This window comes from Paenibacillus sp. J22P218, assembly GCF_056269195.1.
The window spans coordinates 1,151,837-1,209,507 of record NZ_JBWDNL010000002.1; the positions used below are offsets into that span (position 1 = coordinate 1,151,837).

Below are 57,671 nucleotides of genomic sequence, written 5' to 3' on the forward strand. Positions count from 1 at the left end.
GTCAAGTCGAATGGGATATGGATGAAGATATCGAGGAAAAACCGTTTAATATGAAATATATGCGGCGAATGCTGCGCTACCTATACCCGTACAGAAAGCTGATGAGCTTAGTTGTTGTCATTGTACTGCTCAACATGCTGCTAAGCTTATCCGAGCCGATTATACTCGCTTATTTGATCGATAAAGGCATTGGAGATAAAAACTATGCCGTCATTACTGCGCTAGGGGCGTCATTACTCGGCATCCGAATCATAAGCTGGCTGTTCAGCTGGATGCATACGAGATGGATTAATTTCACCGGCCAACGGATTTTATTCGATCTGCGTCAACAGTTGTTCAATCATCTGCAATCGTTGTCGTTCCGTTTCTTCGACGGTCGTCCGGCAGGCAAGATTATGTCGCGGATAACGAACGATACGAACGCCATCGGCGAGTTGATCAACGGCGGCTTAATAACGATGGTAATGGAAGTCACGCATTTGCTCGGCATTGTCATCATCTTGTTCTGGATGGATTGGCAGCTTGCCATCCTATCGTTCGTTATGATGCCTTTATTGTATTTAATCGTTGCCAAAGTCAGGCCGAAGATCGAGGGCTCTTGGTCGCGTTCGCGTTCCACGATGTCCGCGATCAACGGCAACCTGAACGAGACGATCCAAGGTATACGCGTCGTTCAAGTGTTCTCGCGCCAAAATAAAAATAACGACAAGTTCAACGAAATCAACATGCGTAATAAGAAAGCGTTCATGCGCGCCATTACGCTTGAATCGACTGTCTATCCGCTTGTCGAGATGATCGGGATGATCGGCACGTGTATCGTCGTTTGGTTCGGCGCTATTCGTGTCATCGACGGCGCTTTGTCGCTAGGCTTCATTATGGCGTTCATCAACTATTTGTGGCGTTTCTGGGGCCCGCTCAGCGCCTTGTCGAAGGTGTACAGTCAATTGCTCTCGGCTATGGCATCCGCGGAACGTATATTTGAGGTATTGGACACCGACTCCGAGGTGAAAAACAGCAGCGACGCCCGCGAGCTGCCGCCAATAGCAGGAGGAGTGGAGTTCGAGCATGTCTCCTTCCGTTATGAAGAGAATAAGCCTGATGTGCTTCATGACGTCAGCTTTAAGGTGAAGCCGGGGCAACGCGTGGCCCTCGTTGGTCCAACCGGCGCTGGCAAGAGTACGATCGTCAATCTGCTCATGCGTTTCTATGACGCAACTGACGGCAGCGTACGAATTGACGGTATGGATGTGAAGGATGCAACGCTGGAGTCTTTGCGCAAGCAAATGGGGATCGTGCTGCAGGATTCCTTCATCTTCGCGGGAACAGTGGAGCAAAATATGCGCTACGGTAACGAGGATGCGAGTGATGAACAGCTTCGCAAAGCGGGGGAGAGCGTACGATTAGACCGTGTCGTCGCACAGCTCTCGGACGGCTATGCAACAGAGTTGGAGGAACGAGGCTCGAAGCTGTCGGTCGGACAGCGCCAGCTGCTTGCATTCGGACGGGTATTGTTGTCCGATCCGCGCATCCTCATTCTCGATGAGGCGACATCCAGCGTCGATACGGAGACAGAGCAGCATATCCAGGAAGCGCTTCAGACGTTGCTTGCAGGACGTACGGCGTTCATTATCGCTCACCGGTTATCCACGATACGAGACGCAGATATTATCCTCGTCGTACAGGACGGCCGTATTGCGGAACAAGGCTCGCATGAAGCTCTAATGAAGCAGGGTGGGCTATATGCGAACCTCGTGTTGACGCAGCTGTCGATGCAGGAATCCGTTATATTGCAGACGAGTTAGTTAAACTGCAGCACTTATTCCTACTCTTTCGTTCGATCAATGGCAAGGGCCATCGTCTTATCGGTGAGATGCGCATAAATTTGTGTCGTTTCGGGTGAGGCATGGCCCAATTGCTCTTGTGTTTTATAAATATCGTTACGGAGATAATAGTCCGTTGCGAACGAATGTCTTAATTTATGAACAGATAAGTACGGCTTGCCGAAACGCTTGGCATATTTAATAACCATCTCCTGAATCGCACGCTTCGTCATCCTCGCACCTTCGTTTTTGCCATTGGCGATCGCCAAAAACAAAGCCTTCTCACGTTTCTGAGCTTTATATCTCGTCTCACGCAGCTGTAAATACGCTTGCAAATCTTCTACCGCTTCTTGGCGAAAATAGACCGGCGTCTTAAAGTTATCGTCGTTGCGTCCTTTGCGGTACACATGAGCAAGCTTCTTCTTCACGTCTAAATCGTCCACATTCAAATTAACGAGCTCCGACACGCGAAGCCCTGAGTGCAGGATGAAGCTGATTATGCACGCATCTCTTGTTTTGTTCAGCTCATAGGAGTAGAGTGCTTGCTTATTAGAGGCAATATCCGTCTCGTATTGCTGCTGCACATAGTACATAAACTCCGATATTTCTTCTTCTTGCAACAGCTTTCCTTCTAGCTTGGCAGCTGTATCCTTCGGCTTATGTGTCCGCTTGATCGTTACTTTGGCCATTACATTCCGTTTCAATAACGGGTAGAACTGCTCGTCCTCGGCAATTTGGCTTAAGTAATGGAACAAGGAGCGAAGGGAGGACAGCTTGCGTGAGATCGTCGTCTTGCTGTTACGCTCTTCCTTATAGGTAGACAGGAACATCCGATAGCCGTCGATGCTGTCCATATGAAGCTGTTCCAGCTCGAGCAGTGTTACTTGCTTGACATCACTTGCCGAGGACAAGCCTTCAGCCATCAACCATCTCAGGAAAGTATCATAGTCTCGGATGTATTCAAGCAACGAGGAGGGGGACAGGTCCGGTAGCTTATAGTTGATAAACTTTTCGATGAACCAGGGCATAGTGAGAATTTTTTTGTCGAGCTCCAGCCGGTCTTTTTGCTTAATGATATTCATTCGTCTGCACCTCATTGTTAATGTTTCTAAATATTAATGATATTAAGTTTACATAATTATATTTATGTATTAATTTAAGGGTTATACGTTCAGATCTCATCATAAACAAACGATCGAATCTCCTATATTGTAGCAATCACATGGCCAAGTCACAACGAGAACCGTAAAAATTAAATAGGGTCAGCATTCGTTATTGGCATGTATTGACAAGCGAAAAGCAATGGGATATTATGTTGTTAACGAAATGACTGACTGTCAGTCAGTTGACGGAAATGTGGGGTTATTGGATGAAACAGGATCGACGCAATGAGATACTTGTAGCTGCACGAGAAGTTTTAGCCGAGGACGGATTAGAAGCAACCAAAGTTTCAAAAATAGTAAAACGAGCAGGAGTGGCACAGGGAACCTTTTACTTGTACTTTCCCTCCAAAACTTCCGTGATCACTGCTCTCGCGCAAGAAATGCTTGAAAGTGTTTTGGTCGCGGTCCGGAGGGAAACAGAGGGGTTACAGACCTTTGAAGAAGTTGTTTCGAGAGGGATTTCAGCAGCCTGCTATCAAATGGGGGAATACCGCGATGTTTTCGCGATTCTCAACAATGGTGGAGGAGTTGTGGAGGACCCGTTAGAGTGGGAAAAGTTATTTGAACCCTTTTACCTCTTAATTGAACAAATGCTTTCTCAACGGCAAAGCATGGGTGAAGTGGATCCATTAATTAACCCAAGTCTGGCAGGAAGATTTGTCGTGTCGATGGTGGAGCAAGCAGTAGAAGACTGTTATATATATCGTACCGATATTTCAGTTGAAGACTATATAGCAAATGTCACTCACTTTGTTAAAAAAGCACTAAGAGCAAATTAGAAATAAGTTTGTTTACGGTGAAGAGGAGGTCAAATTCGCCTTTCCATAAGGTATTGAAAATACAATAAGAGAGGAACTTTGAGATGAAGCGAAGTATACGGAGCAAACTTGTAGAGTATATCTTATTAATGAGAGGTACAAAACAACGTTATTCAGACAAAGCGAAGTTTGTGAAATTCCTCGAACAAAAGCGAATCGAGAATGCAAAACCATATATTTTGCCTAGAAGAATCCAACAGAAAATGGATATTGTTATGGAACATCAGTATGGTAAGGATTGTTATATATTAAAAGGAAAACAAGAAGCCAATGAAAAAATTATTTTATATTTACATGGTGGAGGTTATGTAAATCAGCCTCTAGGTGCACATTGGAAATTCATACGTACATTATCAGATCTGAGCAATGCCACCTTTGTTGTACCTGTCTACCCAAAAGTCCCTCATCACCAGTATCATGATTCGTACGCTCAAGTACTCCCCATTTATGAAATGCTATTAATGAAAACCTCTCCGCAAAATATTATTTTGATGGGAGATTCGGCAGGCGGTGGATTTGCGCTAGCATTAGCTCAACTGTTAAAGGAAAAAGATCTACCGCAACCGAGTCGGATCATATTGCTCTCTCCATGGTTAGATATCACATTGTCCAATCCAGATATTCAGAAATTCGAGATAAATGATGCTATGTTAGGTTCATACGGACTCGCCATCATCGGCGAACTATATGCGGGCGACACAGACCCAAATCACTATCTTCTAAGCCCAATAAACGGTGATATACAAGGGTTGGGGGAAATTTCCTTATTTATTGGAACTCATGAACTGCTGTTAGCTGACGCTCGAAAGTTTAGAGACCGAGCCAATAAGGAAGGCATCAAGATCAATTACAACGAATATCCAAAAATGAACCATGTCTTTCCTGCATTGCCGATTCCAGAAGCCCAAAAAGCAATCAAACACATCATTGATTTGATCTCTTGAAATAAGTAACGGCTTTTTTAATCTAGACGAATGACCGCTAATTTAAATTAGCGGTCATTTTTAATTAACGTTTCAGATGTTTGCCTAAACCGTTGGGGCTCTAAGGTTATGCGTTCATAAACGACGTGAAATTATATCAGTAAATGAGAAAAATGAAAACTAGTAAATATATGTAATTTCTAGATTTAGGTTACATTTAATCAAGAGCTTATGCTACACTCGTAAAAACCAACGGCCGATGATCGTTTTACACGATTTGAACGATAAACGATTCGGTGAAAAAGGAGGATATTCATAACGATGAATAAACGATTGATTAACTATAGTATGGCATTATTGATCGGTATTATGCTCGTTCTAGCGATACCAACAGCGCATGCGAATGCGGCTGCTCCGGCAACATTAAAGTACGGAAGCACAGGTCCTGACGTACCGGACTTGCAATACCGACTGAAAACATTAGGTTATTTCGACAGCTCGATTACGATGTTTTTTGGCGATGATACGTATGATGCATTGATGAAATTCCAGAAGGACTACAGCATTGCGGTGGATGGCATTGCCGGCAAACAAACGTGGGAGACGCTGAAAAAGGTATCCGTCAATCAGAAGGAGCTTGATCTGCTTGCTCGAATCATTTATGCAGAATCGCGCGGAGAGCCTTATAAAGGCCAGATCGCAGTCGGAGCTGTCGTGATGAACCGTGTTGCCGCTTCGGGCTTCCCGAATACGGTTCAAGGCGTAATCGAACAGCCAGGCGCTTTCACTGCCGTTGATGATGGGCAATATTATATGAAGCCGGATTCGACGGCATATAAAGCCGCATTGGAAGCGATTCGCGGCAACGACCCGACTAATGGCGCTTTGTACTACTTTAACCCGGATACCGCTACATCGAAGTGGATCTGGTCGAGACAACAGACACTGAAGATTGGCCGCCATATTTTCGCAGTTTAAAATGAACAGCGTTTAGAGATTAATAATCTCTAGACGCTGTTTTTCTGTTCGGCAACTCATAATAACGACATAAACATAATTATGTAAACAAACTTGAATAGCAATTCTCAAGGTTCGCAATTTTGGTTGAATCGGTTATAATGAAAGTAACTCTCGTTTTGAAATTAAGTGATTTTACAACCATTATTCGGAGGTGCTTCTAACAATGAAAGTAGAAATATGGTCGGATTATGTATGTCCGTTCTGTTATATTGGCAAAAGAAGATTCGAAATGGCATTAAGCAAGTTCGAGCATAAAGAGAAAATCGAAGTCGTATACCGCAGCTTCGAGCTTGATCCAGGCGCAGATGCGAATTCAGGCGTTAGCACGCTTGAAATGCTTTCCAAAAAATACGGCATGTCGATTCAACAAGCAAAAGCGAATACGGAGAATGTCGCGCAACAAGCAGCAGAAGTCGGTCTCACATTCAACTTTGACGGTCAAGTCGTTACCAATACGTTCGATTCCCATCGTCTGATGCATTTCGCTGCTTCGCAAGGCAAAGACAAAGAACTCTCGGAGCGACTATTCAAAGCACACTTCACAGACAATGACAACGTCGGCAACCGTGAGACACTGGCTCAGCTTGCGGGAGAAGTGGGGCTTGATGCAGCAGCTGCGGCTCAAATACTCGCGTCTAACGACTATTCGGACGCCGTGCGCGGTGAAGAAGACGAAGGCAGTACGCTAGGCATACGAGGCGTTCCGTTCTACGTATTCGACCGTAAATATGCAGTATCCGGAGCGCAATCTCCTGAAACCTTCCTGAGTACTTTGATCAAAGCTTGGGAGGAAAAACATCCGACGCTCGTTCAAGTTGATGGCGATGATGATGTATTATGTACGGATGGTGTATGTGCGCCAGACGCTAAACGCTCGTAATGGACAGAATCGATCCTATTGAATCAGACCATAACAACAGCAAATGTCAAATAAAGCGGACGGCGATAGTGAGCCGTCTGTTTTTTGACTGCGCAGAAATGAATTGTGATGGAAGGGTAAGCAAAGTACCATTGCAGAAGCTCGCCTCGGGCATCCAAGTCGGCGATACAATCGAATGGTCGGGACGAATGTGGGTATTAGCGAAGAGGGCAGAGGACGGAAGCAGCGATCAATAATCATAAATTGATCGCCGTCAAGATTTGTTTTGCTGCGATATTCAACTTATAATAGGGAACGTGCTTGTTAAATGGTTTGGGGGGAATAATACGTGAGTGCAGAGCAACAGCGCTTGCTTGTCTTCGCCGGATCCTATTCGGAGGCCGAAGAAAGCGGAGTCTACGTGTATGCTTTTGATGAAGAAGCCGGACAATTAACGCTATTAAACGAATACGCTGGATTAAAAAATCCAACATTCGTTCAAGTGGATGCAGAACACAATCGATTGTATGCCATTTCCGAGACATCGACGGAGGATGGCCGTAAGGTCGGGGAAGCGGCAGCATTCGCCATTGACGGAGCAGCAGGCAAGCTAGCCTTGCTTAACCGTGCTGTAACGGTCGACTCAACGACATGTCATATTCAGTTGGATGCTTCAAAAAGATTTGCCACAGTTACGAGCTATCATGGCGGAATGATCGGTTTACATGCTATAACCGCAGATGGACTTATCGGAGAGAAATTAGACGTAGCACAGCATACAGGCAGCAGTGTTCATCCAGAGCGCCAAGACCGACCGCATCCGCATTCCTCGTTCTATAGCCCGGACGGACGTTATTTGCTCGTTCAAGATTTAGGCTTGGACAAAATTGTCACTTACAAGGTAGACAAGGAAGCTGGTAAACTGATTGTTGTAGCGGAAGCAGCGCTTCATCCTGGAGCAGGACCTCGTCATCTGACGTTCCATCCGAACGGCAGCTACGCGTATGTCATTAATGAGGTAGATTCAACCGTAACCGCATTTGCCTATGATGCTCAATCGGGACAGTTATCGACGATTCAGACGGTATCGACATTGCCTGAAGGCTTCGAAGGCGACAATTCCTGTGCCGAAATTACAATTAGCAATGACGGTAAATATGTGTATGGCTCCAACCGTGGTCATGACAGTATCGTTGTTTATGCGGTAGACGAGCAATCGGGCAAGCTGACGACGATCCAGCATATTTCCGTTCAAGGCGGACATCCGCGTCATTTTGCATTAACACCAAGTGGACGTTACCTGCTCGCTGCGAATCGCGATACGAACAATATTGCGACGTTCGCTGTAGATCAAGCTAACGGGGAGCTTACGTTCACAGGAAATAACGTATCGGTATCCAAGCCGGTATGCGTTCAACCGGTATATATAACCGTATAGAGAGCATTGAAAAGAAAAAGGGGAATACACAAGCGTGACTACTAGCGATGAAGCAAAACCGAAGCTTAAACCGACGAAAATATGGAAATGCAAAAACAGCGACTGCAAAGCATGGGTAAGAGATGAGTTCGCATCTGCGACTGAGCAGGCGTGCCCAATCTGCAAAGGACCAATGCTTCGAAGCATGAGACATCTGCCAGCCGTTCAGAACAAAGCGAAGCCGCAGCCGCGCAAGCCTAAATCCGACTTTTAAATTATTTATAACAGTAAAGCAAGCCCAGCCCCTTACATCAAGGCGGCTGGGCTTTAACGTTCTCAGTGCTACCAATCTGTGGTAGGATAAAGTTATTCTTCGAAAAATAAGGACGGTACAACGTCATGTTATTTTATTTTGCCGCGCTGCTGCTGGCTGCCATTATTGTATGGATTAACAATCGCAGCAGCGAATCAAGCCGCTGGGCGTCGTTTTTCCTATTTTTCGCTGCAATTGGCGGTACTACAGATTGGCTTATTAGTCATAATGCTCTAAATGCAGCTAGACTTGTTCAGCTATTAAACTATACGATTACTCCGTATGGCGTTCTTATATTCAGCTTATTGTATGCGGACAAGCTTCGTACGGGGAGAGGCAATCGAAGGGCGAAGCTATTGCTGCTTATTCCATCGGCTATTATGGCTATTCTAGAATATAGCTTGCCAAATCGCAGTGTTTTTTTTATCGTACTGCTCCTATGCAGCGCACCTTATTATTTAATGACCTGTTACTTGCTCATTACGTCGTTCTGGCAAGAAACAGATGCTCGCATGAAACGAAATCGCTTCATCTCGATGTTGATCATCGTGCCGCCCTTGCTTGGCGTTCTTATCTTTATCTACGTTGCTAAAGTGATCTATCCATCCTTTGATTTCTTTCAATACATTTCGGTATTTATGATCTATTCCTTCGCACTGGCGCTGCTTTGTACGTTTCTGTACGGAGTGCTTGGCGTCAGGCTTAAGTTCGAGCAAGACCCGCTTCAAAGCACGATGCAGGCGGTCAGCTCCGGTACGGCGCTGCTTAATCATTCCATTAAGAACGAGATTGGCAAAATCGCCATAAGCACCGAAAATTTGAAAAGCATCTACACCGGCGATAGCGTAGCCAGCGAGCAATCACAGCAGCATATGCAAATTATCGAAAATGCAACCGAGCATATGCTGGGCATCGTATCGCGCATTCACAATCAAATGAGGACGATCGAGCTTCAGGAGCAATCGACCCGGCTCGATAAGCTGATGGAGCAATGTATCGTACATCACAGCGGTCTTTTCCAAAAATATGATGTGGAAGTTGCAAGCCGTTATGAGGTTAAGCCGGTCATTGTATGCGATCCGTTCCACTTGGCTGAATCGATCAGCAACGTGTTAACGAATGCATGTGAAGCAATGGCTGCGGATGGTAAAGGAAATATAAACATTAAGATAGAGGCTGTCAAACGCGCAGTCGTGCTTACGATTCAAGATAGCGGGAAAGGCATTCCGCCGGAGCAGCTGAACCGAGTATTCGATCCGTTCTACAGCAGCGGCAAATCAGGCAAAAACTTCGGTCTTGGCTTATCGTATGTCTACAATGTGATGGCGAAAAGCGGCGGAAGCGTGAAGCTTGCGAACGGGGAGAGAGGCGGACTTGCCGTATCGTTTTATTTTCCCCGCCATAAAGTAGTCCGAATAGGTTAAGAGTCAGGCTAAGCAGAACGCGCGCGCCAGGAGGGTGCTAAGATGAATCATATTAAGGTGTACGTCGTGGAAGATGATCCGGATTGGATTAAAGCGATCACTTCCTATCTGAACCGAGAACAGGATATTCTCGTTGTTGGTGCAGCCACGAATGCCGATGACGCGGTACGAGGAGCGCAGACGACGCAGATCGATATTATATTAATGGATATACAGCTGGCTGGCAGCAGACTTGACGGCATTCAGACCGCGATGGAATTGCACGGATTGACGTCGGCGAAGATTATTATGTTAACGTCATTAAATGATGAGAATTCGATGACGAGAGCTTTCACCGCCGGAGCGATTCAATATTTGGAGAAAACCCAGTTCAAGGAGCTGCCCCAGACGATTCGGAATGCCCATCTCTACCCAGCCCCAATGGAGGCGCTGCTTAAGGAGTTCGCCAGACTCAAACGTGAAGAGCAGCTTAAAGACTTAACTCCGGCCGAGCGAGAAGTGTTCGAGCTTATTGAAACCGGGCATACGCAGAGCCAAATCGAGCAGAAGCTGTATAAAGCGGAAAGCACGCTCAAAAATCAGGTAAACAAAATGCTCAAAAAGTTTGGTGTCAAAAGCAGCAAGGAAGCGATCGAGAAAGTGAAGAAACGTGGTCTAATGGATGAATCAGACGGCAATAAAAATTAAGGGGTACTACAAATCGTAGTACCCCTTTGTCGATCGTACTACAAAAGTTAGGTCTGCCCTGAGAGGCAGGGTCAGCATTAAAATAGAAGCAAGCAGAGAGGATTGAACACGATGAGCGAAAAAAAACAGAAGCAACCAATGATCATGCTCGTTGATGGGCATTGTCACCTATGCAACGGCATCACGAAGTTCGTCATCAAGCGCGACAAAGAGGCTATGTTCCAATTCGCCTCGCTTCAATCGCAGATCGGACAGCGGCTGCTTGCAGAGGGCGGTCTTCCGCTCCACGACCTGGATACGTTCGTATTCATCCGCGGCGGACGTTATTATACGAAGTCGGGAGCCGCGTTGAGAGTGCTTAGCCAGTTGAACGGCCTATGGCCGCTGCTCTATCCGTTCATTATCGTACCTGCGCCAATTCGGAATGTCGTGTATAGCTTCATCGCCAGCAATCGCTATCGTTGGTTTGGCAGATCGGAAAGCTGTCTGCTGCCGAATGCAGCCTTGCGCGAGCGGTTTATCGATGATCCACTTATAAACAATGACAAGGAGTGAACGTTGTGAAGCGGAAGCCGATCTACGTAGAGCTGAATATTGAAGCGCCGTTGGAAGAACTGTGGGTTCATACGCAGCAGCCCGAGCTGCACCAGCAATGGGATTTGCGATTTACTGAAATTAACTATTTGCCCCGTGAACAAGAAGAGGCAGAACAACATTTTCAATATCGTACGCGAATTGGCTTTGGTCTGCAGATTGAAGGGACGGGAATAACGACGAGTAAAGAGAAAGCAGGGAAAGACGGGAAAGAAACTCGTGTATCGACGCTTTCCTTCCGCTCGGAACAGCCTGTGTCTCTGATCAGCCAAGGCGGGGGATATTGGAGCTACAAACCTGAAGGGGATGGCATCGTCAAGTTCATTAATTTCTATGACTATCAAACCCGCTTCGGCCTTCTAGGCAAGCTATTCGATACCGCCGTGTTCAGACCGCTGTTCGGCTTCGCGACGGCTTGGAGCTTCGATCGTCTGCGGATATGGCTGGAGCATCGTATTCCGCCGTCCGTCACCGCGGGCAGAGCTCTTGTCCATTATACGAGTGTCATTACGTTAGTATCGCTTTGGTTTTATATGGGCCTTATTCCTAAGCTAATCTATACAGAGACAAGCGGAGAGTTCGATATTATGCAGCATACGGGTATGTTCGGAGGCTTCGAAATGCCGATGATTCGTTTGCTCGGAATACTCGAGCTATTCCTTGGTTTAGCCGCTGCAATCGGTCATCGTTCCGCATGGTCTTTCATACTACAAGCTGCATTATTGCTTCTGTAACGGTTCCGATCTGCATCGTCTATCCCGAAATGCTGCACTCCCCATTTAACCCCGTTACCATGTCACTGCCCATGCTTGCTTGCTGCTTCGCAGCCTACAAGACACGAAACCTCCTTCCAAGCGCAGCCAGATGTATTAGAAAACCGCCTGCAACACGTAAGTCGGGAAGGGGGAAAGTCCATGAAGTCCATCTATGAGCAAGCGCTTGGAGCCGACTTTGGCAAGCTTCACCCGCGCATCCAGCAGCGGTTCGGGTTCAGCAGCCGCGATCGTAAGGCGTCGATCGGACACGGCGTTATGAAACAAATCTGGTACTCCAAGTGGGCGCTGCTGCCGTTATTTCTAGGCACGTTCCGCCATATTATGTTTCCGAATGGCGGGCGCAACATTCCGTTCACGATAGAGAACTACGCATATGTCGATCCTTCGGGCAGAGAGACGGTAACATGGATCCGCAAGTTCGAATTCCCGCGAATCGTTAGACATTTTGATGCGACAATGGTATTCAGCAAGCGCCGTCAAGCAATCGTTGATTATCTAGGCAACAAGCAGCATTTAGCGGTCGATCTTGAGCTGTCGGTCGCACCTAACGGCGGACTGCGCATATGCTCCGGTGAACAGCGTTTTTATGAGGGAAAGCTGCAATTTATTTTCCCGAGTCTGCTAACGGGCTTCGCCGACGTATGCGAATGGTATGATGACGAGTTGGCTTGCTATCGAATTACGGTACAGGTACGCAACAAGCTGCTTGGGACGGTGTTCCGTTACGAGGGTACATTCCAGGCTTCATTCATCGCCACGGACGAGGAAGCCATTCCAATCGGTATTAAACCGCTTCGCAGCGAAAGCCGCGAATAACCGCTCTCTCATAATCCTTTTTTGTCATGCTCCTAGTAAACGTTGTATAATGGCAATAGACTACACAGAATAGGGCCTCAGCACTCGCAAGCTGTCAGCCATTGTTATTTACGAATGGAGCATATTACTAATGAAGAGGTTCAAGAAGTTCTATATCGAGACAACGAGCATTTGCAATCTTTCTTGCACGTTCTGCCCGCCAACGCAGCGCGCGAAAGGTTTCTTGCAAGTGGAAGATTTCAAGAAGACGCTCGATCAAATAAAACCGCATACCGACTATATTTATTTCCATGTGAAGGGCGAACCGCTGCTTCATCCGAAGATCGAGGAGCTGCTCGATATTAGCCATGAGAAGGGCTTCAAGGTTAATATTACGACGAACGGTACGCTCATTAAGAAAGCCAAGCCTAAGATTATAAACAAGCCGGCATTGCGCCAAATGAATTTCTCGCTTCATAGCTTCGACGGCCATCCCGGATCAACCGATAAAGAAGGTTATCTCGCAGAAATATTAAGTTTTGTGAAGGAAGCGGTAGCGAGTAGCAACATTATCATCTCGTTCCGTCTGTGGAATCTCGACATGGATAATGAAACCAATCTGCAGAAGATGCGCAATCGCGAGCTGCTTGCGATGATTGAGAAGGCGTTCGATCTGGATTATAGGATCGACGAGCAGTTCATCCCAGGCACGGGAGTGAAGATCGCTGAACGGATATATTTGAACCAGGATCCCGAGTTCGATTGGCCGGATTTGAATGCGCCTGAGGACGATGGGAAAGGGTTCTGTTATGCGCTCCGCAATCAAGCTGGCGTTCTGATCGACGGAACGGTTATTCCTTGCTGTCTTGACGGCGAAGGGGTCATTAATCTGGGCAACATTCACGATGGGCATTTCTCTGACATCGTGGAGGGAGAGCGCGCAACGAAGCTGTATGAAGGCTTCTCGCGTCGTGAGGCTGTAGAGGAGCTGTGCCGTAAGTGCGGCTATCGCAAGCGGTTCGGATAATAGAGAGATGAGAAGATAGGAGAATGCGTGCATCATGGATTTCATAATGATTATCAAAGCGATTATTTTAGGAATTGTAGAAGGGCTTACGGAGTTTGCTCCTGTATCCTCCACCGGACATATGGTCATCGTCGATGACATGTGGCTTCATTCCGAGGCGTTTTTAACGAAATATGTGGCGAATACGTTCAAGATTGTCATTCAGCTAGGCTCGATCCTGGCTGTTCTTATTATTTTCAGTGAACGATTCATTGAGATGCTCGGCTTGCGCAGAGGGAAGAGAGATGAGAACGGGGGAGAGCAGGGCGGTCGCCGTCTGAAGTTGGGCCATGTCATTACCGGGCTTATTCCTGCAGGCGTGCTTGGCTTGCTGTTCGACGATTACATTGATGAGCATCTGTTCTCCATCCGAACCGTGCTTGTAGGACTGGTCATTGGCGCCGTATTCATGATTATCGCAGACAAATTCGGACCTAAGCGTCCGAAGGTCGAGACGGTCGATCAAATTACGTACAAGCAGGCGTTCAGCGTAGGACTTATACAATGTATCTCGTTATGGCCGGGTTTCTCGCGTTCCGGTTCGACGATTTCCGGCGGCGTCTTACTCGGACTAAGCCATCGCGCGGCGGCGGACTTCACGTTCATAATGGCCGTTCCGATCATGGCGGGTGCGAGCCTTCTGTCGCTTGCTAAGAATTGGGAGTACTTCACGCTCGATTATCTGCCATACTTTATTGCTGGTTTTATTGCGGCGTTCGTATTCGCGTTGATCTCGATCCGCTTCTTCTTGAAGCTCATTAATCGGATCAAACTCGTCCCGTTTGCGGTTTACCGTATCGTGCTCGCTGCGATTATTTATATCGTTTATTTCTAAAACAGGTTTGATGGCATGAGAAAAGTGGCGGTTACGGGAATCAGTTCCTGTAACCGCCACTTTTCGGATTATCATTTGGGCTTGCCGATTCCAAGCTGTTGAGCTGAATAGATGCCGGAGCGGCCCGAGCATAGGTAACTGATGATGCAGCCGATGAACAAGTAGATCGCGCCCTCGCCGCCGAACAGTTCAATGCCCATAATGAAGCAGGCGAGCGGTGTATTGACTGCTCCGCTGAATACGGATACGAAGCCGATAGCAGCGAGAAAAGGGACGGACAGCTGCAGCAGCGCAGCAAGCGAACTGCCCAGTGTCGAGCCGATTACGAATAATGGCGTAACCTCGCCGCCTTGGAAACCCGCGCCAAGCGTAACGGCAGTAAATACGGTTTTCCATATAAAAGCGAGCGGTGATGCAGCTTCCGCGAACGATTGCTGCATGAGCGGGATGCCAAGACCGATGTACGCTCTCGATCCTGCTACATAGACCAAACCAATGATGATGAAGCCGCCAATGAAGCTGCGGAGAGCCGCATGCTTGAACAGCTTTCCGAACCAAGCTTTCGTCGCTTGTGTCAGTTTGATGAAAGTTAATGCCATTAATCCAAACAAAATCGAAGCGATGACAACTTTTAAAAGCACCATTGGCTGTAGGTCAGGTACCTCCCCCATTGCATAATGAACATGTGCAACTCCCCATGCGGTGGTGATGAGATGGCCTGTGTAGCTCGCAATAAAACAAGGAAGCAGCGCTTCATAGCTCAGCAATCCGATCGCGAGCACTTCAAGACCGAACACCGTGCCGGATAGAGGCGTACCGAAAATGGAACCGAAGCCGGCGCCGATTCCGCAGATTAAAACAATTTTGCGGTCCGGCGCTTGCAGTCGAAACCGTTTGCCGACCCACTCCGCCAAGCTGCCGCCCATCTGGACAGCCGTTCCTTCTCTGCCGGCGGAGCCGCCGAACAGATGCGTCGTCCACGTTCCTATCAATACAAACGGAACCATACGCAAGGGAACGATGCCGTCGCCTTTGTGAATTTGCTCCAAAACAAGATTATTTCCTTTGCCTGACTCGCCGCCATATTTCATATATAGATAGCTAATCGCAGCACCGCCGAACGGCAACAGCCACAATAGCCAGCCATGACTTAGTCTCGTATCCGTGACATACTCTAAGCCATATAGAAATAATGACGAAGCAGAACCGGCAAGCACCCCGACAATGCCGGCGATCAAAACCCATTTAAGCATATATACAGCAACGCCTAGAGGGGTGAAACGATTAATCGCGTATTGTATTTTAGTTCGAATAGAGGACAAAGGAATATACTCCTAGCACAATTATTTGTGAGAACCTGTACATTCTCGCAGCTATCTGCTATTATACACCGACATGTCCAAATCGAATATGGTATAGTTAGAACAGTCCTTTGCTAAGGCTGATCGACAGCCATATCGCATGGTACGCATTAACAGCCAAATAGAGGAGAAACGTGACCGAAATTGAAGCGTGAATCCGTCTATAAGGCTTCAAACGCGGATAGAGGAACAGTAAAAGGAGGGGCAGCAGCAGCTTAATGCCGTAATAGCTGAGCCGATTCGTTTCGTAAATATGTTTGACTAGCGGGTTAAGCTCTTCAATGAGCTGAAGCCGCAAGCCTACATCCGTAAATATCGCATCCGTTATGCTGCACACAAGCAGTCCAATGAACATCATGCGAGTTGATTTACCGGTCGAAACGTTCATTGTTTATCCTCCTTGCCCTAATATTCGCAATAACATTTTTATTATTATCGTCCAAGTGCAGCGACTACCATCCTAAGATGGATGGTAGCGAGCTGCAGTATGGAGTAAATGATCAACTATACAAGCAGCCATTGGAGACAAGTAGAAGTGAATAATTACCCTTTCGAATTTAACCCCAAAGAGCCTTACATTCAGCAGGCAAGCGACTGGATTGCCGATGTTTTCTACGAGAAGCTGCCCGAAGCCGGCTTTGAAGTGCGCGATGAACAAATCTATATGGCGTTTCAGCTGGAGAGAGCGTATGCGGATAAAAAAACGATTTTCGCAGAGGCTGGCGTAGGAACAGGCAAAACATTCGTTTACTTGTTATATGCGCTCAGTTATGCGCGTTATACGAGAAAACCGGCTATTATCGCTTGCGCCGACGAATCGCTCATCGAGCAGTTGCTGAAGCCGGAAGGCGATATTGCCAAGCTTTCTCGTCATCTCGGTCTAACGATCGATGCTAGAATGGCGAAGTCGCAGGATCAATATTTATGCCTGAATAAGCTGGATGATGCGCGAAGTGATTTTGACGGCGAAGCCGAGCTTTATGATGACATATTCCGCAAGCTGCCATCGTTCGTCTACAAGCCGGAAACGATGCAGTCGTTCCATCCGTACGGCAATCGCAAGGAATATCCGGAGTTAAACGATTCGCAATGGGGCAAGGTCGGCTGGGATGTGTTCCAGGATTGCCTCGTTTGCGATCGAAGACATCGCTGCGGACAGACGTTGTCCCGCGATGACTATCGCAAAGCGGCCGATCTTATCATCTGTTCCCATGACTTCTATATGGAGCATATATGGACCTTTGAGGCGCGCAAGCGCGAAGGACAGCTGCCGCTGCTTCCAGCGCATAGCTCAGTCGTATTCGATGAAGGACATTTACTTGAAACGGCTGCACAGCAGGCGCTAACGTACAAGTTGAACCATCATGTATTCGAAAGTATCATTACAAGATTGCTGCAGGATGATATTCGGGAATCGTTAGCCTATGCGATTGAGAACGCGCTAACCCAGAGCGAGCACCTGTTTTCCCTGATTGAACGTAACAGCCGCAGCGTGCAGGCGTCGAATCGCAAGCAGATCATTTGGAACGCCGAGCTGCTGCAACAGGTGAACCGGTTCCAAGATATGATGTCCGAGATCGAAGAAGAGCTCGTTTTTGAAAGCGGCCTATTCACGATCGACGAATATCAATTGAAAATCGTTGAGGAGCATATCGAGATGCTCCAATTCGCTTTGTCGCTGTACAAGCGGCAGGAGCAGCCGATTAGCTGGGTTACGACAGATAAGGAAGGCATCTCGCTCGTCATTATGCCGAAGTGGGTGAAGGAAGTGCTGCAAGAGCAAGTGTTCGGCCTTCAAATGCCGATCGTTTTCTCGTCGGCTACACTGTCCGTAGATGGTTCTTTCGACTACATGACTCAAATCTTAGGCATTGAAGATCCGTTATCGTTTTCCGTTGCATCGCCTTACGAATATGCCGAGCAAATGGATGTATTCATACAAGGCATGGATACGGAGATTGACTTCGACAGCAAAGTAGAACGCACTCTTAGGCAGTTAGGCGAAGCCAAGGGAGGTTCGTTAATTTTGTTCCCTTCAATGGACCAGCTAGAGCGCTTCAAACAATCCGTGCAAGATGGTGGAAGTCACAGCTGCGAGTATCCGTTCCTTTACGAAGGCTCGGCTGAGATTAGCCATCTCATCGCCCAGTTCCAGCAGCAGACCGAAAGCATCCTATGTGCGGTTACGCTATGGGAAGGACTCGATATACCCGGTGATTCTTTGTCGAAAGTCATAATCTGGGATTTGCCGTTCCCTCCGAACGATCCTGTCTTCGATGCACGTCGGGAAGATGCGGTTAATCCGTTCGACGAGGTGGATATGCCCTACATGCTGCTTCGCTTAAGACAAGGAATTGGCAGACTGATTCGCACCCGCGAAGACAGCGGCTCTATTGTCATCTTCGGCGACATGCTCGCTAGCGAGCATGTACGCGAGCAAGTCAAGCATGTATTGCCGGCAGGCGTGAACACGCAAACGATCTAAATAACCAAGCCCCTTTTCTCGTTTCGGAATCTTCCGGATAGGATCAGGGGTTTTTCTCTATTGCAGTCGATCTCGTTAAAAAAGTATACTCCGCAAGTGGTATGCCCGCTACAATTCGGATGAAGAACGGAGTCATACGGTAACCTGTTACGTTCCTATTCTTTCAACACCTATATAGGGCTATTCGAAGGCGGAAAGCCTTCCTTTTTTTCGAGAAAATAATTGCGTGAAATACATATTTCATGCAATTTGCATTGTAAGGCACTTTTTCGGTATGATATGAGCAGTTATAGAGCTTATTTCGGAATGAAAATGCGAATTTTGACGGAGGTTAAGTAACACTTGGTACATACACAGCATGAGCTGCTTGATAGCTACAGCGATGAATTGGACTTGTTCTCGATTTGGATGAAAAATAACGGGATGACGAAAGCGACGCAGCGTGCTTACTTGAGCGATACGACTCAGTTCCTTCATTCGGCTTATCCGTCTAAAGTGAACCTGCTAACAAAGATGGATGTGATGAGGTTCATGTCAACCTGCCGCGAGAATGGAGCGGGCGACGAAGCTCGCAACAGAAAGCTGTCTGCTCTGCGGGCGTTCTTCAAAGCGCTCATCGAATTAGAGCAGCTTGAAGCTAACCCTGCCGCGCTTATCGCCAAATCCAAGCAGGAGAAAAACAAAATCCCTTCTTACCTTGAGGCAGGTGAGCTGGAAGCTTTCATACAGAAGCTAGGCGGCAAGCATTATGGCCGCAATCTATGCATCGTGCTGCTCATGGCCTATGCCGGCTTGCGAGTTGGCGAGGTTCACCGCATGAATGTACATGATTTCCAGGCGGACGGATCGATCCATATACTCGGCAAAGGACGCAAATGGCGAGTAATTCCGCTTCCTCAATCGCTCCAAGACGTCATGCGGCAAGCGATCGAGGAGAGAGCAGAGGCGAAGCAGGGCAAGGAGCAGCCGATGTTCGTCTCGCAATTCGGCAGACGGCTGTCAGTGCGGATGATTCAGACCGTAGCCGACGATGCGTTCAAGCAGCTCAAGGCAGATATGCCTTCGCTAGCGCCGAAGCGCATGTCCAGTCATAAGCTTCGGCATTCGTTCGCTACTATGCAGATTCGCAGCGGCACGGATATTCGAACATTGCAGGAGCTGTTAGGCCACGCGAGCATTGAAACGACGCAAATCTATACGCATATCGATAACAAGCAGCTGCAAACGGCAATGAATAACATTGCATCGCAAATTCATATTCCCGCCTATAAAAGAACATAACTATAATTATGTAAACTTAATGACATAAAATAAAAACCGATGCAATAGGCATCGGTTTTTATTTTATAAATCGAGATAACTAATTAATAACATTAATTGATATAAGGCTCGACAATACGTCTAACACGCTCAAGCCCTTCCCACATATCTCCCGGACCGTCATAAATCAGTACATATGCCCCGTCGAACTTCGCTGCTGCCGTAGCTTCAAGGTATTGCACGAAGAGGGGTTCATTCGGAATACCCGCTTCGTCAAAATCGGCTTTCGCATGAATCGACACGCTCAGAGGTGTCGTTCGCGCAATTTCTTCGGCTACTGCAGCTCCCTTATAGTTGCCGAAGTCGGTAATAAAACCGACTTGCTCACCAGCCAAATTCAATAGCTGCTCGCTTGAATGAGCCGTGGAGGTAAGAGCTTTGAAATTTTCGGTAACGACACGTACTCCAATGGGGGCACCATAATCTGCAAGTGTCTTCAATAACTCCGCGGACTGACGAATTGCTTGTTCATTATCCGGTGCTGCTTCGCCGGCAACGATACGAATCTGCTTGGCGCCGCACTCGGAAGCAATATCGATCCATTCACGCATCAGTTGCAAATCGGCTGTACGGCGAGCAGATTCCTCAGAGGTAAGATCGCCGTAGTCCAGCAGAAGCGTATCGAACGATAATCCTGCTTCCTGGAACGCGGCTCTTAATTGGTGCAAATAAGCGGGACTCGTATCTGGAAAGTGAAAATGGCATACTTCAATTGCTTGATAACCGCGTTCAGCGGCAACTGCTGGAAGTTCTAGCAGCGTATGCACTTGAGGCTGTTCTTGCACTTGGGTTATGTGCTGGCTTTGCTCGGTATCCCATGCTGTCCAGCGAAGAGGTCCGAGCATGCGATGCAAGCTCCATGTACTTACGGATAAATAGGACATTGACTCAACCACCTCATCTAGTATTTTTTTCTAAATATAAGAATGTAAAAAAACTCGCTGCTCATACTGTGCTTATATTTCAACGCGAAACGATAGCTGTGCGACAGCCGTTTACGCTACGAAACATTGAATCTAGCATACCACTTGCAGCCAAAGAATATATGTAGCATTTTTGGCTTTTTCTTATGCGCTTTTCTCAACATACAAAAAGTAATTTTTGGGAAATTAGGATTGACATCTCTCTTTCAACAAAGTACTCTGAACTACAGAGTGGTCTATACGAAAGAGATCGGGGAGGGCTAACGATTGCAATATGTCATTGAACTGGACAACGTACGCAAGCTGTATGGCCGTAAGGTCGCTATACACGGCTTGTCGCTGCAGGTGAAGCAGGGTGAAATTTTCGGGATTGTCGGTCCAAACGGGGCAGGCAAAACAACCTTAATCGAGATCATTGAAGGCTTGCGCAAAGCAGATAGCGGAACAGCGACTGTTCTTGGCCGCAACATTCGTACCGAAGCTTCTGCCGTAAAGCAAAGAATTGGCGTACTGCTGCAATCGACGGCCATTCCCCAAAAGGCGAAGGTGAAAGAAGTCTTCGAGCTGTTCGCCTCATTCTATGACAAAAGAATTGATCTTAAGAAGATCAATTCATTCCTGGAGCTTGAGGATAAGCAGAACGCGTATATAAAATCATTGTCTGGCGGTTGGAAGCAGCGAGTATCGCTGGCGCTTGCGCTCATTAACGATCCGGAGATCGTGTTTCTTGATGAGCCAAGCATGGGCCTTGATCCGAATGCGAGGAAAGAAATGTGGGAAATGATCCATCGTCTGCGAAGCGAGGGACGAACAATTGTCGTAACGACGCACTATATGGAAGAAGCCGAGCATCTCTGTGATCGGATTGCCGTTATCGATAAGGGTCGTATCATCGCCCTCGATACGCCTAGACAACTCATCGCCAAAATAGGCGGAACAAGATCGATTCAATTCCAAAACAATAGCTTTGCTGATATGCAAAAGCTGCAAGCTTTGCCTTATACCACGCATGTGGAAATAACAGAACCGCTCATCAAGCTTCAGACTAATAATATCGATCAAACGTTGAAACATTTGTACGCCTATGCAGCCGAAGGGGATTGGCTCATTAGCGAGCTGAAGCTGGAGGACGCTTCTATGAATGATGTATTCAACCAATTAACTGCAACTGAAAAGGAGACTGCGTCATGATCGCATTCGCTAAGCTCGTCAAGTTCGATATGAAGCTTTACTTGCGTGACTGGTTGACCGTCTTCTGGGTGCTAGTCTATCCGATACTTATGTTAGCCATCTTCGGATCGATATTCGGAAATACGACGAGCGAGCCTGGTGGTCTACGGTATATCGAATCCTACGTGCCCGCTTTATGCGTATTAAATGTCATTTCCGTTTCTGTATTCACGTTAAATATTAACATCATTACACTTCGTGAAGCAGGGATATTGAGACGTTTCCGCGTTAGTCCGGTAAGGAAATCTTCGGTGCTTGCTTCGCATGCGGTGCAAGGTCTATTGCTTGTATTAGCCGGTGCGCTGGAGATTATCGTAGTGGCAAAGCTGTTCTGGAATATTAACATCACGGCATCAGGCTTATTCTTATTGCTGGCTTGCTTGCTATTCGGTTGTATTTGCTTTTTTGGACTTGGCTTTGCAATGTCGGGTCTGGCGAAGACGCCGGGCGCGGCCAGCGGCTTCGCGATGGTCATCTTCTTCCCGATGCTGTTTTTGTCCGGGGTAGGCATGCCAGTTGAGGCGCTTCCAGAATTCATGCAAGCAGCAAGCGGCTGGCTGCCAATGACTCATTTCGTCGAATTGGCGCAAGGGGTGTGGCAAGGCGGCACGCTTGCCGGCTATGGCACTGATCTTCTCATTATGGGCGGATTCGGCATCGTCGTTATTGTTCTTGCTTTAATGTTGTTTAAATGGGAGCATTAATACAACTAGGCATGATTCATCATTCCTTTTGAGGAGGAGTTTGCGTGAGTAAGTTAGAGGGCGAGCGACAACGCGCCTTACAGGATATTGAGTATATTAAGGGACTGCTTGCGAGAAACGAACGCAAGCTTGGGGAAGCATCCCCATTTATGTATGTATGGGGGGCTTACTTGACGGTCGGATTCATAGGCATGCATTTCGACCAGAAAGAATGGCCGATATGGTATTGGGGCATTGCGGCAGTCATTTGCGGTGCGATATCCGGAATAATCGGAAGTAGAATGATGAAGACTCAAAGCTGGGGAGAGGGAGGATTCAGCACCTGGATGTATGTGCTGCCCTTCGCTGCAATGTTTGCCGCAGGCAGCTTTATGCTTTTGACGAATATGATTAACACGGATTACACAGCGCTCTTCTGGACGATACTGATTGCATTATCCTATATCGCGATGGGCTCTATGGCAGGTAAAGGCCCGGTTTACTTAGGGTTATGGTTTATCGTGTTAGCCATCGCAACCAGGCTAATACTGCTGGACTATCAATACATCGTATTAGGTGTGTTTGGCGGGGGAAGCATTATCGTATTCGGATATTTGCTGCAGCAACGGAGGAAGAGGAATGGGTGACAATATTCTTGATGCCATTGACGATACAATCCATGCGAAGGCACGTCTAGGCATTATGAGTTTGCTTACCGTACACGGAGAATGCGATTTCGTATTTCTGCGCAAAGAGCTGAAACTGACGGAGGGCAATCTTGGCAGCCATATCCGCGTGCTGGAAGAAGCCGGCTATATTCAAGTGACGAAATCATTCGAAGGTAAGAAGCCCAAAACGAGTTGTACCGCAACTAAGCTTGGCATAGAACGGTTTCGAGACTATATTGACGGACTTGAGAAAATTATTCGTATGGCGCAATCGGCGGCAAATTTGAACAAATAGCACACAAAAGGCTGACAGGATGCATATTGCAATCCTTGTCAGCCTTTTGTGTTTCGATGTTCTTATTCGCCTGCAGCGGTTGCGAGAACGACTTTTTTCCTCTCTTCACGCTCTTCGGGCAGCATCCTTGGACAGGCGTAGCATTTATCTCCGTCTACCCTGCAATCGTAGAAGCAGCATGCCGACTTCATCATCAGCGGCTTCTCAGGATGCCAAGGATTATCGATGAAACGCGGGGTATGGATGAATGGATTGCGGCTGCGCTTGAACAGCTCGGCTGGCAGCTCCATTAGAATATTAAAATCATGCAAGAACCTCTCAAGTAGTCCCGGGTGTTTGATATAGTCCACGACATAATCGCGAACCTCTAGCGCATGGGTTCCGAACTGCGTCCAGATCATCGCCGTCTTCACATTGCCGGCAGCGGCGATCGCTTCTATGCCCGGAGTAACCGTGTTCTCTATGTATGAGGCCATTTCGTTGAATATAAAAGCTGTTCGCGCTTCTCCTTCTGGTATTTCGACAGTGCGAACTTCGTTGATTCGATAGCCAAGATGAGCATGATCATCATGTTTCTCAAGCTGATAAGTTAAGTTCTCGATAGGAAGGTCAAGCGAGCGGTTATGGAGTACGCCAATAAGCAGCTTCGTAATGGCGAGGTTGAAGAATGACATGCCCATGAACGAGGAAGCCGTTTTCGTTCCGATCGCTTGCACGAAATCGCCCGTGTATTCAACCGCTTGCTTCGCTTGCTCAAGATCGTTGAACGAAGCTGCCGGCAACGAATAGGACGGATGCTCAGCACCTTCAGGTGAGATATGAAAAAAATACTTGATGAGCGAGAAATCCAATTCGGTCGTCATCGGAAACCCTCCTATGATTGGAAGTGATAATAATTTTCAATTAGATAACTCAATCATTATAGGAGCAGCTTTAGATGTCTGTCAAGCAACGAATATCGTTAACTAAACCCCATCGTTCTCAAGGAAGTCGAAAGAGTTGTTTCTTTTCCGGAGTCATTGTCTGACGGTAATGGGAGGGCGATGCGCCTTTTACTTTTTTGAACATTTTCGAGAAAAGCAGCGGGTCTTGATAACCTACGGAATGAGCGATCTCTGACACTGTCAGCTCGGGGTTTGCCATTAGCTCACTTGCTTTGTCCATCCGAAGCTGGAGGAGATAAGACTGTGGCGATTGCAGATCCAGCTCTTTGAATAAAGCGGACAAGTAAATACGATCAATGCCGATTCGACTTGCTAGATCAGTTATGCTGAGCTTTTTGGAATAATTGGCTTTCATATACTCCGTTGCTTTCCGTACATATTTCTCCTTCGCCTTAAGCACTGGCTGTTGTCCGATCGGAACAAGCAGCTCCTCCAGCCAGTTCGCCACAATGAGATAGAGCAGACTATGGATCATAAGGCTGCCATTGCGTTCCATCGCATGGGCGGCATCCAATTGATCAAGCCAACGATCGAACCATTTGGAATCGGACAGCTCGAATACAGGCGTGTCTATCGTAAGATGAGCTTGATCAAGCAGCGACTCGACACAATCTCCGTGAAAAGCGAGCCAGGAGTGTGTCCAAGGTTCTTTTTCATCCGCTTTCATATAGAGAAGCATATCCGGGTAAACGACAAAGCCTTGGCCCTCGCGCAGATGATGAAGCTTCCCGTTAAGCGAATAAGTGCCGCGGCCTTCATGCACGAATACGAGCTTATAGCTATCCTTCACGCCAGGTCCCCACGTATAGCCGGGCTCACACGATTCCTTGCCGCTATAAAAATAAGTCAGATCCATTCGTTCTATCAATGGTTATCAGCTCCGTAGTTTTATGGATAATTATGATGGCATGATAACTTGCATTATGCCATATAGATCTTGCTTGTCGACATTCCAATGTCTAGTCTTTATAAGTATACTTTGAAATGTCGACAAAATCACCGTTTTCATTATTGCATGGCAATTATTCGCAACGATCCGTAGAAGAGGAGCTGGAATTATGACATACAGAGCAAGTAGCGACCGGTATAAAGAAATGGAATATAAGCGCAGCGGAAAAAGCGGCCTTAAGCTGCCGGCTTTGTCCCTTGGCCTATGGCAGAACTTCGGTGGCAACCAGCCGCTCGAAAATTCAAGAGCGATGGTAACGCGCGCATTCGATCTGGGCATCACGCACTTCGACCTTGCGAACAATTATGGCCCGCCGGCTGGATCGGCCGAAGAGACGTTCGGCAGCATCTATAAGAAGGATCTTGTGCCATACCGCGACGAAATGCTCATCTCGACAAAAGCAGGCTATTACATGTGGGAAGGTCCATACGGAGAATGGGGCTCGCGCAAAAACCTGCTGGCCAGCCTTGATCGCAGCTTGCAGCGCATGGGACTCGAATACGTTGATATTTTCTATTCGCATCGTCCCGATCCGGAGACGCCGCTTGAAGAAACGATGGGAGCGCTCGATTATGCGGTAAGATCCGGCAAAGCGCTATATGTCGGTCTTTCCAACTACAGCGCGGAGCAGACGCAGCAAGCGATTGATATATTGAAACGTCTAGGAACGCCTTGTCTAATTCACCAACCGAACTATTCGATGCTTAACCGTTGGATCGAGGACGGCTTGCAGGATATTTTGCAAGCGGAGGGTGTAGGCTCGATTGCGTATTGTCCGCTTGGCAGAGGCCAATTGACGAACAAGTACGTCGACCGAATTGAGCAAGAGTCGAAGTCGCCGGAAACAAGCAGCCTTAAACCGGCAGCATTGACGCCAGAGCGCGTGCAGAAGTTCCGCGCGCTTGAGCAGCTCGCAGCAGGCCGCGGTCAGACATTGTCGCAGCTCGCTTTGAACTGGATATTGCGTGAAGGCGGCGTTACATCGGCGTTAATCGGCGTCAGTCGTGTTAGCCAGATTGAGGAAAACGTCAAGGCGCTTTCGTTTGCGCCGCTAACGGCGGACGAGCTGGCCGAGATTGACCGCATCATGCACAATATCGGAGATGTGCCTTGGTAATATTATAAAAACAATAGGCAGCTTTACGCCCCTGCGCAATCATACTAACGTGCGCATGCGGCGTCATAGCTGCCTTTTTATTAAGGGAGTACATGATGATGACTTGCAATAGCAAGAAAGGCTTGCGTTTGCTGAGATAACTTCTCTCCCTCGCGATAATAGATGGCAATAGGGTTAACCGCATGGTTGCCGCTTACGTGTACAAGTGCCACATCGCCGCGCTGCACATCCTCCCGCACTTCCGAGGCAGAGGCGAATAAGAGGCCGACTCCCGCCTTGACCGCACGAACCGCTTCGTTCATCCCATTCCATTGTACTGCAGCACGAGGTGGATCCATATTGGCCGACTTGCATAATGCCAGCAGCATCTCGCGTGTTCGGCTGCCTTCCTCGCGCATAATGAAAGGCTCGCGCAGCACTTCGGCAAGCGTCAACTCTCGTTTATTCGCAAGCGCGTGGCCTTTAGGAGCAACGAACCACATCGGATCCTCGAAGAGCAGGCTGCGGACGATCCCGGGTGCGGACTCGATACCGCCGCCGATGATGGCGAGATCAGCCTCATAGCGGGATAGCCGCAACATCGTTTCTTGCGCATTCGCCGTTTGGAGCAGCACTTGCACGCCTTGACGATCCTGCTTGAAGGAAGCAATCCAATGAGGGAGCAGGAAGTTGGACGGCAAGTATGTGGCGGCAATACGAAGCTTGCCGGTCAAGCCTGACTTGAAATCGATTAAAGAGCGGTCAATCTCACTCTCCAATGCAAAAAGCCGGCTGGCTTGTTCGGCGACGAATTGTCCCGCTTCCGTAAGCATCACACCTCTGCCTTTGGGCAGCAGCAGCGGCATTCCGATCTCTTTCTCAAGATTACGAATTTGCATGGTAACGGCAGGCTGGCTGATGCGCAGCAGCTCCGCTGCGCGGGTGACGCTTCCTTCCTGAGCAGCGGTATGGAATAGCTTAAGCGCATGAAGATTCAATTTTACGTCCTCCTTCACTCGAAGTATAAATGATATTTATGTTTAGCTAATAAATATGTATTATTTTTATGAATCAATATCGTTTATTGTAAGCCTCAAGAGAAGAAGCTGCAAGCCGTTCTTCATCTATCAAGAGGAGGCGTTATGATGAAGCTATGTTGTTCAGAGTGCTCGTTGGAATGGGACCTGTATAAACCTCGGACAAGATGCAGCTGTGGTGGCTTATTGCAAATTGAACAGAATTTAGCGGGGCTAGACAGCGATTATTTGAAGGTTTTATTCCGCGAACGGTTATCGGATCGGATGTCTCCGTATTCAGGTGGCGTATGGCGTTACAAGGAGCTTATACATCCTGAATTGCCAACCCAGCATATTGTAACCAAATATGAAGGCAATACCGGCTTGTATCGGTCAGCGAGGGCAGCGGAATATGCGGGAATTAGAGGCGTATGGCTGAAAGCCTTAAGCGAGAATCCAAGCGGCTCGTTCAAGGATAACGGAATGACGGTTGCGGTATCGCACGGCAGCTGGCTTGGCATGAACCGATTCGCGTGCTCATCGACCGGCAATACGTCGGCTTCACTTGCGATGTATGCATCTATTGCCGGAAGCGAGGCGTATGTCTATTTGCCCGAAGCGGGAGTTGCCGCGAGTAAAATAAGCCAAACGATTGCTTATGGCGGCAAGCTCGTTCGCTTTCAAGGCACCTATGACGATGGACTCGCTTATTTGGAGCAGCATGCCGCAGAGCTTGGGATGTATGTATGCAATTCAGTGAACCCGTTCCGAATCGAAGGACAAAAAAGCATCGTGTTCGAAATTGCCCAATATTTGAACTGGGAGCTGCCAGATTGGATCGTACTGCCTGGCGGGGCGCTTAGCAATACGTCAGCCTTAGGCAAAGGGCTGGAGGAGCTGAAGACACTCGGCTTCATCAAGAAAGCACCTCGCGTAGCAGTCGTGCAAGCGGAAGGAGCGAGCCCGTTCCACCGTATGGTTGAACAGCAAGCGGACACTCTCGTTGCTTGTTCGGAGCCGAAGACGGAAGCGTCCGCGCTCAATATCGGTAATCCGCCAAGCTGGCGCAAGGCGCTTCGAACACTAAACTTCACGAGCGGAGTAACGGTATCGGTCACGGACGAACAGATTTTTGACGCGAAAGCAGTCATTGATCGTTCTGGAATCGGCTGTGAGCCCGCATCGGCCGCTTCGCTGGCCGGATTAAAGCAGCTCACTGCGAATGGCATCATCGACAAGGATGAAACGGCGGTCTGTTTGTTGACCGGTCATCTGCTCAAAGACATTGACGCCTTGAAACGATACGATCAGCCAACACGTTACGAACAATTGTTCTCATAGCCGAAAAATGGCATATTCGTAAATAAAGCAAGCATATAGATGAAAGGACCCGGACGGTCGTGACCGTTCGGGTTATTGTGTTGCGGCAGGAAATGAAGCAACTTTTGTGGAAGTATAGGGAAATCCAATTTAGACAAGCGAGGGGAAATATGATCGCATTAACTGAAGCCTATATCGATTCTTTAGCGCTGAACGCGGCTTCCATTAAGAATGGCAAGGACCTCGTTCGCAAAAATAGTTTCCCGCTGTTGAACCGTACCGAAGATGATACGCTTCTGTTCGGGGAATGCAAGGGCAGCGGCAAAGAGCCTTATCGCTGTTCCGCAGACTTTATCGTTCCCGATCAGCCCGTGTTTCGCTGTTCCTGTCCGAGCAGGCAGTTTCCCTGCAAACATATCCTTGGTCTGCTGTATGCAGCTGCAGGCGGTCAGCCTTTCCATGTGGCAGGCATTCCAATCGACATTGCCGAGAAGCGGGAGAAGGCAGAGAAACGCGAGGAGAAGAAGAAAGAGGCCGCTGAAGCCGGAGATGCCGCACCTCCGAAGCGTAAGGTGAATAAGTCCGCGCTGGCCAAGAAGCTGGCCGCTCAGCTTGAAGGCATCGAGCTGACCGAGAAGCTGCTGAAGCAATTAGTTACGACGGGCTTAGCGGCAGCAGACGCGAGGGCGTTGCGACAATATGAGGAGCAAGCGAAGCAGCTCGGCAATTCGTTTGTGCCTGGGCTGCAAGCGTCGTTCCGCGAGCTGGTCGAATGTCTTCGATCGGAGAAAAGCGCCTCCTCCGGGTACCTGGAAGCGACCGAGCAGTTAACTTCGCTTTATGCGCTATTGAAGCGGGGCCGAGATCATTTGACTGCAAAAATAGGAGATCCCGAGCTTGCTATGAATACCGATAGCGCGATCGAGGAGAAGATCGGGCATGCGTGGCAGTTCGCGGAGCTGAGAGAAGCCGGGCAAGTCCGTGAACAGGTGGAGCTCATGCAGCTAAGCTTCCGCTCTTATACCGATGCTTCACGCGGCGAATATGTCGACGAAGGATATTGGATTCAGCTGAATGACGGGCAGTTGGTAGCGACTCGAACCTATCGGCCGTTCCGAGCTGCGAAGTTCATTAAGGAAGACGATACGTACTTCCACATTGTTCAGACGAAAGAGCTGGCGGTATACCCCGGGGAATGGAATTGCAGGGCAAGATGGGAAGATATGACGCTTCGCGAGACGTCTGCCGAGGATCGGCAAGCGGTTCGTAAGCATGCAGTCAAATCGTACCCTGATGCTATAAAAACGATCAAAAACGTACTGAAAAATCCGCTATCGGATAATAATCCGGTTATGCTGCTGCATGCCGCTAGAATCGGCCAGACGGACGAAGGTTATGCGATGGAGGATGAGCATGGCAAGCGAATAGCACTGAGCCATATCGATGCAATCGGACAGTCCACTTTGCATTCTCTGCCTTTTCTCCATGAAAGAAGCTTGACGGACTGCGCCGTTCTCGTAATGTTCGAGGATCGACTGGATTCAGGCCGACTGCATGCACAGCCTTTAGCGCTAATTAACGAAGAAGAAACCATTCGTTTGCTATATTAATTCATTTCATTTACAGGCAAAGGAGTTAACGATGAGCATACCCTTATTACGCGAGCTTCATGAAGACCTGAGGCGTTTATTGATAGCAGGCGCATCCCTGGCGCCTAACGATTTGCGGCTGCAAGCGATGCTGCCGAAGCTGGAACGGCTCGGAGAAGCTGCGCCGGTATTCAAAAAAGTAGGCGAAGCGGTAAGCGAAGTCATACGTTCTGCGCCAGATCAAGCGGCAACGAAGCTGCTGGATCTATCGGTTCTGCTCCATGCGATCTTGCATACGCAAGGATCAACGGAAACGGGAGGAGAACTGCGTTCGATCGGTTTGACAGATTCTAATGCATCAGCGCCTACTCACATTTCGTATCGGAAGCTGCAACCGGTCATCGATGCTTTGACGCAAACCGGCTCAGGCCGTCTGGAAGTCATTCGACAAGCGAATGCCGATGGCGTTTTCACGGACATGAGAACGTTTGTTCCCGCTATGACAGCACTTGAGGATTCCTATTCGGAAATCGCCGAATATGTGGCAGAGGAAGTGCTGCCGAAGATCGGTCAACGTATATTGCCTGTGCTGCATGCAAGCTTCAACTTTGAAGGCGGGAGCGGAGACGCTCGCAAGCTGACGGCGATTTATCGGTTAACGGCCGAGGAAGAGAAAGCAGAAGCGAAAGAGCTTATCCGCAAGTCAGCTTTTAACGGCTCGCTGCCTGTACGCATTGCAGCACTCCGACTCGCTGCTGACGATGCCGACTTCGAGGATAAGCTGCTGGAGCTGTCATATGACCGCAAGAAAGAGATTCGAAGCGCGGCTTTGCTTGCCTTATCCAATAGCGACAGCGAGCAGGCTTTGGATCGATTAATGGAAGCGCTCATGAAAAAAGATACCTCCATTGCGGCAGAACCGATCCGCAGAAGTGGTAACGATAAGCTGAAGGAGCGCGTGCTTGCGTTCGGCGAGGAGCTGCTCGGTGCGATGGCGGCTGATCGTAAGAGCGCAAGCTGGCTGGAGCGAATGCTGGCCGTTCTTGGCGGATTGAGATCGCCAGGGCAACATGCCGCCGAACGGGATTTTCTCATGCGGCTGCTTCAAGATGATGCGATTGATGTCATGGAAACATCGAGAATTCAGAGCGAGGCAGCCGAGGCGCTGCTGGAATCGAAGCATCCTAAGGCTCTCTTATTCCTTCATGAGCTTAGACATAAGCGGTCGAACCTGCTTGGCTACTCGTTCAAAGCCGCGGTCAGACTTGAACAGCCTGCGGATGTGTATGAGGCTTATAAGCCTTATTTGGATGATCGCAAAGGAGCAGCCGCAAAGCAGCTGCTGCAAGTGTTCTACGAATGGGTACCGGGTCCGCTATATGAATTCCGAAATCTGAGGGAGAAAGATGAGTCTGGGCCTCTAGTCTCGTGGGATAGCCGTTGGGTACACCGTTTAGTGAAAATGAACGAAGAAGATCTCGTCGCAAGACTTGCAGTAAAACCGGAACAGGAAGTCGTTGATTATTTGCTGTATAAGGCGAAAGTCAATCCCAATATCGCAACCTATCGCACAACCACCATCTTGCTTGCGCTTGTCCGTCTCGGCAATGAGCAGGCGCCGGAGCTGATCTTGAGCACGATCGAGAAAGCAAAGCCGAAGCAAATTTATTATTTAGAAGAAGAGATTAGCTTCTTGTGCGCATCGATCTCAAGCCGATATGCGGAACGACTGCGATTGACTGCGGATCGCTTCTACTACGAAGAAACACGCAATAAGCTGCTGGAGCTGGCTGACCTTGTTGCTGCTAAGAAGGAAGAGGAATCAACCAAAGGAGCGGGATTGCTATCATGGATCAAAAGCAAAGTACGTTAAGACTGCCGGCAGAAAAGCTATACGCGCATGAGCTTGAGGCGTTGCGGGCATCGGATAAGGGCGAGCGCCCCGAAGGGTGGCAATTATCGCCGCGCGCCGTTTTAACCTTTATTATTGGGGGCGAAGCGGGCGGCACGCCGATCACGCCAAAGTATATCGGCAACCAGCGCCTCGTCGAGATCGCGATAGCGACACTGTTGACGGATCGGGCGCTGCTCCTTATTGGCGAGCCGGGAACGGCCAAATCCTGGTTGTCGGAGAACCTGTCGGCCGCCATACACGGCGATTCGTCGAAGGTCATTCAAGGTACGGCGGGAACGAGCGAGGAGCAAATCCGATATTCATGGAACTACGCCATGCTGCTTGCTAATGGGCCTTCGACTGAGGCTATCGTGAAGAGCCCGATCTACCGGGCGATGGAGACTGGCGGTATCGCCCGATTCGAAGAAATTTCCCGCTGCGCTTCCGAAGTGCAGGACGCGCTTATTTCCATCTTATCGGAGAAGACGATTACCGTCCCCGAGCTTGGCAGCGAAGTTCCTGCGTCGCGCGGCTTCTCGATCATCGCAACGGCGAATACGCGTGACCGGGGCGTTAACGATATGTCTGCCGCGCTTAAGCGCAGGTTCAATATTATTGTTCTTCCTGCTCCAGCCGATCTGGACACGGAGATCGATATCGTTCGCAAGCGGGTTAGCGAGATTGCGGCCAATTACCGGCTTGGCGATGCATTGCCTACAGAAGCGGCGGTGCATAAGGTTGTTACGATCTTCCGCGAGCTGCGCGCAGGCATGACGATCGACGGCAAGGAGAAGATTAAGCAGCCAAGCGGCGCGATCTCAACCGCCGAGGCGATCTCCCTGCTCGTGAACAGCATGGCGCTCGCTTCCAGCTTCGGCGGCGGAAGCGTATCCGATGAAGACTTGGCTGCGGGTCTGCTCGGCGCAGTCGTGAAGGATGACGGCAAAGACGATGCCGTGTGGAAGGAATATCTGGAGAACGTGATGAAGAAACGCGGACCTGCATGGCGCGGCCTGTATAACGCTTGCCGTGAGCTTAGCTCGTGAGCGCGATGAAAGCTGTAAGTATGGTTCAAGAAACCGCTGGCGTACATTTGTTCGGGATCCGCCATTTGTCGCCCGCAGGCGCGATTCACCTGCGGCATTATCTGAATGAAATCAAGCCTAAGCTCGTGCTCGTCGAAGGTCCGGAAGACGCAACCCCGCTTATCGGCCATCTAACGAGAAGCGGCGTTATTCCGCCGGTTGCCATCTTAGCGTATACCGATCAATTGCCGATCCGAACGCTCCTCTTCCCGTTAGCGCGTTATTCGCCGGAATATGAAGCGTTTCGCTGGGCGGCAAGCAACGGAGCGGAAGCGCGTTTCATCGATTTGCCTTCTTCCGCAGCGATAAGTATGCATCTCGGCAAGCGCGATGCTATGGATGAGGGAAATAGGCAGGAAGCGAAGCAGCATTGGAGCAACGTTAACGAACGTTATGAGCAGGTAGCCGAGCTTGCCGGTGAGTTGGATTACGATTCGTATTGGGAACGATACTTTGAGCATTCGGCCGCTTCCGACACATATAGAATCTCAATTGCTGCCTTCTCCGAGCAGATGAGAAGACTCAATGAGGAAGAGGAGCGAAGCAGCCTGCCGCTCGAAGCGGCTTCGAACGATATACGCGAAGCTTATATGCGGGGCAGAATTGCAGAGGCGATCGCAAGCGGCGTTCCCGCTGATCGAATTGTCGTTATAGCGGGCGCTTACCACATATCGGCGTTAACGCCAGATCGACCGCCAATGACGGACGATGAAGCAGCAGCGCTCCCGAGAAGGGATACGAAGCTAACGCTTATGCCTTATTCAAATTACAAACTGTCGAATCATTCCGGTTATGGCGCCGGCAATCATGCGCCTGCTTACTTCGACCTCGCGTGGCAATGCCTGGAGGCCGATGATCCCAATAAGCTGGCGCCTCTTTATTTATCCAAGGTTGCCGGTTATATGCGTGAGAACGGTACATATCGTTCTGCTGCTTCGGTCATTGAGGCGGTAAGGCTTGCTGAGGCGCTGACATCAATGCGAGGCGGACGACTGCCGGTATGGCGTGATTTGCGCGATGCAGCGATCGTGTGTCTGGGGCATGGGGAGCTGTCGGTTGTATCGGAAGCTCTTGTGAAAACGGATATTGGTACGATCATCGGAGCTTTGCCCGAAGGAGTCAGTCAAACGCCGATTCAAGACGATTTGAATCGCAATCTGAAGCTGCTTAAGCTGGAGAAATACAAAAGCGCCGTAGCTGCCGATTTGGAGCTTGATCTGCGGGAGAATCGGCGAGTCAAGTCGGAAGAAGCGGCCTTCATCGATCTGCGCCGCTCCTTCTTCCTTCAGCGGCTGGCACTGCTTGGGATCAGCTTCGTCCGCAAGAAGTCCATTCGTCAGGATGGCGCGACTTGGGCTGAGCACTGGGTGCTGCAATGGTCGCCGGAAGCAGAAATTCAGATCGTTGAGGCTACATTGAAAGGCGAAACGGTAGAACTCGCAGCCGCATTCGCCATCAAGGAAGCGCTAGAGCAAAGTCCCGACCTGCGGACGGCCGCGGGGCTTGTGAAGCAAGCCTGGGAATGCGGTCTTCCTACGTCAATGGAGGATGCCAGGCATATGCTACAGCAGCTTGCGGTCGATGCAGGCGCTATCGAGCAGGTTGCCGGCGCACTAAGGGAACTGTCCGCGCTCATTCAGTTCGGCGATGTGCGAAAAGCGGATACTAGCGTGCTCATTCCGCTGCTGCAGCAATTGTTCCTGAGAGGTACATTACTGCTCGTGGACAGCGCAGCCTGCAATGACGAAGCTGCCACAGCTATAGCGGCTGCGATGATCGATATGCATGCGATCTCGCAGCAGCATTACGACGATGTGGATGACGAACGTTGGCTGAAGCAGCTGGAGCTGCTCGCCTACCGGGACGATCGCAATGCGAAGCTGTCCGGTCTAGCTTTCGCCCTGCTGCTGGAGCGCAATTTGATCGATGCCGATCGGTTGGCGTCCGAAGTGTCTCGTCGATTATCGCCAGGTACGGACGCCGACACGGGCGCAGGCTGGTTCGAAGGCATGTCGCTTCGCAACCGCTACGTTCTCCTATCAAGAAGACAGCTGTGGGAACAGCTCGATCTGTATATCCATTCCCTTGATGAGACCCAATTCCGTCGATCGCTCGTCTATCTGCGCCGGGCATTCAGCGGCTTCGAAGCGAGAGACAGAAGCATGGTTGCCGAGCTGCTTGGCGAGCTGTGGGGAGTCGGAGGTTTAGAGGGCGGAGATGCCTTGTCGCAGCCGCTGAGCGAGGAAGAGCAGCAAACATTATCCGAACTTGATGAGTTCGACTTTGGAGACTTCTAATATGGACGAACAACAACGGTTAGAGATGTTGAGAAGATGGAGGCTCGTGCTCGGCCAAGCCGCGGAGCAGAAGCTTGCAGACATGGCAGGCGGAGGAACGCTGCTTGATGATGAAGGCATTGCGATGGATGAAGCTTTAGCCGCCATCTATGACGGGTCATCGGGAGGAGAGGAGAACATTTCAGGCCGCCGATCTGCTGGTTTAGGATCGTCTGCCCCCAAGCTGACCAAGTGGCTTGGCGATGTGCGTTCGTTTTTCCCCTCGGACATTGTGTCCGTCATCCAAGGGGACGCCATTGAACGAAAAGGGCTGAAGCAGCTGCTGTTCGAGCCGGAGACGCTAAAGAAGATTAAGCCGGACGTTCGCATGGTCGCTATGCTCATGTCGCTGCGCGGACGCATTCCGGAGCAGACGAAGGAAACGGCGCGATTGCTCGTGAAGGAAGTCGTAGACGATATTATGAAGCGGCTGCGCGATCAGATTACGCGCGCGGTCACAGGCGCGCTCAACAAGCGCAAGCATTCCCCGCTGCCTTCGTTCTCGGGGCTCGATTGGAAGCGAACGATTAGCCGTAACCTTCGTCATTACGATACGAACAGCGGGCTGCTCATACCCGAGCGTTTCTATTTCTTCGATCGGGCGAAACGAAGCAGGGAATGGACGGTCATACTCGATATTGACCAAAGCGGCTCGATGTCGGAATCGGTCATCTATGCGTCGATCATCGGCTCGATCTTCGCCAGTCTGCCGTCGCTTGATACTCGGGTAGTCGCCTTCGACACCGAAATCGTCGACCTAAGCGAGCAATGCGCAACTGATCCCGTCGATATGCTATTCGGCATACAGCTTGGCGGGGGTACGGATATTCATAAGTCGGTCGTTTATTGCGAGCAGTTCATTACCGATCCGAAGAAAACGCTGTTCATCCTCATCTCCGATCTGTATGAGGGCGGCAACCAATCGGCGCTGATTCGCAGAATGGAGCATATGAAGCAATCGGGTGTAAGCGTGTTATGCTTGCTCGCCTTGTCCGATAGCGGAGCGCCGTCGTATGATGCCGATCTGGCTAAGCGCTTATCGGGCATGGGCATCCCAAGCTTCGCCTGCTCGCCGGACCGGTTAGCCGAGCTGGTAGAGGGGGCGCTGAAAGGCAAAGATTTGAAGGAGCTGGCAGCGGCTCTATCGCCGGTGAAGGGGTAAATAATAGGACGTATGAAAAAGGGCTGAACCATTGTCATTCACGATGACTTTGGATCAGCCCTTATTTTCTATTAAGCGGAAGGAGGAAGCTCGGTCAATGTCGGTTTCGCGTAACCTTCCTTATACGTGTCGTCAATGATTTGGCGAATCCGCTCCAGCTCGATGCCGCTTTCTTTCATTGCCGCAGTCTTCACCGCAATCTCCATGCATACGCCGCAGCGCGTACCGTGATCATCCCAGACGACTGTGCCGTCTTCCTTTATTTCTGCGATAAAGCAATTAAGGTTGCTGCGATGGCCCGCGCTCTCGCCGCAGCCGCAATAGCATGGAATATAGGGGAGCGTGTCGGTTAGAGATGCTGCGACGGCGTAAGCCGTTCGTATCGTAGGTGAAGCTTCGACAAGAAAGGACGGGAATTCGGCAAGCGAAGCTGTCTGCTCTTGAAGATCGCCGGAAGCGGTATGATGTTGCTCCTCATGCGTGGTTTCCCCATTATGCTCCTCATGCGCGTTATTCGAGCAGCCCCCAAGCACAAACCCGGCAAGCACAAGCGCGTAAATGGCAGAGCGAATCGATTTATTCATTGAATCTATGACCCCTTTCTATATAAGAAATATCTACTGACCAGTATACCATTAACCGAACTGTCCGCTTGGGCATGATCGTGACAAATCCTAGACAACGATAAACGCTATTTTTATAGTTACAGACTATCGCTATTGCTGGTAAAATCTATAATGTAAGCGATTTCCTCCGAAAGGGGCTTTGTCGATTGTACATGCTTCGTTTTTTTCGCCAAATGCCGCATCCGTTCAAAACAGGCACCCTGCGGCGAACGCTGGTCATTTATTTGCTTATTGCCTGCTTATTCCCGCCGATTCTGTTCTCGGTGTATACCTATTCGTCCTTGCATTCGATTCTCTCCAACAAAATACGCACCGGCATCTATGCCAGCCTCAAGCAAGAAGCGACCGGCCTCGAAAATCTGCTCAGCAATCTCGACTTTGTATCCAAGCAATTCGCGCTCGACGGGCAAACCGCGGAGAAGGTAAGCGAATATTTGAACACGGAGAGTTTAACCGAGAAAGCGGAGATGATGAAGGACATTGAGGCGAGTCTTAACATCGTTAACTTTACGAATCCGAATCTCGGGTTAACGGTCTATTACAGCCCTGGCCAGCAAAATCCGATTCTGTTCACGAATCTCGCCGTTAGCGGCAGTTTTGGCGTGAATGACCTTCCCGCCTTCGTCCGCTACAATGGCGCCGTGTACTTCGGTCCTCATCGTACGCAATACAAAAACAGTACGAATATCGTTTTCTCCTCGATGCGCGAGCTAAAGACCGATCGTGTCGATTCGGCCTACATCTATTTGGAATCTAATTATAATTTGTTTCGCAAAATCATGAACAGCGAATGGTACGGCATGAAAGTGTCGCATTACTTAATTAACGAGCAGGGAGAGGCGATCTTCGCAGATACCGGCACTCCGCCTTTCGATCCTAGGCTGCTGCGCTGGGAGATGGCCGTGTCCGAGAGCAAGCTGTTCAAGGACCATTACCTGTTCGGATACGAAAGCGGACAAGGCTGGAAGCTTGTTACGGCTGTCGATCAAAGCATTTTCAATCACGAGATCAACGCGTGGTTTATGCGCATGGGCTTGCTGTTCGTTGGATCTTCCGGGTTAGCGGTGTTTATTGCGATGCTCATATGGCGCAAAGTATATGGCTCGCTTCGCAAGGTGAACAAAGAAATCGTCAAAATGACGGGGGATCGGGAAGCGCCCGTCAGCTACACGCAGATAGAGGAATTCGACCAACTGCTCGGCAACTTCCAAGTCATGAAGACGACCGTTAACGAGCTGATCCACGAGGTCGGCCGCAACGAACGAATGAAGAGCCAACTGGAGACGGAGAAGCTGCTCAGCCAGATCAATCCGCACTTCCTGCACAATACCCTGAATACGGTGCAATGGTTAGCGAGATCCAATGGCCAGGAGGATATCGACCGCATCGTCACCCTCCTTGTTCAGGTGCTCCACTACAACATGGGCAAGCCTGGACTCATTGTAACGGTACGGGATGAGATCGAAGCGCTGCAAAAATATATCGAGCTGCAAAGCATCAGATACGAAGGCGAGCTTGACTTTCGGATCGACGTCGATCCTCGGACGAATCATATCCCGATTCCAAGGTTTCTGCTGCAGCCGCTCGTCGAGAATGCGATCTATCATGGCAAAAATGAACAGTTTGGCATCATCCGCATTACCATTCAGCAGACGGAGCAAGGGAAAATGCGCGTAGAGGTTGCCGACAACGGTCCTGGAATGGACGAGGCTACGCTGACTAGGCTCATTAACACGGGGGAGGGAACGCCTGTTCTGGGCGGCATGGGCATAGGCCTAAACTACGTGCGGCGCTTGCTCGACCGTTACTACGGCAACGGCGATTTGCTCCACATCACGAGCGAACCTGGACAAGGAACCGTACTCTCCGTTGAAATACCGGCTGCTATCGAAGACGGAAGGATGAGATTTCATTGATGATTGAGAAGCGAACAACGCGAGCTGCGAATCGAATGGTTCTAACCGGCTGCATAGCCTTGCTACTACTAATGGGAGCTTGCAAAAATAACGAGTCCTCGCCTACGAATAGCGACTCAGAAGAGTCAGCCTTCAATCCGCCCGTTACGTTGCGGGTCGCCTATTCCTATTCAGACATCGAGCTGCCTGAGGGCGATTATGGCGATAATAATTTTTTGACACGGTATATTGAAGAACAGACAGGTGTAATCATCAAATACGATTGGGAAGCAAGCGGTGAAGACAGCTATGAGAGCACGCTCGATCTAGCGATCCGCAGCAACGATCTTCCTGATGCTTTTATCGTGAATCGCGAGCAGTTCCGATTGCTGCAAGAGCAGCAATTGATCGAGGATCTTACCGATATCTACCCGAAGTATGCCTCGCCGCTCGTGCAAGAAATTTATGAGGCGACTGACGGTCAAGCCATAAGGGAAGCATCAGCCGACGGAAGGCTGTATGCCTTTCCTAACGTAGCGATTGAAGCGGATGCCCCTTCATACTTGTGGATAAGACAGGATTGGCTCGACGATTTGAAGCTGCAGCCCCCGAGCACGCTCGAGGATATCGAGAAAATCGTCCATGCTTTCGTAAAAGACGATCCGGACGGCAACGGAAGAGCCGACACAACGGGCATTCCTGTAGAGAGAACGCTCGTCTATGGCGAGAAGACGGGGGTACACGGGCTTAATAGCGTGTTTGCGGCTTATCATTCATTTCCGCAAAGCTGGATATACGATAAGCAGGGCAACGTCGTATACGGTTCGATTCAACCAGAGGCGAAGAACGCGCTTGCTAAGCTTGCGCAATGGTATAAGGAGGGCATTGTCGACTCCCAATTTTTGCTGCGCAAAGACATTCAGGAGCTAATCTCGAACAATCAAGCCGGGGTCGTATTCGCGCCTTGGTGGGCGCCTTATTGGCCGCTTAACGGTTCGGTATCGACCGATACGAAGGCGGAATGGCGAGTATATGCTGCGCCGACTGATAAGGAAGGGATGTTCGTCACGAAGACAGCGCCGCTTACCGACCGCTATCTCGTTGTCCGCAAAGGCTACCCCTATCCGGAAGCCGCGTTAAAGGTGCTGAACATTTTAACGAAGCTGGAACGCAATCAAGACCCGGATTGGAAGGAAGCCGAACAGCTCCGATCGATCGCCGAACAGCTGGGACCGCAGCTTCGCAACTATTATCCGTTCGATCTGCTGCTCGATTACCCGGATGCCGTCGTGAAGCGGCATGATCAGTTAATTCTTGCCTTGAATGGGGAAATGGAGCGGGATAGTCTCGATACGGAGACAAAGTCGCTGTATGATGATTTGCTGCAGGAGATTGAGCTCCCGCGCAAAAATCTTGAAGCTTGGAGCAGCTCCCAAGCGTACTTGCAGGGCGGTGCCGTCAGCAAAAAGCCGATGATCAAGGTGGAAAGTTTATTTTACGATACAACGCCAACGATGGAGAAGAGCTGGGCCGAGCTGCAGAAGCTTGAGAATGAAACGTATTTGAAAATAGTGACGGGGGAGCTGTCCATCGATGCTTTCGAGCCATTTGTCGTTGCTTGGAATAACAAAGGCGGTAATCAAATTACGCATGAGGTGAACGAAGAAGTGAGTAAAGCGCATGCCTCGGAACTGCCATGATTTGCTTCTAATAGGGTATAATGAGGTGCATAGACAAGACAAGATAGGATGGAGGATATGAATGAGCAACGATCCAATGAAAGTTCCATTCGGCTACGAGCCGCCGCCGGAGACGAGGAAAGGAACGCTTATTTTTTACGATTCCTTCGAGCAAATTAGTGAACAGGAGCTGGAGATTGCTGCGGCTGTAGCCAGGGACAAAGCTTTCGCAAAGTTCGTCCTGTATCCGCTGCATGAAGAGAGCGTTAGGCGGATGTCGAAATCGCCGGTAAGCGCCTATTACAAGCGTGAAGACAGGCTTCATGAATGGAAGCGGGAATATGGCAGAAGCGACGTTATCGTCGATCGATTAGACGGCAAGCGGAAGAAATACACGCCAATCGATTCCGCCCTTCGGCATATTGCCGAGACGTATCCGGCGCCATACTTTCTGTACTTGACGCCGGAGACTGCCAATCAGTTCGCCTCGTATTCCTCCTTCGAGGAGTGGATCGTGAAGCTTCGACTCATTATTTCGTCTGAGCCAGAGAGGCTTCATGCAAGATTAGCGGAGTATCGCCATCGTTGGGAGACCGTGTAGCTTTAGTTGATGATAGTCTCCAGTCCTTTAGTCGTTCTCAAGCAATTCGACGAACCGTTTCGCAGGCATCGGCATGGAACGGTCCGCTCTAACGGCTATCCCGATCTCGCGCGGCGGGGGGTTAACGTTAAGCTTTAACAGGTGAAGCTTACCTTCAGCCAGTTCATCCCGTACGAATGATTCCGTAATGAACGCTGCGCCATAGCCGCGCAAGGCAAATTCAATGAGCATATCGATACTGCTTAATTCTATATCCGCTTCCGCTTGTATACCTTGAGAAGCCAGCCATTGGTCAACGAACCGCCTTGTGCTGCTTCCTTGCGTTAAGAGCAGAAGCGGTATTTTTGTAAGGACGGACGGATCGTTAACCTCTGCCGTCCACTTAAGGAAGGCGTCGCCGACGACAAAACAATCTTGGATGGAGACGAGCGGTCGAACGATTAGCTCGGGATCGGCGAACGGAAGATGGACAAGTCCGACGTCGATCTGGCCTTCCTTCAGCTTCGTGCGGATATCGGAAGATTTGCCCTGCGATAATCTGACGCGTACATCCGGGTATTGAGCATGGAAGCGGTCCAGCGGCGCAAGTAGCACATGCTTCATAATCGGACCGCTTGCTCCTATGCGAAGCTCGCCAGCTGTCAGCTTACGCAAAGCGTGCATACGCTCTTCACCCGCGCCTAGCAAATGGAATGATTTTTCTACATAGTCGAGCAGAGCGGCACCTTCAGCCGTCAATTGAACACCTTTGGATAACCGATCGAACAGCTTAATCTGCAAGCCTTCCTCTAGCTGCTTAATTGCATAGCTGACGGAAGGCTGCGTAATATGCAGCTCGGCTGCAGCTTTGGTAAGGTTGCCCGAACGTGCTGTATGAAGAAAGATGCGATACCATTCCATATTCATTTGCATTGTGATATAGATCCTCTCTATGACAAGATACCGTAATTACAATTTCATTTATTTCATATACTAAATTATAATGGAGCTATAAATCAAGCAGCATCGACAGGAGGCAACATATTATGCCAGGCAGTTCATATGGAGAAGCATTCAAAGTTACGACTTTCGGTGAATCGCACGGCGAGTCGGTCGGCGTCATTATAGACGGGGTAACACCAGGCGTAGAAATCGATGAGCCCTATATTCAAGTCCAGATGGACCGTCGCAAGCCCGGACAATCATCGGTAACGACTCCGCGCAAGGAGTACGACATCATTAATATTATGTCTGGGGTATTCGAAGGCAAGACGACAGGTACACCGTTATTCATCATGCTGCACAACAAGGATATGCGACCGGAAGCTTATAGCGATATTCAGCATGCGTTCCGTCCTGGACATGCGGATTTCACTTATTTGAGCAAATACGGAATTAGAGATCATCGCGGAAGCGGGAGAGCGTCTGGACGGGAAACCGCCGGACGTGTAGCCGCAGGCGCGGTTGCCCGCAAGCTGCTCGAACGCAGAGGCGTGAGCATCGTTGCTTACTCGAAGGAAATTGGCGGTATCAAGTGCGAATCGTTCGTTGAGGAATCAATCGAGAAAAATCCTGTTCGTGCTTGTGATCCAGCAGCCGCGGAGAAAATGGTCAAGCGAATCGAGGAACTGGCAGCAGTAGGAGATAGCTGCGGAGGCATCGTAGAGTGCCGCATTCGCGGCGTGAAGCCTGGCGTTGGCGAGCCTGTGTTCGATAAGCTCGATGCGGAGCTGGCGAAGGCGATGCTGTCGATCGGCGCCATCAAAGGCATCGAATTCGGCGCTGGCTTCGGCGCAGCCGATATGCTGGGCAGCGAGCATAATGATCAGATGAACGCCGAAGGGTATCTGACCAACAACGCAGGCGGCATCGTCGGCGGCATCAGCAACGGGGAAGAGATCGTCTTCCGCGTCGTCGTGAAGCCAACCTCTTCGATCTCGAAGCCGCAGCAGACGATGAACGTCCGCGGCGAAGAACAGATCATCGTAACAGAAGGCCGCCACGATCCATGCATTTGCCCGCGTGTCGTACCCGTCATTGAAGCGATGGCTTGCATCGTCCTCGAAGACCTGATGAAACGCCAAGCGGCGCTGCATGATTAATTTATGTAGTTAAATAATGGGAGCAGAAAGCCATCCTAACCGCTAAGTGGTTGGGGTGGCTTTTTAGGATTTATTTCAATACGGACACAGATGACACTAACGAGCATTATAACGCACGAATGTAACTTTTACGGACCCTAGGGACACTAACTACATCATACCTACCGTTTGAATGCGCTTGAACGCCAACAGTGATCAAATAAGGACGCTTATGTCCGTTACCTCTCACTTTATCCGAAAAGATCATTATAAAGGGCCGTACGGTCCTTAATATTATAGTGCATACCAGACCAATCTATTTGAGCTAACATCCACATTCCATATTCCCATTTGCATTTACTGGAAGTATTATAGATTATATCTTCAGAGGGGGGATATAGGTTGATGAAAAATGATGATTTCGGCAATCGGATGAAGGGTTATGAGCATGCGTTTCGCCACAGCTTACCTAGACGTTTGCCTGTTTTGATAAGGCTTGACGGCTGTCATTTCCATACGTTTACAAGAGGTCTAGACAAGCCTTTCGACGAGAAGCTGACGCAAGCGTTCTGGGAGACAAGTAAATATTTGGCCGGACAAATGATGGGCTGCAAGCTGATTTATCACCAAAGCGATGAAATATCAATTTTGCTGACGAATAACGATAAGCTGACGACGCAAGCTTGGTTCGATAACAATATCCAGAAGATCGTATCCGTATCGGCCGCAATGGCAACGGCAAAATTCAATGATATTATGCGCAGCGTATATCCGAACAAAGAACTGGCGTTCTTCGACAGCCGCGCGTGGGTGCTTCCGGAGGACGAAGTGACGAACTACTTTCTCTGGCGACAGCAGGATGCGACCAAAAATAGTATCTTGATGGTAGCTCAGGCGCATTTCCCGCAAGCCCAGCTTCAAGGACTCGATGGCAAGCAGTTGCAGGACAAGCTATTCACCGAGAAGGGCATTAACTGGAATGAGCTTCCGGTTTGGCAAAAGCGCGGGGTATGCGTTACGAAGCAGCATTTTCAAGTTGGCGTAGTCACGCGAAACCGCTGGGAGGTAGACCACGAGACGCCTGTGTTCTCTCAGAACCGTGACTACATTAATCAATATGTCTATTCCAATCAACAACTGGATAAGGGTGAATAAGGATGGAAATGCTCTTATTCGTAGGCTTGCAAGCTGCGGGGAAATCTACATTTTTCAAGGATAAATGGTACGATACTCATATGAGGCTCAATATGGATATGCTTCGAACTCGCCATCGCGAAGCGATTCTGCTTGACGCCTTATTGCATGCGAAGCAACCTTTCGTCGTAGATAATACGAATCCAACGGTCGAAGAACGCCAAGGATATATCGAGAAAGCGCGAGCGCATCAATTTCGTATTGCATGTTATTATTTCGTACCGGACTACGCGGAGTCGATAAGACGGAATGAAGGACGAATCGGCAAAGCCAGAATTCCCGATATCGGGATCAAAAGCGTCATGAAAAAACTCCAGCCTCCGACGTGGGACGAAGGATTTGACGACATCTATGAAGTCACTTCAATTGATGGTTTATTTACGATTACAGCGAAAGGAGGGAAGCCTCAGCTTCCCGATTCACTCTGATATTATAATGGCTATAACGATGTTATAACCTTATCGATGATTCCGTATTCAAGTGCTTCTTCAGCGGACATAAACGTATCGCGATCCATATCCTTTTCGATGCGTTCTATCGGCTGGCCGGTCCGTTCGGCTGCGATCGCATTAAGTTTAGAACGGATACCAACGATCCGCTTCGCGCTAATGGCAATATCGCTTGCTTGACCTTGAGCGCCGCCATGCGGCTGATGGATCATAATCTCGCTGTTCGGTAGCGCGAATCGCTTGCCCTTAGCGCCGGCTAGCAACAGAATTGCAGCGAATGATGCAGCCAGACCGGCACAGATCGTATGCACGGGCGGCTTCAAATATTGCATCGTGTCGAAGATAGCAAAGCCGGCCGTCGTGGATCCTCCTGGGCTGTTGATGTATAACGATATCTCTTTGTCAGGATCTTCGGCAGCCAAATACAGCATCTGTGCGATTATGCTATTCGCTACCCCATCATCAATAGCTGATCCCAATATAATAATCCGATCCTTCAGCAGCCTCGAATAAATATCGTACGACCTCTCGCCGCGCCCCGTTTGCTCCACAACATAAGGTACATAAGAACTCATTTTCATAACCTCCATATGGCTGTATTTTCGATTTCGATACGTAAACGAATGGCATGCGGCCGAAGATACGGTTAACAAAAATTTTTATTTGGCGTATCCTTATGATGAGTTCAATCGTTTACCATATAGAAGACACTATGAATTTAGGCGAGATACCTTATATTTAGCATTTAGCGCCAAGGAGGCTGGCACATCATGTCCATCAAGCACGTATGTTCTACGATAAGTGAAACGATTCATACAAATGAAATTCCAACGGAACAGCTGCACGCAACCGTACGCCGATATTGCTTGTCGATTACGAAATCCGGACATGATGCGGAGGATTTGGCTCAAGATACATGGCTCAAGGCGCTGCCCATTCTCGGGACGCAAGGGCACAGCAACCCGGAAGCGCTTCTTCTGCGAATAGCAAAGACAACGTGGATCGATCAGACTAGACGGAAGGATGTCACTCTAAAGTTGCTGAAAAATCAATCCATGAGCGCTAATGGATCCATAGTTGACAATAGCGACAGTCTCTTCGAGCTCGAGCAGCTATTCCGAGCCTTGCTGAAGCATATGCCGCCCCTGCAAAGAACGGTGTTCATACTGCGCGATGTGTTTGATTACTCGACAAGCGAGACCGCTCATTGGCTTCGTACGACCGAAGGTGCGGTCAAAGCAGCCTTGCATCGTGCTCGACACACGCTGACGCAAGTGAAGCGCGAGCTGCTAGAGGATAAAATAGACGAGTCTGGGAACAGCGAAACCGCCTCGGATAAGAATTTCATTCAAGCGCTGGCTAATGCCTATCAGGTGAGCGATATTGTGATGCTGATCGAGCTCATGCAACAGGAGCAGCTTGTACCGGCAGTGGTATCGAGTATCATCGGCAATCGTTTGCCGCATGCTAGAGGTCGAAGCCAGATTGCACATGGAGTGTATAGCTATGGCAGTGGAACAGGCTTATTTATGGCCGCTTAAAACGCGATTTATTGCGAATACCGATTGACAACATCTTACTTGTCGTGTAAGATTTGAACTGTTGCTGTTCGGCAAACAATCGCATATCAATCGTATAACCTCACAGCTAATGAGCTGGAATAGGGTGAGGGTCTCTACTGGAAGCCTATACTTCCTAACTACGAATTTCGGTTAATCCCACGATTAAACCGTATTCGGAGTTAGGATTTTTTGTTTGCGTACAAAAGGAAAAAGCAGCAGCTAGAAGGGAGCATCAACTACGCATGAAGTATTTATTATCTGTATTTTTAGGAGCAGCCAGCTACGGCATTTTATCCACCATCGTCGTCTATGCATACGGCCAAGGCTATGAGCTTGGCGAAGTAGTAGGCAGTCAATTGCTAATGGGGTTTATTCTCGCTTGCGGATTAGCGTTATTTACGAAATGGAGGGAGCGTCTTCAGTTCAAAGGCAGAAATGTTACTGAAAAGAAGACGCTCGTATCACAGCTTACTTGGAAGCAGCGTCTGCTGCTCATGGCAGCAGGCATGCCGACTGCCGTGACGGGGCTGCTGTATTACCAATCGCTGAAGCATATACCGGCTTCGCTTGCCATTATTCTGCTTTTCCAGTTCACGTGGATCAGCATCGTTGCTCAAGCCGTTCGACAGCGCAGACGGCCAAGCCGTCCTATGATGTTGGGTCTAGGCGTATTGCTTATCGGTACGTTGCTGGCTGCCGGAATACTTGAACAGGGCATGTCCCAATTCAATATCATTGGCGTCATCTTGGGATTGCTGTCCGCAATCAGCTATTCGCTATTCATATGGTTTAGCGGCAAAGCCGTTCCTAGCGCGCACCCCGCGTATCGCAGCGCATGGATGCTGGCTGGCGCACTGACGCTTGTATTCGTCATTTTCCCGCCAGCTTTTCTGTTCGATGGAACGTTGTGGGGAGGCTTGCTCGTCATCGGACTCTTGCTAGGCTTGTTCGGCGCATTCATTCCCCCTGTGCTGTTCGCGGTGGCTGTTCCGAGAATTGGAGAAGGGATGGCCGGTATTCTAGGCGCATCCGAGCTGCCTGTTGCGGTTATGATGTCTGCCTTCGTACTGAACGAGTACGTTAGTATGCTCCAATGGACGGGCGTTGCGACCGTCCTGATCGGAATTGCTTTGCCCGAACTGTTAAAGCGGAAGCACGGCAAAGGGAGCAACCAGTCCTATCACATCGCTTAACGGCATTAATTATAGGGAGTTCATTTGCAATCTCGAGATGAACTCGCTATAATGGATTTACTTTACAGCCTGAGGGAGTCGAACGATATGTACAACAACCTTCTGTTCGCACAACTTCATCATCACAAGCTGCGTTAGCACACCTGATCGAATATCAGGGCGGGCTAACGCAATTCGCGTTGGCCTCCCTGCGGCATAGCAACGCGCAGGACCAAGAGGTCCTGCGCGTTTTTTTTGTTCAATTCAACTATCGAGGGGGATGAATGCTATGCAAAATGTAAAAGGTACGTACGATTATTACGGAGCGGAGCAAATCACGAGACAACGCGTGCAGCGTACGCTTGAGAAATGGTTTGAGCGTTACGACTTTGATCCAATGGTGACGCCGATGCTGAATGAGCAGTCGCTGCTGGCATCCAAATATGCAGGCGGCGATGAGATTTTAAAGGAAATGTATCAGTTAAGCGACCAAGGAGGCAGATCGCTTGCGCTTCGGTATGATCTTACGATTCCATTCGCCAAGGTGGCAGCCCTGAATCCAGGGATAATGCTTCCCTTCAAACGATATGAGATCGGAAAAGTGTTCCGCGACGGACCAGTAAAGCGCGGACGACTGCGGGAATTTTTGCAATGTGACGCCGACGTGATCGGCACGAAAGGGGCAGAAGCAGAGGTCCAGCTCATGCAGCTTGCGGCGGACGTATTTGCCGATCTGAATATCGACATCGAACTGCGATGGAATAACAGACGTTTTTTAAGCGAGCTGCTAGGTAAAGTCGGTGTAAGTGAAACTGATGCCTCTTCCATCATGCTCACGCTCGATAAAGCAGCCAAAATCGGTGCTGCAGGCGTTCAAGAAGAGCTTGCGGAGAAAGGGCTTGCACCTTCTGTTAGACAAACGATAGGGAGCTGGTTAGAACGCAGCGATCTTACCTTCGAGGAGTTAGTCCGCATGAATGGTCTGGAGAAGTCGGAGGGAGCAAATGAGTTGATCGCCGTGCAATCCTTGATAACTGCAACGGGATTAGACGAGCTATGCCGGTTCGACCCTTTCTTGTCACGGGGCTTATCCTTCTACACCGGAACCGTTTATGAAATATTCGATCGCACTGGTCAATATACGTCAAGTCTCGGAGGAGGAGGACGGTACGACGCGATTATCGGTAAGCTCATTGGAAGAGATGACATCGATTATCCGGCAGTTGGCATATCGTTCGGCATGGAGCCCATTATGGCTATATTGACAGAGAGGGGTTCCATTGAAGTCAGTCCTCCAATCTTACTATTGCCTATAGGGGATACGCTTTCCTATGCGTTAGAAACGGCGACTGTGCTTCGGCAATCCGGGCTTCGAGTTCGCGTTGACGGGAGCGGACGCAAGCTTCGCAAAGCATTGGCTTCAGCGGCAGCAAGCGGTATCCGTTTCGTTCTGTTGCTTGGAGAAAACGAGAAGTCGGCCGGGACGGCTACGATGAAGGATCTCGATACGTCGACTGAAAAACAGTTAACAATGTCAGAAGTGATTGCAACGGTTGGTAAAGATTATTTATAAAAAATGCTTTCTCTTTCGCCATCCTATAAAATGGAAGTATACTATGGTTGTCGGGCCGACGAATCACTAGGAAAGGAGTTGATCTATTTTGTATCACAACCTTGAGGTGATTTCCGTCTAGCAATAGTCGGAAATCATCCATAAACGGGAGGCCGAAAGGCCTCCCCCTATTTTTTGTAATAACGAAAGAACACCTAAAAAATAAATCTACAAATTTGAGAAATTTTTCTTGTAAGGTGAAAGTGCTTTCATTATAATCAATAAGTGCACGACACAAATTATGGAGATGAAAGGAGTCGAACAACATGCTGGGTGGTATGATGGTGGTTGCATATTAACTGAATATCTCCTAGTGCCGGAATCGTTCCGGTATCGACCCGTGCTGCAAGGAAGCAGCGTTAGTCGAGCAAGCGGCAGAAGACTGCCGCGCAATTGGCTTGTAGTACCCCGTTGCTGTGGAGGAATACCATCCACGGTTTTTTTTGTTCTAAAAAAAGAATTCCAAATACGCGAAAGGAGGCAGTAAAGCAATGAAAAATGCTACAGCAGTAAAAATGAACAGCAACGCAAATACGACAAAATTGAACATGTTTGAGGAGGACGTTTATCGTGAACTACAAAAATGGGAGAGATGTGCTTCCCCCTAGCTTATTGAAAGAACTTCAGAAATACATTCAAGGTGATCTGATCTATATCCCTAAACCATCGAATCAACGCATTGGCTGGGGCGAAGCAAGCGGTACGAGGAAGCTGCTCGCAGAGCGCAATGCCGAGATTTATTCCTTTTATACAAACGGCTGGACGGTTTCCGACCTAGAGCGCAAATATCACCTATCCGGCGAGAGCATTCGCAAAATAATCGTAAAGGCTCGTTAATGAGCCGCTTGCGAATGGGGGTGCTAAATTGTCGGTTTTAGAGAAATTACCAACTGCCATACAATCGAAGCTGAAGCACGAACCGTTGTTCAGCGGTAAAACGGATTTGCTTACCGATGGACATTTCGGCGAACAGTGGCTGACGATTACGGAACAGGAATTAATGCTTTGGAACGAAGCAGGCAAGCAGCAGTTATCGATTGCGCTTAGTGAAGTAACAGATGCACGCGCCGCAGGCGGCGTTGGCGGCGGTATGCTCATGATCGATACCAAGAAAGGGCCAGTCGTTGCCGCTCGGTATACGGCTGCCCTGACAACGGTGTTCAGCTTCGCCGCCAAGCTCATTGGCGCATTAGCCAAAGGTGAGGAACGGCCCGTCATCTCGGAGAAGGAATTTCCGAGATATTGTCCGAAGTGCAATAATCCGCTCTCCGAGGGCACCCAAGTATGTCCTCTATGCAAAAGCAACAAAAAAGTGATACTGCGTATGCTCAGCTATGCTTTACCGTATAAACTTCAGATGGCAGCAGCCGGGTTCCTGCTCGTCATCACGACATTGGTAGAGCTTATCCCGCCTTACTTGACGAAAGTAATGATCGATGATGTTCTTCAGCCGAAAGACACAGGTTCTATGCTGTTAATGGTTGTCCTTGGGTTAGGTGTAACGGCATTGCTCATGACCATTATGCAGACGGTACGAGGGCTTATCGGCGTATGGGTCGGATCTAAATTGATGGGCGATTTGCGCAAAGACGTATACAGTTCATTAATGCGGCTTTCGTTAGCGTTCTTCGATCGAAGACAGACCTCCCAGTTTATCGGCCGGGTGAACAGCGATTCGGAGGCCATGCGGCAATTCATGACCGACGGCGTCATTTGGGTAAGCGGCGAGTCGCTGCGCGTTATCGCGATCTTCATTATTATGTTCGGCCTCGATTGGAAGCTTACTTTGTATGCCATGCTGCCGATGCCGTTCATGGTTCTGGTGTCTATGAAGCTATGGCCGAAGATAGGCCGGCGGTGGTATCAGCAATGGCGGGCGATATTCAGACTGAACGTCTTGGTGGGCGATTCGTTGCAAGGTGTTCGGGTCGTGAAAGCATTCGGTCAAGAAAAGACGGAAATGTCCCGTTATGAGGTCGCGAACCGCGAGGTTGTGCGCCACAACATTAGAATTGAAGGCCTATGGCAAGGCATGTTCCCGTTATTCTCGTTCATTGCTGGCATCGGCACACTGCTCATTTGGTATAACGGCGGGCAATCTGTTATCCATAATGAGCTTCAGCTCGGTACACTAATGGCTTTGATCGCTTACCTGACGATGCTATTCGGCCCGCTTCAATGGGTTAGCCAAATGATCAACTGGGCCAGCAATGCGCTTGCCGCAGCCGATCGGGTATTCGAGATCATGGATACGCCGTCCGAGGTGCCGGATGTGAAGGATCCAGCCGTAATAGGAACGATTGAAGGCCATGTGCGCTTCGATAAAGTGACATACGGTTATGAGAAACATCATCCGGTCATTAAGGACATTAACCTTGATGTGGAAGCCGGCGAAATGATCGGGCTTGTCGGTCATTCCGGCGCAGGCAAATCCACGTTCATTAATATGATCTGCCGCTTCTACGATACGGATGAAGGATCGATTTCTATCGACGGCATCGATCTTCGCCGTATAAGCCAGAGCGACCTTCGCAGGCAGATTGGCGTCGTGCTGCAGGAAACCTTCCTATTCGATGGTACGATTGCCGAGAATATCGCGTATTCCAAGCCGAATGCGACACCGATTGAAATTATGCAAGCGGCTAAGATTGCCAATGCGCATGATTTCATCGTTCGATTGCCGGACGGCTACGATACGAGGGTCGGCGAGCGCGGACATCGCCTCTCCGGCGGAGAGAAGCAGCGTGTATCGATTGCGCGAGCGATTATACATGATCCTCGCATTCTTATCCTGGACGAAGCGACGGCCTCTGTGGACACCGAGACGGAGCGTCAAATCCAGGAAGCGATCACGAGACTCATTAAAGGCAGAACAACATTTGCCATAGCCCACCGTCTCTCAACGCTTCGCAACGCGAACAGACTTGTCGTTCTGGAGCGAGGCAAGATCGTCGAGGTCGGCACCCATGAAGAGCTGCTCGACAAGAAGGGCGCCTATCATAAGCTCGTCGAAGCGCAGCAGGAGCTGTCGAAGATTAAGGGGGTTGAAGGCTGATGGACGACAAATACAGCATCAAAGTGTTCGACCCCGAACATATTTTGTTCAGCAGGGGAGGCGGCGGCGTCTTTCAAGGCATCGTAGAAGGGAAGCCGTATGAGGAGCTGGTCATTCACCGCTCCTTCCCTTTCCTGTATACGACGCGTTATATATCGGTAAGAGATGTGAAGGGCGACGAGCTGGGCATCATCGAAGACATAGAGAAACTCGATGACGAAAGCAAGATGGAGCTTGAGCAGGAGCTGCGATACCGTTATTTTCTCCCAACCGTTACAAGAGTCGAGAGCGTGAAGCAGAAATCCGATCTATGGATATGGGAGCTACAGACGAATCTCGGGCCGACGAGCATGGCGATGCGCAACCTGCACGAGCATCTGCAGTTCCCAGGCGGCAATCGAGTCATATTGACCGATATTAACGGCAAGCGTTGCGAGATAGCCGATTGGCAAGCGCTTGACACCCATAGCCGAAGCCAGCTGACCGATGTGTTGTAAACGAAAACGAGCGAGCTTTCCGCATTATGCGGCCAGCTCGCTCGTTTCATTTTGTCGATACACGACTGTTAGTGCGGTGTCACGACAGGAAGATGAATCGTCGTTCTCGGATATTTGTAATCGTTTCTATAGCAATTGGTGTCATTATCATAGGAAGATTGAGAGAGACGATGCGAAATCTCAAAGATTGGCAGCTTCGGGTTCACGTGCAGCGTTGATTCGAAAAACGAACACTGCTCGAAGTTGAAATCTAGAGTGGAGATAATAATGATACAGTTCGTGAACGTGCAACTGACGAAGTTGAATCCGTCAAATTGTATCGTTTCGTCTTTGAAATTTTCATTCGCAATTGTTTTCATTGACAACGCTCCTATTCATAAGATGAGACAACATGATTAACATACTATCAGATTGTATGCGTGATGTTTGTCACTTATTGCTCATCGAATGAATTATTTATCGACATGTTGCGATATGTCGGGCGGTCAATGAAAACGCAAGCGATGCGTAACGCTCGGTAAGGATTATACATTAATCGTAGAGCCTTCTCCGCTGGTTTGGATAAGCGCTTTGCCGCCTTTGCCCATCCATTGTTTGCGCCAGCTGAACTGAATGACATACAGAGTGATAAGCGCCGCAAGCGCGATTCCGCTGAGTACTAAGAAACCTGCCGTATATGCACCTGACGATTGGTACAGCTTGCCCAAAATAAGCGGCAACACATATCCGCCAATACCGCCTGCAGCTCCTACGATACCCGTCATCAGGCCGAGTTCGTTGCCGAAACGCTGCGGTACGAGTTGGAATACCGATCCATTTCCCATACCAAGCGACATCATTCCGATGAATAAGAGAACGATAACGACAGGCAATGGCGGAAGCGTTGATATCGAAGCCAGCATAAGTCCTGCGACAGCATAGAGCACCGTCAACATGCGCGTACCGCCGAATCGATCGGCTAAGTAACCGCCTACCGGTCTGAAGAAGCTGCCCGCGATAACGCAGATTGTAGTGAAATCAGCCGCTTTGACTGGAGAGAGACCGTATTGCGTATTGAAGAAGATCGTCAAATAGTTGGTAAGACCGACGAAACCGCCGAATGTAACGCAATAGAACAAGCAGAACACCCAAGCGTCGCGTTGTTTCAATAAAGATCCGTATTGCGTCAACTTCTTAGGCGCTGGACGGTTCGGGCTGTTTTTGGCGAATATCGTAAAGAAGATAAATACAAGCACGATCGGGATAAGAGCTAAGCCGAATACGGCTTCCCAGCCGCCGAAATGCTGTGCCAAGCGGTTGGCGAACAGCGTGGAGAAGATCGTACCGCTGTTGCCTGCCCCTGCAATGCCCATTGCAAGACCTTGATGTTCCTTGGAATACCATTGACCGGCTAACGGAAGTGCTGCCGCGAACGAGGCGCCTGCAATGCCTAGCAGAATAGCGACGACGTAAAGCTGATCTAATGAATGAACGAATTGCCAGCCGAGCACGAGAGGGATGACCGTCATAACCATACCAATCTGTGCCGTAAGCTTAGGACCGATATAATCGGTTAGGAAGCCGAGCACCAAACGTAGGATCGAGCCGCCTAGTACGGGAAGAGCAACTAGATTCGCTTTTTGAACCGGGTCCATCGGATAGTCGGCAGCAATAATGACGCTAAGCGGGCCAATGAGAACCCAAATCATAAAGCTGATATCAAAATATAGAAATGCGCTAAATAACGTTGGTTTGTGTCCGCTTTGCCAAAAACTTTTTTTCTCCATGCCTATCTCTCCCTTTATCTTCTCTTTTTTTTCGCGTTTCGGTCCGGACCGACGCTTCGTTCATGAATCCTAACACATACAATGGTTAAAATGTACAAAAGCCGCACTTCGCCCTGTTGAAAAAGGGGCGAAACGCGGCTTCATTGCCAACGGAGCACGTCATTGTGCTGCCTGTCGTTTACGTTATAGTGTCTTGCGGTGTTCCCAACTCGAATTATAGAGGTGAGTTACCTTCATGTCAATATATATAACATGAAATATTTTTGTGTCCGCTTATGTTTAATTATGTTATGTATATTGACATAAGCGTAAAAATAACCTACTCTAAACATATGATAAGAGCTTCGCACAGCGTTGTGCTGGCTCACTCGGCAACGGTGCCTTTTTCCTGAATAACAGGGAGAGGGCATTTTCTGTTTATAAAACCATGTACGCTAAGATAGGGGAGGATCATAATGGCAATCGTTAACGTTCAGCATCCGATGACAGCTTCCGTATCATTAGCTTCGATGAAACTGCTTGCTTGCGTGAAAGAACCTCCCATTGAAACGGTTTCATTAGAGGATGCTGGGGCAAGAGTACTTGCGAATGACTTCGAAAGCATCGTCTCGCTGCCTCCTTTCCGGAGAGCGGCGATGGACGGGTATGCAGTCCAGGCAGCAGCTTTGCAAGGCGCATCAAGGGAACGCCCCGTGGAGCTGCGTATTATTGATGAAGTGCGTGCCGGACATATAACGCAGCATGAGCAGCCAGCCGCTTCAACGCTTCAACTAAATGATGCTGTTCGCATATTCACCGGGGCACCTGTACCGGAAGGTTATGATACAGTCGTCATCCAAGAAACGGCAATACCTCTCGAAGCGCGTAATGGATTTCGCAGAATAAGACTCGATCGGCCCTGCACGCTAGGTCAGCATATTGCAGAGAAAGGCGAAGACGTTCCGCAAGGGATGAAGCTGTTGTATCGGGGAACTGAGCTGAGGGCCAAAGAAGTGGCCATTCTCTCATCTGTCGGGCAATGGGAGATTAATGTATACGAGCGCCCGAAGGTAGCCGTTCTCCCCATCGGCGATGAGTTAATCGCGCCTGGACGAGAGCTAAAGGGTGGCCAAATCTACGAATCCAACAGTTATATGATAGGAGCTCGCTTGAAAGAGCTTGGCGCATCCGTCATCCGATATCCTGTTGTTCCTGATTGTTTAGAGCAGATAGAAGCTGCCATTCAGGAGTGCCTCACGAAGGCCGATATGGTTGTCACGACCGGGGGAGTATCGGTAGGCGATTACGATTATGTGAAAGAAGCTGCGGAACGTATCGGAGCAGAAGCGATTTTTACGAAGACGATTATGCGTCCCGGTACACCGACCTCAGCTTTTCGTCGTTCTAATCAATTGATTATCTGCTTATCAGGCAATCCTTCCGCATGCTTCGCAGGACTAGAGCTATTGCTTAAGCCAGTTGTTCTCAAAGCAGCCGGCTTAACCGAATATCGCTCCACCTGGCTGGATGGCCGCTTAATGGATTCCATACTGAAGCCTTGCCCGTACCCTAGATATATAAGAGCATTCGTCTATCGATCAGAGAAAGAATGGATGGTCGAACCGCTGACGAACGATAAATCCGGAAATGTCGCGGCGTTCGCTAAAGCTAATGCGCTGGCTCTCATTCCGCCAGGTGGTACGGGGGCTATTATCGGCCAAGAAGTACAATGGGTATCGCTCACGATATAGAAAAAATGTGCGAGTGGATGTGGACATAATGAGTAGAAAACAGCTTGTAGTTATCGGAAACGGAATGGCCGGCATCAAATGCGTCGAGGAAATATTGAATATCAATGCTGAACAATTCCAAATCACGGTGATCGGCAGCGAGAAACATCCGAATTACAATCGGATTTTATTGTCCAAAGTGCTGCAAGGAGATTCCTCCATTAACGATATAGTCATCAACGATTGGTCATGGTATACGGAGAAAGGCATCAAGCTATATACGGGCGAGACCGCTACACGCATTCATCATGGCGATATACAGAGTGTAGAAACGGCATCCGGCCTACGGATTCCGTTCGATATCCTTATTATAGCTACAGGCTCATCGGCCTTTATCCCGCCGATTATCGGCGTTAATAAACCCGGCGTCATCTCCTTCCGTAATATCGACGATTGCAAGACGATGATCGATTATGCGAGCAAATATCGCAAGGCGGCGGTCATTGGCGGCGGATTGCTAGGTCTTGAAGCTGCAAGGGGCCTTCTTAATCTCGGTATGGAAGCCACAGTCATTCATAATGCGCCTTATTTAATGAATCGCCAGCTTGATCGCGCATCAGCAGAGCTTCTGCAGAAGGAACTGGAAGGTCAGGGCATGCGCTTCTGGCTCGGCAAGGAAACGGACAAAATTATCGGGCGTGACCGTGCGAAAGGTATTCGGTTCACGACGGGTCTCACCGTTGAAGCCGATCTTATCGTTCTTTCCGTAGGTATCCGGCCGAACATTGATCTCGCCAAACGCAGCGGCATCGATACGAATCGCGCAATTATGGTCGATGATTACATGCGGACTAATATCGCTAACGTATATGCCGTAGGTGAATGCGCCGAACATAGAGGAATCGCCTATGGGCTGGTTGCTCCGCTC

General features: G+C 49.2%; 54 protein-coding genes (2 of these 54 running past the window's edge). 42 read left to right on the forward strand and 12 right to left on the reverse strand.

Features of this window, described 5'->3' with window-relative positions; all coding sequences use genetic code 11:
• On the forward strand, positions 1–1,802 hold the 3' portion of the coding sequence (locus tag AC0YN0_RS14340; RefSeq protein WP_475821810.1) for an ABC transporter ATP-binding protein. 4 nt of this gene lie to the left of the window's left edge; 1,802 of the gene's 1,806 nt are visible here — the last part of the coding sequence; its start codon lies beyond the left edge, outside the window; it ends in the stop codon at positions 1,800–1,802.
• Between the two features lie 20 nt (positions 1,803–1,822).
• Here the strand turns inward: AC0YN0_RS14340 and xerS are convergent, their stop codons facing one another.
• Complete coding sequence (gene xerS, locus AC0YN0_RS14345; protein WP_475821811.1) at positions 1,823–2,902, reverse strand: tyrosine recombinase XerS; 1,080 nt, start codon at positions 2,900–2,902, stop codon at positions 1,823–1,825.
• Between the two features lie 287 nt (positions 2,903–3,189).
• Here xerS and AC0YN0_RS14350 point away from each other — a divergent pair, with 287 nt between their 5' ends.
• The 14 genes from AC0YN0_RS14350 to AC0YN0_RS14415 all read left to right on the forward strand — a co-directional run bounded on the left by AC0YN0_RS14350 (position 3,190) and on the right by AC0YN0_RS14415 (position 14,510).
• Positions 3,190–3,762 (forward strand): TetR/AcrR family transcriptional regulator, encoded by a 573-nt coding sequence (locus tag AC0YN0_RS14350; protein WP_475821812.1) that lies wholly within the window; start codon positions 3,190–3,192, stop codon positions 3,760–3,762.
• Between the two features lie 83 nt (positions 3,763–3,845).
• Positions 3,846–4,745 (forward strand): alpha/beta hydrolase fold domain-containing protein, encoded by a 900-nt coding sequence (locus AC0YN0_RS14355; protein WP_475821813.1) that lies wholly within the window; start codon positions 3,846–3,848, stop codon positions 4,743–4,745.
• A 300-nt stretch (positions 4,746–5,045) separates the two neighbouring features.
• Positions 5,046–5,702, forward strand: coding sequence for a spore cortex-lytic enzyme (sleB, locus tag AC0YN0_RS14360; protein ID WP_475821814.1), 657 nt, complete (start codon positions 5,046–5,048; stop codon positions 5,700–5,702).
• A gap of 205 nt (positions 5,703–5,907) precedes the next feature.
• Positions 5,908–6,624, forward strand: a complete 717-nt coding sequence (locus tag AC0YN0_RS14365) for a DsbA family oxidoreductase (RefSeq protein ID WP_475821815.1) — start codon at positions 5,908–5,910, stop codon at positions 6,622–6,624.
• Between the two features lie 68 nt (positions 6,625–6,692).
• The gene (locus AC0YN0_RS14370) at positions 6,693–6,860 is read left to right on the forward strand and encodes a hypothetical protein (RefSeq protein ID WP_475821816.1); all 168 of its coding nucleotides are present in this window, start codon (positions 6,693–6,695) and stop codon (positions 6,858–6,860) included.
• Between the two features lie 92 nt (positions 6,861–6,952).
• Positions 6,953–8,041 carry a lactonase family protein gene (locus tag AC0YN0_RS14375; RefSeq protein WP_475821817.1) on the forward strand — a complete coding sequence of 363 codons (1,089 nt, stop codon included), beginning with the start codon at positions 6,953–6,955 and terminating at the stop codon, positions 8,039–8,041.
• A 34-nt stretch (positions 8,042–8,075) separates the two neighbouring features.
• Positions 8,076–8,294 (forward strand): cold-inducible protein YdjO-related protein, encoded by a 219-nt coding sequence (locus AC0YN0_RS14380; RefSeq protein WP_337101356.1) that lies wholly within the window; start codon positions 8,076–8,078, stop codon positions 8,292–8,294.
• A gap of 125 nt (positions 8,295–8,419) precedes the next feature.
• On the forward strand, positions 8,420–9,757 hold the full coding sequence (locus AC0YN0_RS14385) for a sensor histidine kinase (RefSeq protein ID WP_475821818.1): 1,338 nt from the start codon (positions 8,420–8,422) through the stop codon (positions 9,755–9,757).
• A gap of 42 nt (positions 9,758–9,799) precedes the next feature.
• On the forward strand, positions 9,800–10,444 hold the full coding sequence (locus AC0YN0_RS14390; protein WP_475821819.1) for a response regulator: 645 nt from the start codon (positions 9,800–9,802) through the stop codon (positions 10,442–10,444).
• Between the two features lie 111 nt (positions 10,445–10,555).
• Complete coding sequence (locus AC0YN0_RS14395) at positions 10,556–10,999, forward strand: thiol-disulfide oxidoreductase DCC family protein (protein WP_475821820.1); 444 nt, start codon at positions 10,556–10,558, stop codon at positions 10,997–10,999.
• A gap of 5 nt (positions 11,000–11,004) precedes the next feature.
• Positions 11,005–11,772, forward strand: a complete 768-nt coding sequence (locus tag AC0YN0_RS14400) for a DoxX-like family protein (RefSeq protein WP_475821821.1) — start codon at positions 11,005–11,007, stop codon at positions 11,770–11,772.
• 180 nt (positions 11,773–11,952) lie between these two features.
• Complete coding sequence (locus AC0YN0_RS14405) at positions 11,953–12,630, forward strand: DUF4166 domain-containing protein (RefSeq protein ID WP_475821822.1); 678 nt, start codon at positions 11,953–11,955, stop codon at positions 12,628–12,630.
• A 130-nt stretch (positions 12,631–12,760) separates the two neighbouring features.
• Positions 12,761–13,636: a radical SAM/SPASM domain-containing protein gene (locus tag AC0YN0_RS14410; protein WP_475821823.1), complete on the forward strand. Its 876-nt coding sequence runs from the start codon at positions 12,761–12,763 to the stop codon at positions 13,634–13,636.
• Between the two features lie 34 nt (positions 13,637–13,670).
• A complete protein-coding gene (locus tag AC0YN0_RS14415) occupies positions 13,671–14,510 on the forward strand; it encodes an undecaprenyl-diphosphate phosphatase (protein ID WP_475821824.1) in 840 nt (279 codons plus the stop codon).
• Positions 14,511–14,581: 71 nt separating this feature from the next.
• Here AC0YN0_RS14415 and AC0YN0_RS14420 read toward each other — a convergent pair whose 3' ends face one another.
• Positions 14,582–15,763 (reverse strand): voltage-gated chloride channel family protein, encoded by a 1,182-nt coding sequence (locus tag AC0YN0_RS14420; RefSeq protein ID WP_475821825.1) that lies wholly within the window; start codon positions 15,761–15,763, stop codon positions 14,582–14,584.
• A gap of 166 nt (positions 15,764–15,929) precedes the next feature.
• Positions 15,930–16,259, reverse strand: coding sequence for a DUF5658 family protein (locus AC0YN0_RS14425; protein WP_475821826.1), 330 nt, complete (start codon positions 16,257–16,259; stop codon positions 15,930–15,932).
• A gap of 147 nt (positions 16,260–16,406) precedes the next feature.
• On the opposite strand from AC0YN0_RS14425, the gene AC0YN0_RS14430 reads away from it, so the two are divergent.
• On the forward strand, positions 16,407–18,356 hold the full coding sequence (locus AC0YN0_RS14430; protein WP_475821827.1) for an ATP-dependent DNA helicase: 1,950 nt from the start codon (positions 16,407–16,409) through the stop codon (positions 18,354–18,356).
• A 342-nt stretch (positions 18,357–18,698) separates the two neighbouring features.
• The gene (locus tag AC0YN0_RS14435; RefSeq protein ID WP_475821828.1) at positions 18,699–19,637 is read left to right on the forward strand and encodes a site-specific integrase; all 939 of its coding nucleotides are present in this window, start codon (positions 18,699–18,701) and stop codon (positions 19,635–19,637) included.
• Positions 19,638–19,729: 92 nt separating this feature from the next.
• Here AC0YN0_RS14435 and AC0YN0_RS14440 read toward each other — a convergent pair whose 3' ends face one another.
• A complete protein-coding gene (locus AC0YN0_RS14440) occupies positions 19,730–20,560 on the reverse strand; it encodes a sugar phosphate isomerase/epimerase family protein (RefSeq protein ID WP_475821829.1) in 831 nt (276 codons plus the stop codon).
• Between the two features lie 306 nt (positions 20,561–20,866).
• Here AC0YN0_RS14440 and AC0YN0_RS14445 point away from each other — a divergent pair, with 306 nt between their 5' ends.
• Genes AC0YN0_RS14445 through AC0YN0_RS14460 form a run of 4 tightly spaced genes read left to right on the forward strand, consistent with a single transcriptional unit; the run spans position 20,867 to position 23,475 of the window.
• Positions 20,867–21,790 (forward strand): ABC transporter ATP-binding protein, encoded by a 924-nt coding sequence (locus AC0YN0_RS14445; protein ID WP_475821830.1) that lies wholly within the window; start codon positions 20,867–20,869, stop codon positions 21,788–21,790.
• Positions 21,787–22,533: an ABC transporter permease gene (locus AC0YN0_RS14450; RefSeq protein WP_475821831.1), complete on the forward strand. Its 747-nt coding sequence runs from the start codon at positions 21,787–21,789 to the stop codon at positions 22,531–22,533. Before AC0YN0_RS14445 ends, AC0YN0_RS14450 begins: the two co-directional genes overlap by 4 nt.
• A gap of 44 nt (positions 22,534–22,577) precedes the next feature.
• Positions 22,578–23,159: a hypothetical protein gene (locus tag AC0YN0_RS14455; RefSeq protein WP_475821832.1), complete on the forward strand. Its 582-nt coding sequence runs from the start codon at positions 22,578–22,580 to the stop codon at positions 23,157–23,159.
• Positions 23,152–23,475 (forward strand): winged helix-turn-helix domain-containing protein, encoded by a 324-nt coding sequence (locus AC0YN0_RS14460; RefSeq protein WP_475821833.1) that lies wholly within the window; start codon positions 23,152–23,154, stop codon positions 23,473–23,475. The genes AC0YN0_RS14455 and AC0YN0_RS14460 overlap by 8 nt, the downstream gene beginning before the upstream one ends.
• A gap of 62 nt (positions 23,476–23,537) precedes the next feature.
• Here AC0YN0_RS14460 and AC0YN0_RS14465 read toward each other — a convergent pair whose 3' ends face one another.
• Positions 23,538–24,338 (reverse strand): hypothetical protein, encoded by an 801-nt coding sequence (locus tag AC0YN0_RS14465; RefSeq protein WP_475821834.1) that lies wholly within the window; start codon positions 24,336–24,338, stop codon positions 23,538–23,540.
• Positions 24,339–24,456: 118 nt separating this feature from the next.
• Complete coding sequence (locus tag AC0YN0_RS14470; protein ID WP_475821835.1) at positions 24,457–25,287, reverse strand: AraC family transcriptional regulator; 831 nt, start codon at positions 25,285–25,287, stop codon at positions 24,457–24,459.
• 190 nt (positions 25,288–25,477) lie between these two features.
• Between AC0YN0_RS14470 and AC0YN0_RS14475 the strand changes: the two genes are divergently transcribed.
• Positions 25,478–26,485: an aldo/keto reductase gene (locus AC0YN0_RS14475; protein WP_475821836.1), complete on the forward strand. Its 1,008-nt coding sequence runs from the start codon at positions 25,478–25,480 to the stop codon at positions 26,483–26,485.
• 80 nt (positions 26,486–26,565) lie between these two features.
• On the opposite strand, the gene AC0YN0_RS14480 is transcribed toward AC0YN0_RS14475, so the two are convergent.
• Complete coding sequence (locus AC0YN0_RS14480) at positions 26,566–27,462, reverse strand: LysR family transcriptional regulator (protein ID WP_475821837.1); 897 nt, start codon at positions 27,460–27,462, stop codon at positions 26,566–26,568.
• A gap of 147 nt (positions 27,463–27,609) precedes the next feature.
• Here AC0YN0_RS14480 and thrC point away from each other — a divergent pair, with 147 nt between their 5' ends.
• The 6 genes from thrC to AC0YN0_RS14510 all read left to right on the forward strand — a co-directional run bounded on the left by thrC (position 27,610) and on the right by AC0YN0_RS14510 (position 36,866).
• Entirely contained in the window at positions 27,610–28,821 is a 1,212-nt protein-coding gene (gene thrC, locus AC0YN0_RS14485) for a threonine synthase (RefSeq protein WP_475821915.1), read from the forward strand.
• Between the two features lie 149 nt (positions 28,822–28,970).
• Positions 28,971–30,410 (forward strand): SWIM zinc finger family protein, encoded by a 1,440-nt coding sequence (locus tag AC0YN0_RS14490; protein ID WP_475821838.1) that lies wholly within the window; start codon positions 28,971–28,973, stop codon positions 30,408–30,410.
• A gap of 31 nt (positions 30,411–30,441) precedes the next feature.
• Positions 30,442–32,262, forward strand: coding sequence for a hypothetical protein (locus tag AC0YN0_RS14495; RefSeq protein WP_475821839.1), 1,821 nt, complete (start codon positions 30,442–30,444; stop codon positions 32,260–32,262).
• Complete coding sequence (locus tag AC0YN0_RS14500) at positions 32,238–33,329, forward strand: ATP-binding protein (RefSeq protein WP_475821840.1); 1,092 nt, start codon at positions 32,238–32,240, stop codon at positions 33,327–33,329. The genes AC0YN0_RS14495 and AC0YN0_RS14500 overlap by 25 nt, the downstream gene beginning before the upstream one ends.
• A gap of 5 nt (positions 33,330–33,334) precedes the next feature.
• A complete protein-coding gene (locus AC0YN0_RS14505; protein WP_475821916.1) occupies positions 33,335–35,665 on the forward strand; it encodes a DUF5682 family protein in 2,331 nt (776 codons plus the stop codon).
• A gap of 1 nt (position 35,666) precedes the next feature.
• Positions 35,667–36,866, forward strand: coding sequence for a VWA domain-containing protein (locus AC0YN0_RS14510; RefSeq protein WP_475821841.1), 1,200 nt, complete (start codon positions 35,667–35,669; stop codon positions 36,864–36,866).
• Positions 36,867–36,937: 71 nt separating this feature from the next.
• Here AC0YN0_RS14510 and AC0YN0_RS14515 read toward each other — a convergent pair whose 3' ends face one another.
• Entirely contained in the window at positions 36,938–37,450 is a 513-nt protein-coding gene (locus AC0YN0_RS14515) for a PCYCGC motif-containing (lipo)protein (protein WP_475821842.1), read from the reverse strand.
• Positions 37,451–37,644: 194 nt separating this feature from the next.
• Here AC0YN0_RS14515 and AC0YN0_RS14520 point away from each other — a divergent pair, with 194 nt between their 5' ends.
• From AC0YN0_RS14520 to AC0YN0_RS14530, 3 genes are all read left to right on the forward strand, one after another.
• Positions 37,645–39,408: a sensor histidine kinase gene (locus tag AC0YN0_RS14520; protein ID WP_475821917.1), complete on the forward strand. Its 1,764-nt coding sequence runs from the start codon at positions 37,645–37,647 to the stop codon at positions 39,406–39,408.
• On the forward strand, positions 39,408–41,087 hold the full coding sequence (locus tag AC0YN0_RS14525; RefSeq protein ID WP_475821843.1) for a type 2 periplasmic-binding domain-containing protein: 1,680 nt from the start codon (positions 39,408–39,410) through the stop codon (positions 41,085–41,087). Before AC0YN0_RS14520 ends, AC0YN0_RS14525 begins: the two co-directional genes overlap by 1 nt.
• Positions 41,088–41,148: 61 nt before the next feature.
• Entirely contained in the window at positions 41,149–41,667 is a 519-nt protein-coding gene (locus tag AC0YN0_RS14530; protein WP_475821844.1) for a hypothetical protein, read from the forward strand.
• Positions 41,668–41,694: 27 nt separating this feature from the next.
• Here AC0YN0_RS14530 and AC0YN0_RS14535 read toward each other — a convergent pair whose 3' ends face one another.
• Positions 41,695–42,579, reverse strand: a complete 885-nt coding sequence (locus AC0YN0_RS14535) for a LysR family transcriptional regulator (RefSeq protein ID WP_475821845.1) — start codon at positions 42,577–42,579, stop codon at positions 41,695–41,697.
• A 113-nt stretch (positions 42,580–42,692) separates the two neighbouring features.
• Between AC0YN0_RS14535 and aroC the strand changes: the two genes are divergently transcribed.
• The 3 genes from aroC (at position 42,693) to AC0YN0_RS14550 (ending at position 45,349) form a co-directional block, all read left to right on the forward strand.
• Positions 42,693–43,748, forward strand: coding sequence for a chorismate synthase (gene aroC / locus AC0YN0_RS14540; RefSeq protein WP_475821846.1), 1,056 nt, complete (start codon positions 42,693–42,695; stop codon positions 43,746–43,748).
• A gap of 384 nt (positions 43,749–44,132) precedes the next feature.
• Positions 44,133–44,882, forward strand: coding sequence for a tRNA(His) guanylyltransferase Thg1 family protein (locus AC0YN0_RS14545; RefSeq protein WP_475821847.1), 750 nt, complete (start codon positions 44,133–44,135; stop codon positions 44,880–44,882).
• A gap of 2 nt (positions 44,883–44,884) precedes the next feature.
• Complete coding sequence (locus AC0YN0_RS14550) at positions 44,885–45,349, forward strand: AAA family ATPase (RefSeq protein WP_475821848.1); 465 nt, start codon at positions 44,885–44,887, stop codon at positions 45,347–45,349.
• An 11-nt stretch (positions 45,350–45,360) separates the two neighbouring features.
• Here AC0YN0_RS14550 and clpP read toward each other — a convergent pair whose 3' ends face one another.
• A complete protein-coding gene (gene clpP, locus AC0YN0_RS14555) occupies positions 45,361–45,945 on the reverse strand; it encodes an ATP-dependent Clp endopeptidase proteolytic subunit ClpP (RefSeq protein WP_475821849.1) in 585 nt (194 codons plus the stop codon).
• A gap of 195 nt (positions 45,946–46,140) precedes the next feature.
• Between clpP and AC0YN0_RS14560 the strand changes: the two genes are divergently transcribed.
• The 6 genes from AC0YN0_RS14560 to AC0YN0_RS14585 all read left to right on the forward strand — a co-directional run bounded on the left by AC0YN0_RS14560 (position 46,141) and on the right by AC0YN0_RS14585 (position 53,268).
• A complete protein-coding gene (locus tag AC0YN0_RS14560; protein ID WP_475821850.1) occupies positions 46,141–46,911 on the forward strand; it encodes an RNA polymerase sigma factor in 771 nt (256 codons plus the stop codon).
• Positions 46,912–47,174: 263 nt separating this feature from the next.
• A complete protein-coding gene (locus AC0YN0_RS14565) occupies positions 47,175–48,125 on the forward strand; it encodes an EamA family transporter (protein WP_475821851.1) in 951 nt (316 codons plus the stop codon).
• A gap of 268 nt (positions 48,126–48,393) precedes the next feature.
• Positions 48,394–49,677 carry a histidine--tRNA ligase gene (locus AC0YN0_RS14570; protein WP_475821852.1) on the forward strand — a complete coding sequence of 428 codons (1,284 nt, stop codon included), beginning with the start codon at positions 48,394–48,396 and terminating at the stop codon, positions 49,675–49,677.
• Between the two features lie 609 nt (positions 49,678–50,286).
• A complete protein-coding gene (locus tag AC0YN0_RS14575; protein WP_337101319.1) occupies positions 50,287–50,553 on the forward strand; it encodes a CD3324 family protein in 267 nt (88 codons plus the stop codon).
• A 28-nt stretch (positions 50,554–50,581) separates the two neighbouring features.
• Entirely contained in the window at positions 50,582–52,771 is a 2,190-nt protein-coding gene (locus AC0YN0_RS14580) for an ABC transporter ATP-binding protein (RefSeq protein WP_475821853.1), read from the forward strand.
• The gene (locus tag AC0YN0_RS14585) at positions 52,771–53,268 is read left to right on the forward strand and encodes a DUF1854 domain-containing protein (protein WP_475821854.1); all 498 of its coding nucleotides are present in this window, start codon (positions 52,771–52,773) and stop codon (positions 53,266–53,268) included. Before AC0YN0_RS14580 ends, AC0YN0_RS14585 begins: the two co-directional genes overlap by 1 nt.
• Positions 53,269–53,336: 68 nt before the next feature.
• Here the strand turns inward: AC0YN0_RS14585 and AC0YN0_RS14590 are convergent, their stop codons facing one another.
• Complete coding sequence (locus tag AC0YN0_RS14590; RefSeq protein ID WP_475821855.1) at positions 53,337–53,627, reverse strand: hypothetical protein; 291 nt, start codon at positions 53,625–53,627, stop codon at positions 53,337–53,339.
• Between the two features lie 165 nt (positions 53,628–53,792).
• Positions 53,793–55,034, reverse strand: coding sequence for a nitrate/nitrite transporter (locus AC0YN0_RS14595; protein ID WP_475821856.1), 1,242 nt, complete (start codon positions 55,032–55,034; stop codon positions 53,793–53,795).
• A 455-nt stretch (positions 55,035–55,489) separates the two neighbouring features.
• Here AC0YN0_RS14595 and AC0YN0_RS14600 point away from each other — a divergent pair, with 455 nt between their 5' ends.
• Both AC0YN0_RS14600 and nirB read left to right on the forward strand, forming a co-directional pair.
• Positions 55,490–56,764, forward strand: coding sequence for a molybdopterin molybdotransferase MoeA (locus AC0YN0_RS14600; RefSeq protein ID WP_475821857.1), 1,275 nt, complete (start codon positions 55,490–55,492; stop codon positions 56,762–56,764).
• Between the two features lie 28 nt (positions 56,765–56,792).
• Positions 56,793–57,671 carry the beginning of a nitrite reductase large subunit NirB gene (nirB, locus tag AC0YN0_RS14605; protein WP_475821858.1) on the forward strand. The gene runs 1,269 nt beyond the window's last position, so only the first 879 of its 2,148 coding nucleotides appear in the window; its start codon is at positions 56,793–56,795; the stop codon falls past the right edge of the window.

Bases quoted from the DNA above. Each gene is read 5' to 3' on its own strand.
- xerS (WP_475821811.1), bottom strand. From the start codon at position 2,902: ATGAATATCATTAAGCAAAAAGACCGGCTGGAGCTCGACAAAAAAATT.
- AC0YN0_RS14350 (WP_475821812.1), top strand. From the start codon at position 3,190: ATGAAACAGGATCGACGCAATGAGATACTTGTAGCTGCACGAGAAGTT.
- AC0YN0_RS14355 (WP_475821813.1), top strand. From the start codon at position 3,846: ATGAAGCGAAGTATACGGAGCAAACTTGTAGAGTATATCTTATTAATG.
- sleB (WP_475821814.1), top strand. From the start codon at position 5,046: ATGAATAAACGATTGATTAACTATAGTATGGCATTATTGATCGGTATT.
- AC0YN0_RS14365 (WP_475821815.1), top strand. From the start codon at position 5,908: ATGAAAGTAGAAATATGGTCGGATTATGTATGTCCGTTCTGTTATATT.
- AC0YN0_RS14385 (WP_475821818.1), top strand. From the start codon at position 8,420: ATGTTATTTTATTTTGCCGCGCTGCTGCTGGCTGCCATTATTGTATGG.
- AC0YN0_RS14390 (WP_475821819.1), top strand. From the start codon at position 9,800: ATGAATCATATTAAGGTGTACGTCGTGGAAGATGATCCGGATTGGATT.
- AC0YN0_RS14395 (WP_475821820.1), top strand. From the start codon at position 10,556: ATGAGCGAAAAAAAACAGAAGCAACCAATGATCATGCTCGTTGATGGG.
- AC0YN0_RS14405 (WP_475821822.1), top strand. From the start codon at position 11,953: ATGAAGTCCATCTATGAGCAAGCGCTTGGAGCCGACTTTGGCAAGCTT.
- AC0YN0_RS14410 (WP_475821823.1), top strand. From the start codon at position 12,761: ATGAAGAGGTTCAAGAAGTTCTATATCGAGACAACGAGCATTTGCAAT.
- AC0YN0_RS14415 (WP_475821824.1), top strand. From the start codon at position 13,671: ATGGATTTCATAATGATTATCAAAGCGATTATTTTAGGAATTGTAGAA.
- AC0YN0_RS14420 (WP_475821825.1), bottom strand. From the start codon at position 15,763: ATGCTTAAATGGGTTTTGATCGCCGGCATTGTCGGGGTGCTTGCCGGT.
- AC0YN0_RS14425 (WP_475821826.1), bottom strand. From the start codon at position 16,259: ATGAACGTTTCGACCGGTAAATCAACTCGCATGATGTTCATTGGACTG.
- AC0YN0_RS14440 (WP_475821829.1), bottom strand. From the start codon at position 20,560: ATGTCCTATTTATCCGTAAGTACATGGAGCTTGCATCGCATGCTCGGA.
- AC0YN0_RS14450 (WP_475821831.1), top strand. From the start codon at position 21,787: ATGATCGCATTCGCTAAGCTCGTCAAGTTCGATATGAAGCTTTACTTG.
- AC0YN0_RS14460 (WP_475821833.1), top strand. From the start codon at position 23,152: ATGGGTGACAATATTCTTGATGCCATTGACGATACAATCCATGCGAAG.
- AC0YN0_RS14465 (WP_475821834.1), bottom strand. From the start codon at position 24,338: ATGACGACCGAATTGGATTTCTCGCTCATCAAGTATTTTTTTCATATC.
- AC0YN0_RS14475 (WP_475821836.1), top strand. From the start codon at position 25,478: ATGACATACAGAGCAAGTAGCGACCGGTATAAAGAAATGGAATATAAG.
- thrC (WP_475821915.1), top strand. From the start codon at position 27,610: ATGAAGCTATGTTGTTCAGAGTGCTCGTTGGAATGGGACCTGTATAAA.
- AC0YN0_RS14490 (WP_475821838.1), top strand. From the start codon at position 28,971: ATGATCGCATTAACTGAAGCCTATATCGATTCTTTAGCGCTGAACGCG.
- AC0YN0_RS14495 (WP_475821839.1), top strand. From the start codon at position 30,442: ATGAGCATACCCTTATTACGCGAGCTTCATGAAGACCTGAGGCGTTTA.
- AC0YN0_RS14500 (WP_475821840.1), top strand. From the start codon at position 32,238: ATGGATCAAAAGCAAAGTACGTTAAGACTGCCGGCAGAAAAGCTATAC.
- AC0YN0_RS14505 (WP_475821916.1), top strand. From the start codon at position 33,335: ATGAAAGCTGTAAGTATGGTTCAAGAAACCGCTGGCGTACATTTGTTC.
- AC0YN0_RS14510 (WP_475821841.1), top strand. From the start codon at position 35,667: ATGGACGAACAACAACGGTTAGAGATGTTGAGAAGATGGAGGCTCGTG.
- AC0YN0_RS14515 (WP_475821842.1), bottom strand. From the start codon at position 37,450: ATGAATAAATCGATTCGCTCTGCCATTTACGCGCTTGTGCTTGCCGGG.
- AC0YN0_RS14520 (WP_475821917.1), top strand. From the start codon at position 37,645: ATGCTTCGTTTTTTTCGCCAAATGCCGCATCCGTTCAAAACAGGCACC.
- AC0YN0_RS14525 (WP_475821843.1), top strand. From the start codon at position 39,408: ATGATTGAGAAGCGAACAACGCGAGCTGCGAATCGAATGGTTCTAACC.
- AC0YN0_RS14530 (WP_475821844.1), top strand. From the start codon at position 41,149: ATGAGCAACGATCCAATGAAAGTTCCATTCGGCTACGAGCCGCCGCCG.
- AC0YN0_RS14535 (WP_475821845.1), bottom strand. From the start codon at position 42,579: ATGCAAATGAATATGGAATGGTATCGCATCTTTCTTCATACAGCACGT.
- aroC (WP_475821846.1), top strand. From the start codon at position 42,693: ATGCCAGGCAGTTCATATGGAGAAGCATTCAAAGTTACGACTTTCGGT.
- AC0YN0_RS14545 (WP_475821847.1), top strand. From the start codon at position 44,133: ATGAAAAATGATGATTTCGGCAATCGGATGAAGGGTTATGAGCATGCG.
- AC0YN0_RS14550 (WP_475821848.1), top strand. From the start codon at position 44,885: ATGGAAATGCTCTTATTCGTAGGCTTGCAAGCTGCGGGGAAATCTACA.
- clpP (WP_475821849.1), bottom strand. From the start codon at position 45,945: ATGAGTTCTTATGTACCTTATGTTGTGGAGCAAACGGGGCGCGGCGAG.
- AC0YN0_RS14560 (WP_475821850.1), top strand. From the start codon at position 46,141: ATGTCCATCAAGCACGTATGTTCTACGATAAGTGAAACGATTCATACA.
- AC0YN0_RS14565 (WP_475821851.1), top strand. From the start codon at position 47,175: ATGAAGTATTTATTATCTGTATTTTTAGGAGCAGCCAGCTACGGCATT.
- AC0YN0_RS14570 (WP_475821852.1), top strand. From the start codon at position 48,394: ATGCAAAATGTAAAAGGTACGTACGATTATTACGGAGCGGAGCAAATC.
- AC0YN0_RS14585 (WP_475821854.1), top strand. From the start codon at position 52,771: ATGGACGACAAATACAGCATCAAAGTGTTCGACCCCGAACATATTTTG.
- AC0YN0_RS14590 (WP_475821855.1), bottom strand. From the start codon at position 53,627: ATGAAAACAATTGCGAATGAAAATTTCAAAGACGAAACGATACAATTT.
- AC0YN0_RS14595 (WP_475821856.1), bottom strand. From the start codon at position 55,034: ATGGAGAAAAAAAGTTTTTGGCAAAGCGGACACAAACCAACGTTATTT.
- AC0YN0_RS14600 (WP_475821857.1), top strand. From the start codon at position 55,490: ATGGCAATCGTTAACGTTCAGCATCCGATGACAGCTTCCGTATCATTA.